The organism is Arthrobacter sp. ZBG10, assembly GCF_001238605.1.
GTDB lineage: Bacteria > Actinomycetota > Actinomycetes > Actinomycetales > Micrococcaceae > Arthrobacter.
The window spans coordinates 1-54,947 of record NZ_LFQH01000045.1 but is presented as its reverse complement, the minus strand read 5'-3'; the positions used below and the strand labels follow the sequence as shown (position 1 = coordinate 54,947).

Here is a 54,947-nt window from a genome sequence, read left to right as displayed (position 1 = left end):
TCGGGGGCTTCGCTGCGTTTTCTGGCCGGTGGCCCAAGCGGGCCCGATCCAGCAGGGCTAGGCGTCCTTGCTGCCCGGTTCCGCAGGTTCGTCCTTCGGGAAACCGTCGCGCTCATACGTTGCGTTCAACTTGGCCATGTAGCGGGCCAGTTCTTCCAGGTCGGCCACCGGCCATTCGCCCAGGCGTTCCTGGAATACCTGCCGGCGGGCGTCCTGGACCTGGTGCATCTTCTCCTCGCCCTTTGGCGTCAGCTGGATGGACTGGGCGCGCCCGTCCAATGGATCCGCTTCCTTGGACACCAAGCCGATGCTCTCCAGGAACGCAATCTGCCGGCTGACGGACGGCTTGCCCACGCCGATGTTCATGGCCAGCTCCGTCAGCCGGATGGGACCTTCGCGCCGGATGATGGTCAGCAGGCCGTAGGCGGCAGGCTCCATATCCGGGTGGACCTGGCGGGACAACTGGTTTGAAATGGCCCGGGCGCGCCGCCAGAACACGCTGATCTGGTGCTCAACGTTCCTTAGGGCGGCGTCAACCACATCAATGTCTGCGGGGCGGTCAACTGATTGGCCGCCGGGAGAGTTGCTCATGGCAACAATTCTAGGGTCCGCGGCCGTGAGAGGATTTACCGATGCGGATCAGCGACTACTGGCGACTCATGGACGACGAGTTCGGCGCGGGCTATTCCCGCGTGCTGGGCAACACCCTGGTCCTGGCCGGGGTGGGTGGCCGCACGGCCCAGCAGGCGCTGGCCGCCGGGGTGGAACCAAGGAAGGTCTGGCTGGCCATGTGCGACGTGCAGGACGTCCCTGCAGACCGGCGCCTGGGCCGCGACATCAAACCCGCCGCCGACTGATCCCGGCTGCGTTTCCGGCCGGCCCAAGCGCCCTCCGCGCCTGCCGGGGCAAGCGAAAAATCCGGAATTCCTGCTGACACGCCGGGCGCGGGTTCGAATACCTGTTCGGATAAAGTTATGCTTTTACCAGCGGGTTATCCACATAGCCGATGCCATCCGGCGGAAATGTCAGTGGGTCCCCCTAGCGTCAGAGATGACCAATAAACGGCCCTCAAGGCCACCATCGAGAAAGCATTAGAGGTGTCAACCATGGCGGCAGCCCCGGATCGTGCAAAAGCGCTGGAAGCAGCTTTGGCCCAGATTGACAAGCAGTTCGGCAAGGGCTCGGTCATGCGCCTGGGCGATGAGGTCCGTGCCCCCATCGAGGTCATCCCCACCGGCTCCATCGCACTGGATGTCGCGCTTGGAATTGGCGGTCTGCCCCGCGGCCGTGTTGTGGAGATCTACGGCCCGGAATCCTCGGGTAAAACCACCGTTGCGCTGCACGCGGTGGCCAACGCACAGCGCCAGGGCGGCATCGCAGCGTTTATCGACGCCGAGCACGCCCTTGACCCCGAATACGCCGCCAAGCTCGGCGTGGACACGGACGCCCTCCTGGTCTCCCAGCCGGACACCGGTGAGCAGGCCCTCGAAATCATGGACATGCTGATCGGCTCAGGCTCCCTGGACGTGATCGTCATCGACTCCGTAGCCGCCCTGGTGCCCCGTGCCGAAATCGAAGGCGACATGGGCGACAGCCACGTGGGCCTGCAGGCCCGTCTGATGAGCCAGGCGCTGCGTAAGATCACCGGCCGCCTGAGCCAGACCAAAACCACCGCCATCTTCATTAACCAGCTGCGTGAGAAGATCGGCGTGTTCTTCGGCTCGCCCGAGACCACCACCGGTGGTAAGGCGCTGAAGTTCTACGCTTCCATCCGCATTGACGTACGCCGGATCCAGACCTTGAAGGAAGGTGCCGACTCCGTCGGCAACCGGACCAAGGCCAAAATTGTGAAAAACAAGATGGCCCCGCCCTTCAAGATCGCCGAATTCGACATCATCTACGGCCAGGGCATCTCCCGCGAGGGTGGCATCATCGACATGGGTGTGGAGCACGGCCTCATCAAGAAGTCCGGTTCCTGGTTCACCTACGACGGCGACCAGCTGGGCCAGGGCATGGAGAACTCCCGCCGGTTCCTGCGCGACAACCCGGAGCTTGCAGCAGAGCTCGAACGGCTCATCAAGGAGAAGCTCGGTGTGGGTGTGAAGCCGGCTGAGGCCGAGTCCGCCGATTCGCCGAAGCTGAAGGCCGTCGACGGGTTTTAGCAGTTGACCGGATTCGGAGAACCGCGCAGCAGACGGGCCCGCCGCTCCACCCCTGAGGTGGAAGAAGGCGGACCCGCCGGCTTCCCGGTGGATGCGGAGGCGGACCCGGAGGCGGTGGCCAAGGCCATCGTCTACCGGCAGCTGTCGGCGGCACCCAAAAGCAGGCTCCAGCTGGCCCGCAAGCTGGCCGAACGGGACGTTCCGGAAGATGTCGCAGAAAACGTCCTGGACAAGTTCGAGGACGTTCGGCTCATTAACGATGCCGAGTTCGCGGACATGTGGGTCCGCAGCCGCGCGCAGTCACGGAAACTCGCCAAGGGCGCGCTCCGGCGGGAACTGGCAGAGAAAGGCATCGAGCCGGACACCGCGGAAGCCGCCCTGGAACAGCTGTCCGACGCCGACGAGGAACTGGCAGCCCGGAGCCTGGTGGAGCGCAAGCTCCGGCCCGGCCTGGACCTTGGCGACCGCGCCGGGCGGGACAAAACAACCCGCCGGCTGGCGTCCATGCTCGCCCGCAAGGGGTATCAGCCCGCCCAGGCCTTCCGGATTGTGGCTGACGTCATCGATGCGCACGCGGCAGACACCGGCCAGCCGGTAAGCGGCTACCCTTAACAGGTGAGTTTGACCATTCCTTCCCCCCTTCCCGGCAACGGTTCCGTTGCAGCGCCCGCAACCGAAGCGGAGCCGGCACCGCCGCTGCACTCCGGCCCTGCCGGCGCCCGCACCTACCAGGTGCGGACCTTCGGCTGCCAGATGAACGTGCACGACTCCGAGCGGATGGCCGGGATGCTGGAGGACGCCGGCTACGTACCGGCCGAAGGCGCCCAGGCAGACGTTGTGGTCTTTAACACCTGCGCGGTCCGGGAAAACGCCGACAACAAGCTCTACGGCAACCTGGGCATGCTGGCCCCCATCAAGGCCGCCAACCCGGGCATGCAGATCGCCGTCGGCGGCTGCCTGGCCCAGAAGGACCGGGACACCATCCTGAAGAAGGCGCCGTGGGTGGACGCTGTCTTCGGTACCCACAATGTGGGTGCGCTGCCGGCATTGCTGGACCGGGCCCGGCACAACAACGAAGCGCAGCTGGAAATCCTTGAATCACTGGACGTCTTCCCGTCCACGCTGCCCACCAAACGCGACTCGGTCTACTCGGGCTGGGTATCCATCTCCGTGGGCTGCAACAACACCTGCACGTTCTGCATCGTGCCCGCCCTCCGGGGCAAGGAAAAGGACCGCCGCCCGACCGACATCCTCGCCGAAATCCAGGCCCTGGTGGCTGACGGCGCCATCGAGGTCACCTTGCTTGGCCAGAACGTCAACTCCTATGGCGTGGAATTCGGCGACCGGCAGGCCTTCTCCAAGCTGCTGCGCGCCTGCGGCGACATTGAGGGGCTCGAACGCGTCCGGTTCACCAGCCCCCACCCGGCCGCTTTCACTGACGACGTCATCGATGCCATGGCCGAAACCCCCAACGTGATGCCGCAACTCCACATGCCGCTGCAGTCCGGTTCGGACGCCGTCCTGCGGGCCATGAAGCGCTCTTACCGGTCCGCCAGGTTCCTCGGCATCCTGGACAAGGTCCGGACCCGGATCCCGCATGCCGCCATCACCACGGACATCATCGTGGGCTTCCCCGGCGAGACCGAGGAGGACTTCCAGGCCACCCTTGACGTGGTGGAGCAGTCCCGGTTCGCCACCGCCTTCACCTTCCAGTACTCCAAGCGGCCGGGCACTCCCGCCGCCGACCTGCCTGACCAGCTGCCCAAGGCCGTCGTGCAGGAACGCTTCGAACGGCTCACCGCACTTCAGGACAGGATCGCCGCAGAAGAGAACCGCAGCCAACTGGGCCGCCGGGTGGAAGTGCTGGTCACCGCACAGTCAGGACGCAAATCCGAAGAGACGCACCGGCTCTCCGGCCGTGCCCAGGACCAGAGGCTGGTGCACTTCTCGGTTCCGGCAGGGGCCCCGGCCCCGCGTCCGGGTGACCTGGTCACCGTCACCATCACCGAGGCAGCAGCCTTCCACCTCGTCGCCGATCCTGCTCCGGAGGACTACAGCCTCAGGCGCTCACGCGCCGGGGACGCCTGGGACCGGTCCCTGGCGGACTCCTGCGGCGCTCCCGCACCAGGGGCAGCAAAGGGCGGTTCCGGCGTGTCCCTTGGCATGCCTGCCCTGCCGCTGCGCACCCGCTGACCGGTGGCAGCCCCGGCCGTCATCGCCGTCGTCGGACCCACCGGCTCCGGTAAGTCAGACCTCGCTGTTGACCTCGCCCTCGCTCTGGACGGCGAGGTCATCAACGCTGATGCCATGCAGTTTTACCGGGGCATGGACATCGGCACCGCAAAAATCACCATCGCCGAACGCCGGGGTGTGCCGCACCACCTGCTGGACATCATGGACGTCACCCAGGAAGCGAGCGTTGCGGACTTCCAGGAGCAGGCCCGGGCAACTGTGGCAGCCATCCATGCCCGCGGCAAACGGGCCATCCTCGCCGGCGGCTCGGGACTGTACGTCCGGGCGGCCCTCGACGTCCTGGAGTTCCCCGGCACCAGCCCCGAACTTCGCGGGCAGCTGGAAGCGGACCTTGCAGCCCAGGGAACGGCGTCGCTGCGCGAACGCCTTCGCGCCGTGGACCCGGTGTCGGCGGAGCGGCTCACGGATGACCGCCGCATCATCCGTGCACTGGAAGTCCAGCAGCTCACAGGCCGCCCGTTCAGCGCCTTTATGCCCCGCCGGGAGTACTTCCAGCCGGCCGTGCAGATCGGCCTGGCAGTGGACCGGGAGGTGCTCCGCGTCCGGCTCGCTGACCGGGTGCACGGCATGGTTGCCAACGGCCTGACCGCCGAGGTCCGGCGGCTCGATGCTGAGGGCCTGCGGCGCGGCAGGACAGCTGCCAGGGCCCTCGGGTACTCCCAGTTCCTCAACGTCCTGGAAGGAGTGGCAACAGAGGCCCAGGCGGCAGAGGAAACCATCGTGGCCACCCGCCAGTTCGCCCGCCGCCAGCTCACCTGGTTCCGTGCCGACCCGCGCGTGGACTGGCTGGACTGGAAGGACCCGGAGCTCGCGGCGAAGGCAGTTGCGCTCAGCCGGCATGCCTGATTCGGGTGCCGGCACCGTGGCCGGTAACCTAGGACCCATGGACGCAGCCACCGCACACACCGCCACCCCGGCCCTGCCCGACCTTGCCGGCCTCCGGTTCGCCAAAGGGCACGGCACCGGCAACGACTTCGTCCTGGTGGCCGATCCTGAGGGAACCTCCGTTATCGGCGCAGACCACGTTGCTGCGCTGTGCGACAGGCACCGCGGCATCGGTGCGGACGGCCTCATCCGCGCTGTCCCTTCCCGATTCCTGCCCGAAGGCCGCGACCTGCTGGCCTCCAGCCCCGACGCCGAATGGTTCATGGACTACCGGAACGGGGACGGCTCACTGTCCGAAATGTGCGGCAACGGCGTGCGTGTCTTTGTCCACTTCCTGCGCGCCGAAGGCCTGATCGACCTGCCCGACGGCGGCGCCCTCACCATCGGCACGCGCGGCGGCGTCAAGACCGTGGTCCGGACGGGCGACGGCTACGCGGTGGACATGGGCCCCTGGGAGTTCATCTTCCCCGGCGATGCCACCGCCAAGGCCATGGACTCGCTGGTCACCGCCGACGGCCTCGAAGTGCCGCGGCCTGCCCTGTCAATCAGCATGGGCAATCCGCACACCGTAGTTGCCCTGGCCGAACTTTCCGAACTCAGCGCCACCCGGCTGTACACAGCGCCCACCGTGGAGCCCGTGCCGCCCCACGGCACCAACGTCGAATTTGTGGTCCCCGCCGACCCGCTGGTGCACAACGGCGTCGGGTCGGTCACCATGCGGGTGCACGAGCGCGGCGTGGGGGAGACCCAGTCCTGCGGCACCGGGGCCTGCGCTGCGGCTGTGGCCATCCGTCACTGGGCTGGGGCCGAAGCCCCGGACACGTGGCAGGTCAACGTCCCCGGCGGTGCGGTGGGCGTGAAGTTCTTCGCCGGGCCCGGCGGCCACGAACACGTGGAGCTCAGCGGCCCCGCCGTTATTGTGGCGACAGGGACGCTTTCCTGACCTTCAGGATCCGGAACGTCTTGGCCGTGGATTCGCGGGTCACGCTGAACGTGGCGTCCAGCTCCGAGGCAAGCCACCGCTGAAGTGAATCCGAGCCGAGGTTCTTCTGGACCACCAACCAGGCGGTGCCGCCCGGGGCCAGCCGGGGCAGCCAGAGCCGAAGCAGGGAATGCAGCTCGTCCTTGCCGATCCGGATGGGCGGATTGGACCAGATGGTGTCGAAGCGCACCCCCGGATCCACCGCATCCGGAAGGGCTGCTGCCACATTGGCCAGCCCCAGGGCCGCCGCGTTTTCGTTGGTCAGCGTGATGCACCGTTCATTGACGTCCACGGCGTGGACTGTGGCTTCGGGTGCCAGCAGCGCCATGGTCAGGGCGATCGGGCCCCACCCGCAGCCAATGTCCAGCAGGTTTCCCTGCGGGGAGGGCGCCGGGACTTCGGCCAGGAGGACAGCGGTTCCCTTATCGATGCCGTCAGGGCTGAAGATGCCTGCGGAGGTGTGGAGGTGCCGGGTTTCGCCGGCGAGATCCACGGTGAGCGGCTTGCGGGTAAAAGGGCCGGCGGGTGATGCGCTGAAATAATGTGCTGACTCCATAACGAGCCAGAATAGTTCCCCTTGGAGCGTAATGGGAAACCGCGTACTTTGGCGCTCTGCTAGTGTTGGGAGCATGTTCCTGATCTTCGAGTAGCACGCGCCGGGCCCCGCCCGCCCCGTGCCCCGTCCCACAGCGACGCAGGTTAGCCAACCTTCCGCTCGTGCACCGGACCAGCCGCGATCGGCGCTGTTCCGGCCGCCGGACAATCCTCGAAGCATCAGCCTGGCTGGCGCTCCTGCCTTTTCCGGCCCTATTTCTTCCCTGCACCGGGAGCAAAAGCATGATGTCCCGTGCAGGCACGCCAACCGCAGCCCAGGGGGCTGCGCGAAAAACAGGAGGCATGGATGACTGCAGGCCGTCACCCCAGCTCAGAGACTTCACCACAGCACAGCGATCGGCACTATTCTGGAAATGCCGAATCTTCAAAGGAGACCATGACCGACCAGCCCAACCCCGGATCCGATCCCGCCGCCTCGGACCTCAGCCCCGCCGACATCCAGGCTGTGATCGACCGGATCCTCTCCAAGGACGTGCCGGCCGGCAGCAACGGGAAGTCGGACGACGGCGGGAAGGCAGTCTTTGGCAAAGCCCAGGCGATCTCCCACCAGGAGCAGGAGCATTCCAGCTACGACGGCGACCAGCAGGACCTGGAGGAACGCCGGGCGCTGCGCCGCACCGCAGGGCTGTCCACGGAACTCGAGGACGTCACCGAAGTCGAGTACCGCCAGCTTCGGCTTGAGCGGGTGGTCCTTGCCGGGCTGTGGTCCGAAGGGACCCTCGCCGATGCCGAGAACTCGCTGCGCGAGCTGGCTGCCCTTGCCGAAACGGCCGGCTCCGAGGTCCTCGACGGCCTGGTCCAGCGCCGCGCCAAACCGGACCCCGGAACGTTCCTGGGCTCGGGCAAGGCCCTGGAGCTCAAGGACATTGTGATGTCCACGGGCGCGGACACTGTGGTGGTGGACGCGGAGCTGGCACCATCCCAGCGCCGTGGCCTGGAGGACATCGTCAAGGTCAAGGTGATCGACCGTACCGGCCTGATCCTGGACATCTTCGCCCAGCACGCCAAGAGCCGCGAAGGCAAGGCCCAGGTTGAACTGGCCCAGCTCGAATACCTGCTCCCGCGCCTGCGCGGCTGGGGCGATTCGATGTCCCGCCAGGCAGGCGGCCAGGTGGGTGGAGCCGCCGCAGGTATGGGTTCACGTGGTCCCGGTGAGACAAAGATCGAGCTGGACCGCCGGCGCATCCGGACCCGGATGGCAAAGCTGCGGCGCGAAATAGCCGCGATGAAGCCCGCCCGGGAAACCAAACGGGCCAACCGCCGTCGTAACGAAGTACCATCCGTTGCCATTGCCGGCTATACCAACGCCGGGAAATCCTCGCTGCTCAACCGCCTGACGGATGCCGGAGTCCTGGTGGAGAACGCCTTGTTCGCCACGCTGGACCCCACCATCCGCAAGGCGGAGACCGCGGACGGCCTGGGCTACACCCTTGCCGACACCGTGGGCTTTGTCCGGTCACTGCCCACCCAGCTGGTGGAGGCCTTCCGGTCCACCCTGGAGGAGGTAGCGGACTCGGACCTGATCCTGCATGTGGTGGACGTCTCGCACCCCGATCCCGAGGGGCAGATCGCTGCCGTCCGCAAGGTCTTCACCGAGGTGGACGCGCGCAAGGTCCCCGAGATCATCGTGCTGAACAAGGCCGACGCCGCGGATCCGTTTGTGGTGGAGCGGCTCAAGCAGCGCGAACCCCGCCACGTGGTGGTTTCGGCGCGCACCGGTGAAGGCATCGACGCGCTGCTGCAGGCCATCAGCGACGGTATCCCGCGGCCCGGCGTCAAGCTGGAGCTGCTGATCCCGTACGACCGCGGGGACCTGATCAGCAAACTGCACGAATCGGATGCCGAGATCATCAGCGTTGACCACGTTGAGAACGGTACCCGGGCCGTGGTGATGGTCCGGGAAGGCCTTGCGGCCGAGCTCGAACCATTCGCCAGCAATGACTGATACCGGGCGGAGCGCCACGGGCACACCCGGCGAGGAGTTCGCCATTGAACTCCTCGACCGGGCGGTGTCCGGCATGGGCGGGCAGAGCCGCAGCGGCCAGCACGAGATGACCCGCCAAGTGGCCCGCGCCCTCGAAACCGGCAATCACCTGCTGGTCCAGGCCGGTACCGGTACGGGCAAATCGCTGGCCTACCTGATCCCGCTGATCGCCCATGCGATCGAAAGCAACAAACCGGCGCTGGTGTCCACAGCGACGCTGGCACTGCAGACCCAGATTGTGGGCCGCGACCTGCCCCGCCTGCTCAAGGCGATCACCCCCGCCCTTGAGCGGCCGGTCAAAGTGGCCCTGGTCAAAGGCCGGTCCAACTATGCCTGCCTGCACAAGCTCGAAGGCGGCTTCCCGTCCGAGGAACCCGCTGAGGGCCAGCTGTTCTCCCTGGCGGAAGACACCAGCGTGCCGCACTTTGCCGCGTCGATGGGTGGTCCTTCGTCCCAGCTGGGCCGCGAAGTGGTCCGGTTGCGTGAATGGGCGGAGAAGACCACCACGGGAGACCGCGACGAGCTGCTGCCGGGCGTGACCGACAAGGCGTGGCGGCAGGTGTCCGTGACCTCCATGGAGTGCCTGGGGGCACAGACGTGCCCCATGGCTGCCGAGTGCTTCAGCGAGCTGGCCCGACAGGACGCCGCCGAGGCGGACCTGGTGGTGACCAACCACGCCATGCTGGCCGTCAGTGCGTTCGAGGGCCTTGCCGTGCTGCCCGAGTATGACGTGGTGGTGGTGGACGAGGCCCACGAACTCCAGGACCGGGTGACGGGCGCGGTCTCCGGCCAGCTGTCCGTTGCCATGATCCATGCCGCCGCGTCGGGAGCCCGGAAGCACACGGCCATCACCGTGGATGCGCTCAACGCCGCCGCCGGCAACCTGGAGTTGGCGCTGGACGGTGTCCCCAACGGCCTGCTGCCCAACGGGCTTAATGACGAACAACTCGATTGTGTGGACCAGCTCCGTGAAGCGTGCCGGGCGGCGCTGTCCGATTCGAAGGCGGACGGAAGCGCTGCGGCCGACGGCGGGCGGCAGCTGGCGCGGTCCCGGCTGATGCTCATCCTGGAACTGTGTGAGCGGCTCCTGACAGCCCGCGACAACCGCGAAGTGGTGTGGTTCTCCCGCGCCAGCACCTTCGATCCCGGCCAGGGCTATTCGCCGCCGGACGAGACCGCCCCGGTCCTGGTGAACATTGCCCCGTTGTCAGTGGCGGGCCGCCTGCGTGAAGGCCTGTTTGCCGGCCACACCGTGGTCCTTACCTCCGCCACCCTTGCCATTGGCTCGGCGTTTGAACCCGCGGCCGGTGGGCTGGGCCTGGTGGGGGAAGGTGCCCCCACCTGGACGGGCATCGACGTCGGCTCGCCCTTCGACTACCCGCGGCAAGGCATCCTGTACGTGGCAGGGCACCTGCCCAAGCCCGGGCGCGGGGTCTCCCCGGAATCGCTGGCTGAACTCGAAACCCTCATTACGGCCTCCGGCGGGGGAGCCTTGTGCCTGTTTTCGTCCCGCCGCGCGGCAGAGGAAGCGGCGGAGGCGCTGCGGCCCAAACTGGAACAGACAGTCCTGTGCCAGGGCGATTCCACCATGACCGCGTTGGTGAAACAGTTTGCTGACGAGCCCGACACCTGCCTCTTCGGCACCATGTCGCTGTGGCAGGGCGTGGACGTGCCCGGCGGTTCATGCCGGCTGGTGGTGATTGACCGGATCCCGTTCCCGCGCCCGGACGATCCGCTGATGACCGCCCGCTCCCGCGCCGTGGCGCAGGCCGGCGGGAACGGCTTTATGTCCGTCTCGGCCACCCACGCGGCCATCCGGCTCGCCCAGGGCGCCGGCCGGCTGATCAGGTCCACCGGGGACAAAGGCGTGGTTGCAGTCCTGGACTCCCGCCTGGCCACCGAACGTTATGCGGGCTTCCTGCGCGGGGCGCTGCCCCCGTTCTGGGCCACAACGGATCCCAAGACTGCTGTGGCCGCCCTGGAGCGGCTGGCCCGGGAAAACGCCTAGCTGCAGACCCTGGCCGGACGCGGAGACAAGTACGGCCGGTGGGCAGGCAGCGACGCTGCCAGCCCACCGGCCGTACCGGCAGTTCGGGGGAACAGGAGTTTGGCGACAGTCAGAGGGACCGCAGCACCGAGACCACTTTGCCCATGATGGTGGCGTGGTCACCAAGAATGGGCTCGTACTGGGTGTTTTGCGGGAGCAGCCAGGTGTGGCCGTCACGCTGGCGGAACGTCTTGACCGTTGCCTCGTCATCGAGGAGGGCGGCGACGATATCGCCGTTCACGGCGTCCGCCTGGCGGCGCACCACCACCCAGTCACCATCGCAAATGGCGGCGTCCACCATGGAATCGCCGGCGACCTTGAGCATAAAAAGTTCGCCCTGGCCCACCAGCTGGCGGGGGAGGGGCATCACGTCCTCCACCACCTGGTCCGCCAGGATGGGGCCGCCGGCGGCAATACGGCCCACCAGTGGCACCATGGCCGTATCCAGCGCGGTGGGCAGGACGGTGACGGTTGCGCCGCCCGCCGAGGCGCCGTTGGCCGGGCGTGACTCCGCTGTGGCTGCGCCGCCGTCCAGCGTGAGGGGCATCAGGACTTCCATGGCGCGGGGCCGCTTGGGATCGCGGCGAAGGTAGCCGAGCTTTTCCAGCTGCGAGAGCTGGTGCGTCACGCTGGAGAGGCTGGCGAGCCCCACGGTGTCGCCGATTTCACGCATGGACGGCGGGTAGCCGTTGTCATTGACGGACCGCTGGATGGTCTCGAGGATTTTCTTCTGCCGGGGGGTCAGGCCCTTGGCGGTCCTCTTCGGTTGCGGGGTTGCCCTGCTTCCGGCGGCTGCTGCTGCCATATTCGCCAATGCCTTTCGGTTGCCACCGGGCTGTCCGTGCCCCCGGGCCGGTTGGTCCCGTCCTCATTGTCAGACCCTGGTGATCAACTTCAGAGGTGGATGTTCGTTGGTTCAAAACTAGGCCAGCCACAAGGCTTTTTCAAACATTTGTTCTAGCGAGTCTCGACATTGTTCGTTGATAGATGCTAAAACTGAAGAAGCAAAGTTCGAATATGTGTTCTATTCCTTGCTTGCCCCGTTCGAAGAAGATGCCGGATACGCCGGGGCGTGGCTGCTGGGAAGGACAACCGGGCAGCACAGTACGGTCCAGGAGGGCTCAGTTCATGTCAGCTACATCACTCACCCAGGTTTCACTTCCCGTGGTTGCACACCCCGCGGCTTCCATCCGCCAGGTTCCGCGTGCAGGGGTTTCCCGTTCCAAGGCTTCAAAGGCCCTGCCGCCGCTCCGCCTCACCCGGCGCGGCCGGATTGTCCTGGTGGGCATCCCGCTGATGCTGCTGGCAGCGGTCCTGCTCTCCCTGGCCGGCTTCTTCACCTCGCCGGCCAAAGCGTCCGACTCCGTTGCGGATCTCGCCCCCACGCCCTCGGTGTCGGTGACCGTCCAGCCGGGCGACTCACTGTGGGCCATTGCCGGCTATGTGGCTCCGGACCGGGACGCGCGGGACGTCATTGCGGACATCGTGCAGCTCAACAACCTCACCGGCGGAGCAGTCCTCCCCGGCCAGCAGCTCTTCGTCCCCACGTACTAGCTTATTCGAACGCACGTGCGGGCTGTTCGTTCCCACGTTCGGGCCAGCACCAACGGCTGGAAACAAGGACACCCCACCCGCAGGATGGCAGTCCCGGACCGTCACATTTTCCGGGGCCGGGCAGGGCCACTAAACTGTTCAGGTGAATGACCAGCTAGAGCGTTTGAACCGGCTTCCCCTCCGCAGCAACCTCCGTGGGCTGACCCCTTACGGGGCCCCCCAGCTGGATGTTCCCATCCTGCTCAACGTCAACGAGAACACCCATGGCGTCCCGGCGGACGTCCGTGCCGCCATCAGCGCAGCAGTCACCGAGGCCGCTGCCGGGCTCAACCGCTACCCGGACCGCGAATTCACCGATCTGCGGAAGGCCCTGGCGGAATACCTGGGGCACGGCCTGGACGAGGCCAACCTCTGGGCCGCCAACGGCTCCAACGAGGTCCTCCAGCAGATCCTGCAGGCGTTTGGCGGCCCCGGCCGGACCGCCCTGGGTTTTCCTCCCACGTATTCCATGTACCCGCTCCTGGCCAGCGGCACGGATACCGAATACATCGCAGGGGTACGCGCCGAAGGGTACGGCCTCAGCGCGGAGTCGGCTGCCCGCCAGGTGCGCGAGCTGCAGCCTAACGTCGTTTTCCTCTGCTCACCTAACAATCCCACGGGAACCGGGCTGGGCCTGAACGTGGTTGAGGCTGTCTACGAAGCCGGCAACGACAGCCAGACCATCGTCATCGTCGACGAGGCGTATCACGAGTTTGCCCACGAGGGCACACCCAGCGCCCTCACCCTCCTGCCTGGCCGGGAACGCCTGATCGTCACCCGCACCATGAGCAAGGCCTTCGCCCTGGCCGGCGCCCGGCTCGGTTACATGGCGGCGGCCCCGGAAGTCACCGACGCCCTCCGCCTGGTCAGGCTGCCGTACCACCTGTCAGCCATCACGCAAGCCACTGCCCTTGCCGCACTTGAGCACCGCGAGGCCCTGATGGCGGACGTGCAGGACATCATGGTCCAGCGCGACCGCATCGTGGCCGGGCTGGAGCTGCTGGGCCTCAAGCCCGCGGCGTCCGACTCGAACTACGTGTTCTTCGGCGGCCTCACGGACCCGCACCAGGTCTGGCAGGAACTCCTGGACGCCGGCGTGCTGATCAGGGACGTCGGGATCCCCGGACACCTGCGCGTCACTGCGGGCACGGAGAAGGAAACAACGGCGTTCCTGTCCGCCCTGGAGAGCATCCTTGCCGGGACGCCCGGGCTTCGCGCCTAGACTTGACCAACAGGGCGCACCCCGTCCCACCACCCCCACTTCCCTCAAAGGACCCTTGACCATGAGTTCCACCGGATCGAACGCAGCCGAGTCCCGGACCGCACGCATGGAGCGTGCCACCAGTGAATCGTCAGTGCTCGTGGAGATCAACCTTGACGGCACCGGTGTATCGGACATCGACACCTCGGTGCCGTTCTACGACCACATGCTCACAGCACTGTGCAAGCACTCGCTGATCGACATGACCGTCAAGGCCACCGGTGACACCCACATCGACGTCCACCACACCGTCGAAGACGTCGCCATCACCTTCGGGGAAGTCCTCCGCACCGCCCTGGGCACCAAGGCCGGGATCCGGCGCTTCGGCGAAGCCACTGTCCCGCTGGACGAGGCCCTTGCCCACGCCGTTGTTGATGTCTCGGGCCGGCCCTACCTGGTGCACGGCGGCGAGCCCGCAGGCCAGGAGTACCACCTGATCGGCGGGCACTTCACCGGGTCCCTGACCCGCCACGTTTTCGAAGCCATCACCTTGCACGCCGGCATCTGCCTGCACATGAACGTCATGGCCGGCCGCGATCCGCACCACATCGTGGAGGCACAGTTCAAGGCGTTCGCCCGGGCCCTGCGCGCGGCCGTGGAACCCGACCCCCGCGTTGAAGGCATCCCGTCCACCAAGGGCGCCCTGTGACGGGCCGGATCCTCAAGGACGGCGCGATCATCGACCCCTCGGCAGCCCAGCGGCTCGAGTCGCCCCAGGGCAAACCCACCGTCACCGTGCTTGACTACGGTTCCGGGAACGTACGCTCCGCCGTCCGCGCCCTTGAGCGTGCCGGAGCCGAGGTCATCCTGAGCGCCAAGCCCGGGGACGTGCTGAACGCGGACGGCCTGGTGGTGCCCGGCGTCGGCGCCTTTGAAACGGTGATGCGCGAGCTCAAAGCCGTGGACGGGATCCGCCTGATCGGCCGCAGGGTGGCCGGCGGACGCCCGGTCCTGGGCATCTGCGTAGGACTCCAGGTGCTTTTTGAAGCCGGTGTGGAGCACGGCACCGAAGCTGAAGGCATCGGCGAATGGCCCGGCAAGGTGGAACTGCTGCCCGCCGAGGTGGTGCCCCACATGGGGTGGAACACCGTGAAGTCCCCGGCCGGCTCCAAACTGTTTGCCGGCGTCGAAAACGAACGCTTCTACTTTGTGCACTCCTACGGGGTGCAGGAATGGAACTTCGACATCATCCAGCCGCGTATGGCGGCGCCCCTGGTGACCTGGTCCGAGCACGGCGCCCCCTTCATAGCCGCGGTGGAGAACGGGCCGCTGTGCGCCACCCAGTTCCACCCGGAAAAGTCCGGCGACGCCGGAGCCCGGCTGCTGCGCAACTGGGTGGACGCCCTGCGCCGCCCCGCAACCAGCGATGCCACCCCAGCCGAAACCGCTGCCCAGCCCGCGGCCGGCGGCGATTCCTGAATGTGGTCCATTGTCCTGATGGGCCTGGCCGGTCTCCTGGTGGGCGGCGCACTGTCCTTCCGCCAGCAGGCCAAACCGCTCTGGACCCAGGTTTCGTTCTACGTCCTGGCCGCGATGTCGCTGGTGGCCGCGTATCTCCTGACCCTGCCTGGCTCCTGACCGGGCCCGCGTACTCCGTCACCCAACCCTGAGGAAACTGATGACCACCGCAAACGACCTGCCGGTCCTGGAACTGCTGCCCGCCGTCGACGTTGTTAATGGACAGGCCGTCCGGCTGGTCCAGGGCGAGGCCGGCAGCGAAACCAGCTACGGCACCCCGCTGGAAGCCGCGCTGAACTGGCAGGACCAAGGTGCCGAGTGGGTGCACCTGGTGGACCTCGACGCAGCCTTCGGCCGGGGGTCCAACGCGGAACTGCTCCGCGAAGTGGTGGGCCGGCTGGACATCAAAGTGGAACTGTCCGGCGGGCTGCGCGACGACGAAAGCCTCGAAGCTGCCCTTGACCTGGGCGTCGCGCGCGTGAACCTGGGCACCGCCGCGCTGGAGAACCCCGACTGGACCCGCCGGGCAATCGACCGCTTCGGCGACCGGATCGCCGTGGGCCTCGACGTCCGCGGCACTACACTGGCGGGCCGCGGCTGGACCAAGGAAGGCGGGGACCTCTGGGACGTCCTGGCACGCCTTGAGGACGCCGGCTGCGCACGCTACGTGGTCACGGACGTCACCAAGGACGGCACCCTGCAGGGCCCCAACGTGGAGCTCCTCCGCCGGATGGTGGAGAAGACCGGCAAGCCCGTCGTCGCCTCGGGAGGCATCTCCAGCCTCGAGGACCTCAAGGTCCTCCGTTCGCTGGTTCCGCTGGGCGTCGAAGGTGCCATTGTGGGCAAGGCCCTGTACGCCGGCGCCTTCACCCTGCCCGAAGCCCTCGACGTTGCCGGCCGCCGCTGAGGCGCAACAGGGAAACCGCATGACAAGCCGAGAGTCCGGTCCGGACAGCCCCGCGCCCCGGCACCTGCCCGGGCATATCGCCGCCGCGTTGGCCGGTGCCGGCGGCGCCGCCGACTCTGCCGGACAGCCCTGGGCAGGCCGCAGCCTGGCCGGCGATGACGCCCGGATCCACAATTTCGACGACGACGACGGCGCTGCCGACGCCGGTTACCTCGCCGCCGTCGCGGCACTCCGGTCCGGCACCGGCGACGAAGCCGGGGTCGTGGCTTCGCTGGCCACGGCCCGGGTGTTTATCCCGATCGTTGCGCAGCTGGCCGAGGAAGCCGAAACGGACTCGGGGCTGCACGCCGACAAGCAGGCCGACATGGCATTGGTCACCCTCAAAGCCGCGGACGGACGGACGGCCATGCCGGCCTTCACGTCAGCCGGGGCCCTTTCGGCCTGGCACCCGGACGCCCGGCCGGTGGCCGTCTACGCCGCCAGGGCCGCGCTGTCCGCGGTGGCAGAGGGCGCCGAGCTTATGGTGCTTGACCCAGGGGCCGGGGTCACCTTTGTGGTCCGCAGACCGGGCCTGTGGGCGCTGGCCCAGCAGCACTCCTGGTCGCCGTCCTACGCGGACGCGGAACTGGCCACCGAAATGCGGCAGGCTGCAGCGGCCTTCCCCGCCGTCCGGGACCTTCAGCTGAAACCCGGCAGGGGAGTGGGCGCCGCCGCAGCGGACGGCTCAACCCTTGCCGGTGGCGGCGCCGGTCCCGAGCTGCAGGTGGTGCTCTACCTGGCGGACGGGCTGGACGCTGCCGGGGTACAGCAGCTGGTGGCGGGGCTCCAGGGCGAGTGGTCGCGGAATGTATTGTTTGGGGAGCGGGTCGACTCGATCGAGGTCAAGTTGAGGCGCGCCACACACTAGCCGGCAGCCAGGCGGGAAACCCCGGGAGGCTGCGGCAGACCTAAGGATCATTTTCGTGAATTTCGCTCTCTACCGGGAGTTGCTCGCCGTCCAACCCATCCGGCGCCTGCTGCTGGTGGGCATGATCGCCCGTATTCCCCACTCCGCAGCCGGCGTGCTGCTGACCCTGCACATCGTCCTCACCCTGGACCAGGGCTATGCCGCCGCCGGAGCCGCCGCCGCCGTGATGACCATCGGCATCGCCGTTGGCGCGCCGTGGCGCGGCCGCCGGGTGGACACCGTGGGCCTGCGGAAGGCTCTCATACCATCCGTGGTTTCCGAAGCGGTCATCTGGACCGTGGTGCCCCACGTCCCGTACCAGTGGCTGCTGCCCCTGGTGTTTGTGGGCGGCCTGCTCACCCTCCCCATCTTCAGCGTGGTCCGCCAATCGCTGGGCATCCTCGCTGAGGGGGACCAGCGCCGCACGGCCTTCGCCCTCGACGCGATCACCACCGAACTGGTGTTTATGATCGGCCCGGCCGCCGGCGCCATCATTGCCACCAGCGGCCACACCGTCGCCGGCCTCACCGTTGTAGGCCTGGCCACATCCTTCGCCGGCCTGTTCCTCATGTGGTTCAACCCACCCACCCGCAGCCCGGCCCAGACCGCAGACGCCGAGGGGGAGCGCAGCCGGGACGAGCGCCACGCCGCCGAAGCGGCAGTGGTGGCCGCGGCCCCGGCCCACCTTCAGGAGGCGGCGGCGGAACTGGTGCCGGCAGGTGCCCCAGCCCCGGGGATCCGGGGACGGGTGGCGCACAACTTCGCCTGGTTCACGGCGACCGTGGCCGCCCTGTTCGCCGTGGCAGCCGGAACCGGGATGGTCCTCAGCGGCACCGATGTGGGCATCGTCGCTGCCCTGGAAGGTGGCGGACACCAGGGCGAAATCGGGATTGTTTTCCTGTTCTGGTGCGCCGCGTCCGTGGTCGGTGGACTGATTTACGGTGCCATGCACCGGCCCGTGTCACCCATCCTGCTGCTGCTCGGAATGGCCGCCTTCACCATCCCCATGGGCTTCGCGCACGATACCTGGACCCTGGCGCTGGTCTCCCTGCTTCCCGGCCTGCTCTGCGCGCCGGTGCTGTCCTCCGCGTCGGAGAAGGTCGCGGATCTGGTCTCGGAGGAACGCCGCGGCGAAGCCATGGGCTGGTACGGCTCTGCACTGACCGGCGGCGTTGCCCTGGGCGCGCCGCTTGCCGGGGTATTCATCGACGGTGTCGGTCCGTCCGGCGGCTTCTTCGCCGTCGGCACCGCCGGAGTCCTGCTGTGCCTGGTGGGACTGGTGCTTCAGCAGGTCCGCCGGCGACGCGCAACCGCCTGAGCTGCACTGCTGCACTCGTTTCAGTGGCCGGTGCAGCTGCCCGGGCTGGACTTGCTCCCTGAGCCGGACCGCGGGCGCAGCCGCCAGGCCCGTAGAGCCGGTTGGTTAACAAACGACGGCGGCGGCAGGCCCGTGTGGGCCGGCCGCCGCCGTGGTGGTCATCAGTCTCCGGAGCCGGCGCCCCGGAAGGCGTCCGTCAGTTGACGGCGCCGGTGAACTTCTCGCCCGGACCCTTGCCCGGCGGATCCTGGATCAGGGATTCCTCGCGGAAGGCCAGCTGCAGCGACCGCAGGCCATCACGCAACGGGCCCGCGTGCTGGGAGCCGATCTCGGGTGCCGCGGCGGTTACCAGACCGGCCAGGGCGTGGATCAGCTTCCGGGCCTCGTCGAGGTCCTTGAGCTCTTCGGCGTTTTCCTCGGCGGCGAGGCCCAGCTTGACGGCGGCCGCGCTCATCAGGTGCACGGCGGCGGTGGTGATGACCTCAATGGCCGGAACTTCGGAAATGTCCCGGATCTGCTGCGAGACGCCGCCGGCGTCAGCTGCAGGCTCGAAAACATGTGAATTACTGTCTGGGGTGCTCATACTGGTAAGCTTGACACAGACCGACTGGATGCTGTTATTTCAGAGATTGTCCTTACGATCGGATTCCTGCGGCGCCCCGCGGCGTTGACAGGAATCTTTTTCTGTAGAATGGCATGCAGTTTGCAAGCGGAGTTCTCTCCCACCCGCGTCAGCCGTTGTCCTTCGATGTTCCTGAACATCTGATGGACGCAAGGTTGCCGGGTACCTGGTTGGGCATGGCGCCGGCAGTAGCCGGTGTGTGCGGGCAGTCCCTTAGTGGGGCAGTCCAGCCAACCTTTCAGAGGCCTTCGATTGCTCCGGCAATTGGGGGCCTTCTCTATTTGCCGGAATCCACAACAAACACAGGAGCTTTAACATTAGCGAGCCAAGAATCAATGAGCGTATCCGCGTCCCCGAGGTGCGGCTGGTCGGCCCTGCAGGTGAACAGGTAGGAATCGTCCGTATTGATGATGCACTGCGCCTGGCTGCCGAGTCCGATCTTGATCTCGTTGAAGTTGCGCCGCAGGCCAAGCCTCCGGTGTGCAAGCTGATGGACTTCGGCAAGTACAAGTACGAAGCCGCTGTCAAAGCCCGTGAAGCCCGGAAGAACCAGACGAACACCGTTCTGAAGGAAATCCGCTTCCGCCTGAAGATCGACACCCACGACTACGAGACCAAGCGCGGCCACGCCCTCCGCTTCCTCGGCGCCGGGGACAAGGTCAAGGCCATGATCCAGTTCCGTGGCCGTGAGCAGCAGCGTCCCGAGATGGGCATCCGCCTGCTCCAGCGCTTCGCCGACGACGTCGCTGAAGTCGGTGTGGTGGAGTCCAGCCCCCGCATCGACGGCCGCAACATGGTGATGGTGGTTGGCCCGCTCAAGAACAAGGCTGAGGCCAAGGCCGAAGCCCGCCGTGCCACCCAGCGCGCCGAGTCCAAGGCACAGAACGAAGCCCGGGCAACGGGCGGCCACATCGACGTTTCCGGCGATGACCAGGCACCCTTCACGCAGTCCCTCGCGGACCTGCTGCCCGAGGGCTTCGCCATCACCACCGAACCCGCCGCAGCAGTCGAGGCTCCGGAGGAAAAGCCGGCAGCCGCCGTCGAACCTTCCGAAGCCGCCGCGGCACCGGCTGAAGCCCCCAAGCAGGAGGCTCCGAAGCAGGAAGCCCCCAAGCAGGAGGCCACCAAGGCCGCCGCGCCGAAGGCTGCTGCTTCCAGGGCCGCTGCGCCGAAGGCCGCTGCCCCCAAGGCTGCAGCCCCGAAGGCCGCCGCCCCGGCTGCCAAGCCTGCTGCTGCTGAAAAGACGGAAGCCGCCACCCCGGCTGCCGCTCCCAAGCCAGCTGCTGTGCCGAAGCCGATGGCCCGGCCTGCTGCCCCCAAGCCTGCTGCACGCCCTGCCCCCAAGGCAGCGCCGAAGCCGGCTGCGAAGAAAACCACTTAGTCCACAACTGCCGGCGGTAAGTCCCGCCGGCAGCCAGCAACCAGCACGCCGCCCGTAAGGGTGGCTGCTCGATAGAACTGCAGGCCCAGCCTGCGGACACGTAAGGAGATCGGTTCCCATGCCGAAGATGAAGACCCACAGTGGTGCTAAGAAGCGCTTCAAGCTGACCGGCAGCGGCAAGCTGCGCCGCCAGCAGGCCAACCGCCGCCACTACCTCGAGCACAAGTCCTCCAGGCTGACCCGCCGCCTCGCCGGCGACAAGATCGTCTTCAAGGGCGACGCCAAGGTCATCCGGAAGATGCTCGGCATCTAATTTCCAAGTTCTTTGACGGGCCGCCAACCGGCAGCCGGTCAGCTACCAAAAAGCCTTCTCAGGCCGCCGGGAAACCGGCAGTAGATGCTTGGGATCAGATTTTCGAAGGAGTACGCACGTGGCACGTGTGAAGAGGGCGGTAAACGCCCACAAGAAGCGTCGGGTTATTCTTGAGCGCGCAAAGGGTTACCGTGGTCAGCGTTCACGCCTGTACCGCAAGGCCAAAGAGCAGCTGCTGCACTCGTTTGTGTACAGCTACGGCGACCGCAAGAAGAAGAAGGGCGACTTCCGCCGCCTGTGGATCCAGCGCATCAACGCTGCATCCCGCGCCAACGGCCTCACCTACAACCGACTGATCCAGGGCCTGAAGGCCGCTGAGGTTGAGGTTGACCGCCGCATGCTGGCCGAGCTGGCCGTCTCGGACGCCAACGCTTTCGCCGCGCTGGTCCAGGTTGCCAAGAACTCGCTGCCCGCCGACACGTCCGCTCCGGCCGTCCAGGTTGAAGCCGCAGCGCCGAAGGCCGAGAAGAAGAAGCCTGCTGCGAAGAAGCCCGCTGCGAAGAAGCCTGCCGCCAAGAAGGCTGCAGCAGCCGAGTAGCAGCAAAGCGTTCCTTCGGGAAACGGCAGTTCAGGAACGGGTGGCAGCAGCCATTACAGTTCTTATATGAACGAAACCGGGCGCCCGCAAGATTTTCCACTTTCCAACCCCCGAGCAGATCGGGTCCGGGACGTGGCGAAACTTGCAGGGCGCCCGGCCCGTTTAAGGCGCGGCGAATTCCTGGTGGAAGGCCCCCAGACGGTGCGGGAAGCCCTGAAGCTGCACCAGCAGCGGCTGGCCGCAGGTGCGCCGGGCATCGTGACCGAAGTGTTTGCCAGTGAGGCCTGCCTGGACCGCTACCCGGAGTTTGATGGGCTCGCGGAGGGCACCGATGCGCGGCTGGCAACCGAGGATGTCCTGGCAGCCATGGCGGACACCGTCAACCCGCAGGGAATTGTGGCCGTCTGCCGCTTTGTGGATGTGTCCCTCACTGACGTGCTCGACGTCGGCCCACGCCTGATTGCCGTCCTGTGCCAGGTCCGGGACCCGGGGAACGCCGGGACGGTCCTCCGGGCCGCCGACTCCGCCGGGGCGGACGCCGTGGTGCTGACCGGTTCCAGCGTGGACATCTACAATCCCAAAGCCGTCCGCTCCACGGCAGGCTCGCTTTTCCACCTTCCGGTGGTCATCGGTGCAGACGTGGCGGAAGTGGTGGCGGCCTGCAAGGAACGGGGGATCGGGGTCCTCGCCGCCGACGGCTATGGCGCCCTGAACCTGGACACGCTCCAGGACGGCAGTGCCCGGCGCAGGCTGACCGGTGACGGGCCGGAGACCGGCTACGACCTGGCGGCCCCCACGGCCTGGTTGTTCGGCAACGAGGCGCAGGGCCTCTCGGAGGACGAACTGGCCCTGGCCGAGCATCGGGTGGCGGTCCCCATCTACGGCGCTGCCGAAAGCCTCAACCTCGGCACCGCGGCCACCGTGTGCCTCTACGCCAGCGCCCGCTCGCAGCAGGAGCCAGCCGCACAGCCAGCTGACCGGTAAGGCGCCGCCGGGCCGCACTGCCGTGCGCTCCAGGTTCCGGCCGGGTACGGTAATGCATGGGCGGAGCCAAGCTGGGTCCGTAATAAGTGCTGGATTCCTGATCCTGGAGAGGTGGAAGCCACCGTGGCTGCCAATGGCGGTACCAAAGCGATCGTGGCGGCCCTGGCCGCGAACCTGGGCATCGCCGTCCTCAAGTTCGTGGCGTACCTGCTGACGCTGTCCTCGTCGATGCTGGCCGAAGCCATCCACTCGCTGGCGGACTCCGGCAACCAGCTCCTGCTGCTGGTGGGCGGAAAGAAGTCCCGGCGTGCTGCCAGCCCGGAGCACCCGTTCGGCTACGGCCGGGAGCGCTACATCTACGCATTTATCGTTGCCATTGTGCTGTTCAGCGTCGGTGGCCTGTTTGCCCTCTACGAGGCCTACGAAAAATTCCTGGAACCGCATCCCATCGAGGGCAGCTTCTGGTGGGTGCCACTGGCCGTGCTGGTGGGCGCGATCGTGGCGGAATCCCTTTCGTTCCGGACGGCGATCCGCGAATCCAACACCGTCCGCGGCAAGCAGACCTGGGTGAAGTTCATCCGGAGCGCAAAACAGCCGGAACTGCCCGTCATCCTGCTCGAGGACTTTGGCGCCCTTATAGGCCTGGCCTTCGCCCTGATGGGGGTGGGCCTGACCCTGCTGACAGGGAACGGGGTGTGGGACGCCGCCGGCACTGGCATGATTGGTCTCCTGCTGGTGGCCATCGCCGTGGTCCTGGCCATGGAGACCAAGTCCCTGCTGGTGGGGGAGTCCGCCGGTAAAGAGGACCTGGAGCGCATCAGGGCCGCCATCGAGGCCGACGGCGGCCGCATCATCCACCTCAAGACCCTGCACCTTGGACCCGATGAACTGCTGGTGGCAGCCAAGATCGCCGTGGACAGCACGGAGACGGGCCGGCAGATCGCCCGGGAAATCGACAGGACCGAGGCGCGGATCCGGGCAGCAGTGCCCATCGCCAGGGTCATCTACCTGGAACCGGACCTCAACCGGTCGGATACCGGCGAATAATCCCAGGAGTCCAACCCGGGCTCAGGCGGTCAGCGGCTTTTTGCGTTCCAGGAGGCCGCTGAGGATGGCGACGCCGAAGCCCAGGAGGGCCAGCACCGCACCGACCAGGGCCGGGGCGACGTAGCCCCAGCCGAGGGCGATGACCACGCCGCCCAGGAACGCACCCAGGGCGTTGGCCACGTTCAGGGCCGCGTGGTTCAGGGACGAGGCCAGCGAGGGGGCGTCCGGGGACGCGTCCAGCAGCCGGGTCTGCAGGGCCGGGATCAGCATGGACCCGGCGGCTCCCACCACAAACACCATGACGTAGGCGGACCAGGGCCAGTGCACGGCCACCGCGTAGACCACCAGTGCCACGGCAACGCCGGGCAGCACCTTGTAGATGGTCCCCATCACGGATTTGTCGGCCAGTCGGCCGCCCACCACGTTGCCGGCCACCATGCCCAGCCCATAGAGGGCTACCACCAGCGGGATCAGCGACGACGGGATCCCGGCCACCAGTGTCATGGTGTGGGCGATGTAGGTGTAGGTGGCGAAGAACCCGCCGAAGCCCACGATGCCGATGGCGATGGCCAGCCACACCTGGATCCGTTTCAGTGCGCCGAGTTCACGCCTGATGCTCGCGTCCGGGTGGGCCGCCTGGAACGGCACGAACTTCCAGATCAGGGCCATGGTGACCAGGCCAATGGCGCCCACCAGGATGAACAGCAGCCGCCAGCCGTAGGTTTGGCCCAGCCAGGTGGCGAAGGGGACACCCACCACGTTGGAGATGCTCAGGCCGGCCATCACCATTGAAATGGCCCAGCCGCGCCGGGACGCTGGCACCAGGGATGCGGCGATGACGGCAGCGACACCGAAGAATGCGCCGTGCGGAAGGCCGGCGGCAAACCGGGACAGCAGCATGGTGCCGTAGTCGGGGGCCAGGTAGGACGTGAGGTTGGCCAGCGTGAAGAACAGCATCAGGCCCAGTGCCAGCTGCTTGCGCGGCAGCTTGGCTCCCACCGCCGCCAGCAGCGGCGCGCCCACCACCACGCCCAGGGCATAGGCGGAAATCAGGTGGCCGGCCTCCGGGGTGGAAATCCCCAGGCCTTGCTCCACCTCCTTGAGCAGCCCCATCATGGTGAATTCCGTGACCCCGATCCCCACCCCGCCCATGGCCAGGGCGATGATGGCCATGGCAAGGAAGGAGGAGGTGGCCGGGGACGCCGTGGACGTGCGGAGGTCGCTGCTCATGTGCCTGCTTCTCGAACGTGGTGCTTAATGGTGGGACATGCCACGGCAGTGGGGCGGTGCTACGGGGTGGGCCTTTTGCGGAAACCGCGGCGCCGGCTGCGGTATTCCCGCCCGTGCGGCGCGCTGCCCGGTCCTTCCATTGTCCCTCATAGAATGGGGCGGTGACTGGACTGATACAGGTAGTGGGCGGAGCCCTGGTGGACAGCCTGGCCGAACCGGCCCGTTTGCTCGTGGCGCGCCGAAGCGCACCGGAGCAGCTTGCAGGGTTGTGGGAGTTCCCCGGCGGCAAGGTTGAGCCCGGCGAAAGCCCCGACGATGCACTGGTGCGGGAGCTTGCCGAGGAACTTGGAATAGCAGCCCGGTTGGGCGCTGAGCTGCCGGCACCGGAGGCCACGGGCTGGCCCCTGAACGCAAAGGCCAGCATGCGGGTGTGGCTGGCGGAGATCGTCACGGGTGAGCCGGAGCCTCTGGAGGACCACAACGAGCTGCGCTGGCTGCCGCTGGCGGATCCGGAAGCGATCCTGGCCCTGCCGTGGATTCCGGCGGACTTTCCGATCGTCAGGGCCCTGCTCGCAGAGCTGGGTGTTGCCGGCGAAGCTGCGCGGCAGGCTTAGACCCGGCAGGCTTGGACCCGGCAGGCTTGGACCCGGCAGGACTGGATCCGGCAGGACTGGACCCGGCAGATAGGATGCGGCAGGCCTAGAAGAGGGCGTCCTGCCCCGCCGGCCCGGCGCTCGGACCCGCGGCCGGGGCATGCTGCCCAGCACGGCGGTGGTTGGCCGCCCCGGGTTCCGGGATGCTGCCGGCCGGGTACTGTGCCTCCTCGCCGCGGGGATCGTCCACGTCATCATGGCTGAAGCCGGACGTGCCCGTGAAGCCGTGCCGCGCCTTGAAGTACCGGACCTTGGCCGCCAGCCAGGTGCGGTATTCCTTGGAAGCGTAGGACCCCGTGCCGTACAGCCGCCGGTACTTGCCGGCAAGCTCCGGGTGCCTGGCGGCGAGCCATTGCATAAACCATTCGCGGGTGCCGGGCTTCAGGTACAGGGCGCCGGCGGAGACCCCCGTGGCGCCCGCAGCTGCCAGCGCCGAGAACAGTGAATCCAGGGCCTCGTCGCTGTCGGAGAGCCAGGGCAGGATGGGCATGGCCATCACGCCGCAGGGCAGGCCGGCTTCCCGCAGCCGGGAGACCAGTTTCAGCCTGGCGCGCGGCCCCGGGGTGCCGGGTTCAATGGCTTCGGACAGCTCTTCGTCCGTCATCGCCAGCGAGATGCCCAGGCCCACCGGAACCTGCGAGGCAGCGCTTTTAAGCAACGGAATGTCCCGGCCCAGCAGGGTGCCTTTGGTCAGGATGGAGAACGGCGTGCCGGTCTCTGCCAGGGCGGCGATGATCCCCGGCATCAGCTTGTACCGGCCTTCGGCGCGCTGGTAGGGGTCGGTATTGGTTCCCAGGGCCACCTGGTGGCCCTTCCACGACGGCTTGGACAGTTCGCTGCGGAGCACCTCGGCGGCGTTGACTTTGACCACCACCTGGCTGTCGAAGTCCAGGCCCGCGTCGAAATCCAGGTAGGTGTGGCTTTTCCGGGCGAAGCAGTACACACAGGCGTGGCTGCAGCCGCGGTAGGGATTGACCGTCCACTCGAACGGCATCCGGGATCCCGCCGGCACCTTGTTGAGCACCGATTTGGCGGTGACCTCATGGAACGTGATGCCGGCGAACTCCGGAGTGGTGACGGAGCGGACCAGGCCCGCCAGGGGCAGGAGCGCCGGAGCTGCTCCCGCCGTGCCGGGGTCCGGTGCCGGTACCAGTGCTTGCGCATCCCATCTCATGGCTTCCATTCGAAGGTATGTTCGAATGATTGTCAAGGAGGCGCCGCGGTGGAGCCCTAGGATTCCGGGACGAGTTCCCAGACCACGGTGACGGCGGCCTCCACCCTGTCCTCGCCCGCCTCAATGGCGACGCTCTCCACCGCAGCCGCCCGCTGCAGGCCCGCCACGGGCACCGGCCCCGCTTCAGGGCCCCGCTCCGCCACGGACACCACCCTGCCCAGCCGGGCGGAAGCGAGGGCTGCGAACTGGGATGCTGCGGCCTGGGCGTTGCGCCAGGCAGCGTCGCGGGCACCGGCACGCACCGCTGCGTCGTCCAGGATGGCCAACTGGAGGTTGTGCAGGCGCACGTCGTTGCCGCCGGCTGCTGCTGCGGCCGAGACCGTTGCCGACGCGGACTCCATGTCCCGGAGCTGGACTGACAGCGAGCTGGTGGCAATGTAGCCTGCCACCCGCTGGCCCTCGCCATCGCGCCAGACCAGGTCAGCACGGACGCCGAGCCCCGTGGTCCGGATATCGGCTGGGGCCACGCCGTTGCCTTTGAAGGTGGCGGCCACAGCGGACAGGGCCCGGCCGGCGGCGGTATAGGCCTCGTCCACGGACGGAGCGCGGCTCTCCACGCCAATGGCGACCACCATCAGGTCCGGCGCGGCATCGGCCCAGCCCGTGCCCGTGACGGTCACGGTCCCTGGCATGGGTCCGGATGTTTCGAACAGCTGGTTGCTACTCATACGGTTCTCCTTTGAACACGTGGTGGCGGGGGTGGGAAGAAGCCAAAAAGCCGTCGGACCGCACCAGCAACGGCCTTCCGGGGTGGCGTGTGCACGGGGTAGCCGCCGGCGGCCAGCCCGGCGTTGCGCTCAAAGACGTTGCCCGTTCCGGGGTTTCCGGTGCGCGCCACGGACCAGCCGGCAGCCAACAGGTACAACGGGATGAAGGGCAGGCCCAGGCACCAGGCATACTGCGTGCAGTGGCGCTCCTCATGGCCCAGCAGCGCTGGCCGGGCCAGCATTCCTGCTGTGCTCCCGCGGCACAGGACCACGTTGCCCAGCGTGAAAGCACCGGCAACCGGTAGCCGCCACGCATACCCTTCGGCCAGGATCAGGCCCCGCGGGCCGGCGCTGAGCCGGGTCCTGGCGGCCAGTGCCACCACAACGCCGGCCAGGGTGCTGCCGTTGACCACATTGGCGGCCTGCCGCAGCCGCTGTCCTGCCGTGAGGGGCGGGCGGGGTCCCGGACCCGGCCGTAATGTCATGAGGCCATGGTAGCCGGAGCGTTCAATTAGACTGGAGAAAAAGGCCCACCGGTTTTTTCCGGTGTGCCCTGAACCTGGTCATTGGAAGCCCTGAAACCGGGGGCGTCCGTCCATGACCTGCCAGTGACGGGACGCGCCGCCGGGAAACCGCGCCGGCTGCCCCGCCGCCGGCAGCCGCAACTCGTAGCTAAGAACAGTAGATGACTGAAACTTTGCCGGGCGCCGCCATCCCGAACCCCACGGATGAAGCCGCCATCAACGCCGCTGTAGACCAGGCCATCACCGCCATTGCCGGTGCTGGCACCCTCGATGGGCTGAAGGCGGTGCGGCTGGCGCACACGGGCGAAAAGTCGCCCCTGAGCCTCGCCAACCGCGAAATCGGAGCCCTTCCCAAAGACCAGAAAGCCATCGCCGGCAAGCTGATGGGGTCTTCCCGCGGCAAGGTCAACAAAGCGCTCGCGGACCGGACAGCCGAACTGGAAGCCGAAAACGACGCCCGGATCCTGCTGGAAGAAACCGTTGACGTCACCGCCGCGCCCCGCCGTCGTCGTGCCGGCGCCCGGCACCCGCTCTCAACCCTGCAGGACCGCGTTGCGGACATCTTTGTGGGCATGGGTTGGGAAATCGCCGAAGGCCCCGAGGTTGAATCGGAATGGTTCAACTTCGACGCCCTGAACTTCAAGCCGGACCACCCGGCCCGCGAAATGCAGGACACCTTCTTTGTGGAGCCGCCCGAGGCGCACCTGGTGATGCGCACCCACACCTCCCCGGTGCAGGTGCGCTCCATGCTGGAACGCGAAGTCCCCATCTATGTGCTGTGCCCCGGCAAGGTGTTCCGCACCGATGAACTCGATGCCACCCACACCCCGGTGTTCCACCAGTTCGAGGGCCTGGCCATCGACAAAAACCTGAGCATGGCCGACCTCCTGGGCACCCTGGAGCACTTCACCCGGCAGATGTTCGGCGATGAGGCCTCCGTCCGGCTGCGGCCCAACTATTTCCCGTTCACCGAGCCGTCCGCCGAACTGGACATCTGGCACCCCGGCGCCAAGGGGGGTCCGCGCTGGATCGAGTGGGGTGGCTGCGGCATGATCAACCCCAACGTCCTGCGCGCCGCCGGCATCGACCCGGACGTGTACTCGGGTTTTGCCTTCGGCATGGGGATCGAACGCGCCCTGATGTTCCGCAACGAGGTGGCCGACATGCGCGACATGATCGAAGGCGATGTACGTTTCAGCGAGCACTTCGGGATGGAGATCTAAGCATGCGTATCCCAATTTCCTGGCTGCGTGAATTCGCGGCAGTACCGGCCGGAGCAACGGCCGAAGATGTGATGGCGGAACTGGTCAAGGTCGGTTTCGAAGAGGAGGACGTGCACCGTCCCACCGACACCCTGCAGGGCCCCATTGTGGTGGGACAGGTCCTGAGCATCGTCAAGGAACCCCAGACCAACGGCAAAACCATCAACTGGTGCCAGGTCCGCGTTGTCCCCGAAGGCCAGGAGCAGACCCTCACCGGCGACGGCATCGACCCCTCCGGTGTGCAGGGCATCATCTGCGGCGCGCACAACTTCGTGGCAGGGGACAAAGTGGTGGTCACACTGCCCGGCGCCGTCCTGCCCGGCGACTTCCGCATCTCGGCGCGGAAAACCTACGGCCACCTTTCCGCCGGCATGATCGCCTCCGTCCGTGAACTGGGGATCGGCGATGACCACGACGGCATCCTGGTGCTGTCCCGGATCGGCCTGGACCCGGAAATCGGCACCGACGCCATGGAACTGCTGGGCCTCTACGACCAGGCAGCCGAAATCAACGTCACCCCTGACCGCGGCTACGCGTTCTCCATCCGCGGTGTGGCCCGCGAGTATGCCCACGCCACCGGCACACCATTCACGGACCCCGCCGCCAACGTGCAGGCGCCCCAGGGCCTCACCGGCGGCTACGCCGTGACACTTGACGACGCCGCCCCCATCTACGGCAAGCCGGGCTGCGACAGGTTTGTGGCCCGCACCGTCTCAGGCGTTGACGCCACCAGGCCCACGCCGCCGTGGATGACGTCCCGGCTGCGGCTGGCCGGCATCCGTTCCATTTCCCTTCCCGTGGACATCTCCAACTACGTGATGCTTGAACTGGGCCAGCCCACGCACTGCTACGACAAGGACAAATTGTCCGGCGGCATTGTGGTGCGCCGCGCCGCCGCGGGCGAGAGGCTCACCACCCTTGACGGGAAGGACCGCGCGCTCGACGCCGGGGACCTCCTGATCACCGACGGTTCCGGCCCGATCGGCATTGCCGGTGTGATGGGCGGCGCCGCGACCGAGGTGGGCGATTCGACGTCGACCATCCTGGTGGAGGCCGCCCACTTCGACGAGGTGTCAATCGGCCGCTCCCGGCGCCGCCACAAGCTGCCGTCCGAGGCGTCCAAGCGCTTCGAGCGTGGCGTGGACTGGCACGTGGCGGATGTTGCAGCCCAGCGTGTGGTTGACCTGCTGGTTGACCTCGCCGGCGGCACCGCCGACGCAACCGGGACGGATGTTGGGACCGCGCCCGGCGCCGTCACCATCACCCTGCCGGCAGGCTTCGCCGCGCAGCGGATCGGCATCGACTTCACCGCGGAGCAGATCACCACCTCCCTGGTGGACCTCGGCGCCACCGTTGAAGCGTCCGACGCCGGCTGGACCGTCACGGCGCCCAGCTGGCGGAGCGACCTGGAAACCAAGGAAGACCTGACCGAGGAAATCGCCCGGCTGGTGGGGTACGACAAGATCCCTGCCACCTTGCCCGTGGCGCCACCCGGCCGCGGCCTGACCCGGCTGCAGCAGCAGCGCCGGCGCCTCATCCAGGCCCTGGCGGACGCCGGCCTCACCGAGGTCCTGTCCTACCCGTTTGTCACCAAGGCAGCGAACGACACGTTCGGCGTCGCCGAGGCCGGCGCTGTCCGCAGCGCCGTCAAGCTGGCCAACCCCATCAGCGAGGAGCAGGGCTTCCTGCGGACCTCCATCCTGCCGGGCCTGATCGAGGTGGCCAAGCGCAACCACTCCCGCGGCTTCCGCGACCTCGCCGTCTTCGAAAGCGGCCTGGTGTTCCTGCCGTCCGGTACCGTGGGCACCGCGGAGATCCCGCCGTTGGGCGCCAAGCCTTCGGACGAGGTGCTTGATGGACTGTACGACGGCGTCCCGGACCAGCCGTTCCACGTCGCCGCCGTATTCACCGGACACGACTCACCGGCAGCCGCGGCCCACACGCCGCGCGCCTGGGACTGGGCCGACGCACTGGACATCGCCCGGTTTGCCGGCGACGTCCTGGGCGTTGACCTGGTGGCCAGCCAGGGCAGGCACCAGGCCTTCCACCCGGGCCGGGCGGCGCTGCTGTCGCTGCGTTCCGGGGAACCGGTGGGCTACGCCGGCGAACTGCATCCCAAGCTCCTGGCCGCAGCGGACATGCCCGCCCGCTCCGTGGCGCTGGAACTGAACGCGGACGCCCTGTTCCAAGCCGCGCCGGACGTGATTGTGGCCCGCCACATCTCCGCGTTCCCCGTGGCCACCCAGGACGTGGCACTCGTGGTGCCTGCCGACGTGCCGGCTGACAGTGTCCTCGCTGCGCTCCGCGAAGGCGCCGGCGAACTCCTGGAGGACGTGGCACTGTTTGACGTCTACGCCGGCAAGGGCATCGAGGACGGCCGGAAGTCGCTGGCCTTCGGGCTCCGGTTCCGGGCCGCCGACAGGACACTGACGGCGGATGAGGCCTCGGCAGCCCGCGAAAGTGCCGTGGCGCTGGCCGGCGAGCGGTTCGGCGCCGTCCAGCGCTAGGAGCCGCTGCGGCGGGAAGTCCTGGAAGGGCGGGATGCATGGCCTCGAGGTTTGTGGTGCGTGCCATCCCGCCCTTTTTGCTGCCGCCGCAGGCCCCAATAGCCGGCGCGGAGCTGGACACGTCAGAGCTGGCCCGCGCCGCGGCCATGGCACCGGCGGTGCGGGCTGTGTTCGTGGCCGGCCGGCTGGCCCAGCGCCGGTTCGCGGCGGAGCTCCTGGGAGTGCCGGCCGGCGACCTCACCGCCAGCTATCGCTGCCCGCGCTGCGGCCCGGACGCCGGCCACGGCAGGCCCGGCTACACCCTGGCCGGTGTTCCGGCGCCCCTGGTCCTCAGCCTTTCCCGGGCGGCGGGCTGGACCCTGCTGGCCGCCGTGACGGATCCGGCGCCGGGTTTTTTGCTCGGCGTTGATGTGGAGGACCCGGCCCGGACCGGTTTTGCGGGCTTTGCCGGCGTGGCCCTGACGGCAGCCGAGCAGCGGGCGGTGGCGCCGCTCCACGGGGACATGTTGCTGGCCGCCCAGGCCCGGCTCTGGGCGCGCAAGGAAGCCTGGTTGAAAATGACCGGCGAGGGGCTGCGGACGTCCCCGGCCGGACTGGACGTCACCGCCCTGCCGGGCCTGGCTGACTTGGCCCCCGCCCGGAGCGGGCTGCCCGCCCACCTGGCGGCCGCCGTCGCCCGTTCCGACGGGACGCTGCCGGAGCTGGCTGGAGACCCGGCACTGGAACAGCAGGCCTGAGCCCTCAGCTCCCGGGCAGTGGCGGCAGGGCTTCCTCGTAGAGCCACGGGTGGAGCAACGCCTCCGAATCAAGCCCCGTGGCCCGGTCCACGGCCAGGATGAAGTCGGCGGTGGCCACCGATCCGTGGCGGTGCGCCGTGGCCCATTCCTGCAGCAGCGCAAAAAAGGCCAGGTCGCCGCAGGCCACCCGGACCGCGTGCAGGGCCAGGGCGCCGCGCTTATACACCCGGTCATCAAACATGTGTTCCGGGCCGGGATCGCCCACCAGCAGGTCCTGGGCATCGGCGTTGAGCCGGCGCCAGGCAGCAGCCGCCCGGTCCGCCACACCCATCACGCCGGCCTCCTCGGACCAGATCCATTCGGCGTAGCAGGCAAAGCCCTCATGCAGCCAGATGTCCTGCCAGGAAGCGGCGGTCAACGAATTGCCGAACCATTGGTGGGAGAGCTCATGGGCGACCAGGCGCTGCGCCTCCCAGTCCAGCTCAAGGTGGTTGGGGCCCAGGATGGACATGCCCTGCGCCTCCAGCGGGATCTCCAACACGTCCTCCGCGACCACCACCGTGTAGGCAGGGAAGGGATAGGGCCCAAAGCAGTTGATGAACGTGCGCATCATGGCCGGCTGGTGGGCCAGGCCAAGGCGGGCCTGGACGGCGAGGGCCGGGGGAACGGCCACCAGCTGGGTGACCTGGCCGGGGTGGCGGCCGGCGTCGAGCTCCAGCAGCTGGTACCGGCCGATCTGCACGGTGGCGAGATACGTGGCCATGGGTTCGGCCTGGTCATAGGTCCAGGTCTCGCGGCTGGATCGGGTGGTGTGGCCCTGCAGGGTGCCGTTGCATACGGCCCGGTAGTTCGCGTCCGTGGTGACAGTGAACCGGTAGCTGGCCTTGTCGCGCGGGTGGTCGTTGCAGGGGAACCAGGACGGCGCGCCGTTGGGCTGGCCGGCCACCAGGACCCCGTCGGAAAGCTCCTCCCAGCCCACCTCGCCCCAGAAGCCCCGGCGCGGCGCCGGATTGCCTTCGTACCGGACTTCAAGCGTGAACGGCTGCCCGGGTTCCAGGGGTACCGGTGTTGAGACCACCAGCTGCTCGGCGCGCTGGCTGAAGCGGGCTGCCTTCCGGCCGTCCAGCTGGACTTTGGTGGCGCGCAGCCCGGTCAGGTCAAGGACAATGGCCGACGCCGGTTCCTGGGCCACGCCGCGCAGCACCGCCCTGCCGCTGAGGCGGTTGCTGGCCACTTTGTAGTCGAGGAACAGGTCGTAGTGCTCCACCCGGTATGCGCTGGTACCTGCACCGGGCAGGTAGGGGTCGGGCGCGCCGCCGCCCGGCAGGCCGATCGGGCTGCCGGCGGGTGGTGCTGTGGGACTCATGAACGACCTTAGGTTTGTGTCAGGCAGGCGGGGCGGCGGGGCCGGTCCACGGACTGACCGGGTTGCCCATCCAGTACGTGGCGGCAGGCACCGATTCGCCGCGCATCACCAGGGATGCCGGGCCTACGGTACCGCCGGCGCCGATGCTGGCCTGTGGCAGGATGACCCCGTGCGGTCCCATGGTGGCACCGTCTTCGAGCGTAACAGCGTCCAGGCTCATCACCCGGTCGTGGAAAAGGTGGGTCTGGACCACGCAGCCGCGGTTGACTGTTGCGTTGCGGCCCAGGGTTACCAGGTCCGCTTCCGGCAGCCAGTAGCTCTCGCACCAGGTGCCGGTGCCGATCCTGGCGCCGAGGCTCCGGAGCCACCAGACCAGGGCCGGGGTGCCGGTGGCTGCGCGGGCGAACCAGGGGGCGCTGACCATCTCGATGAACGTGTCCACCACTTCGTTCCGCCAGATGAAGGAACTCCACAGCGGATGTTCGCCGGCCCGGATCCTGCCCACCAGGATCCATTTGGCCAGCACGGAAGCCGCGGCGGCCGCGGCCCCGGCCAGGATCATCACCACGCCGCTGAGCAGGGCGGCCACGGCGTAGTTGAAGGTACCGGCCAGCCAATCGAAGGCGAGCATCACTGCCACGGCGATGCCAACGGTGAGCATCACGGGAACAAACCGGCCCAGTTCCCAGAGGGTCCTGGCCACTTTGAGCCGGAACGGCGGCTGGAAGGTGCGGGCGTCGTCGGAGGCAATCGCGGTACGCCGCAGCCGGACGGGCGGGCTGCCCAGCCATGAGGTGCCGGACTTCGCCTTGGCCGGCGTGGCGGACAGGACGGCCACCAGCGAGTTCTTGGGCACGTTCCGGCCCGCGGCCGTCATACCGGAGTTGCCCAGGAACGAGCGCTTGCCGATCTTGGCCGGGGCCACACGGAGCCAGCCGCCGTCCAGTTCGTAGGACGCCACCATGGTGTCGTCGGCCAGGAACGCGCCTTCGCCCACGGTGGTCATCTTGGGGATCAGCAGGACAGTGGAGGCTTCGACGTTTTTGCCGATTTTGGCGCCCAGGAGGCGCAGCCACACCGGGGTGAACAGGCTGGCGTAGATGGGGAACAGCAGGTCCCGGGCCAGGTCCAGGACTCGTTCGGTGGCCCACACCTGCCAGCCAACCCGGCTGCGCACCCGGTGGTGGCCCTCGACCAGCCCGATGCCCAGCAGCCTCGTGGCGGCCAGGATCAGCAGGGCGTTGGTGAGGAACCAGGCCAGCGCTGCCGGTGCCAGCGCCAGGGCCAAGCCGGGAATCGCGGCAGAAAGCGAGGAGCTGCCCTGGATGAACGGGTACGCCACCGCGAGTGCGGCACCGGCCGCCACGATGGGCAGCAGGGCCAGGGCCGCCGAGGCCGAGGCAAACCCGGCAAACCACAGCCTGGCCAGGAACCTGCCCTGCGCCGGGGCGTCCGGGAAGGAGTGCCGGGCTTTGCCGCGGCGCACTGCGGGGGAGCCGGCCACCAGCTGGCCGGCCTTGACCTTCCCCAGCACCGCGGACCCGGCCTCCACCTGCGCCCCGGCACCGATCGAGGCGCCGGGCATCAGCGTGCTCCGGGCTCCCACCGTGGCGCCTGCACCGATCCGGACGGCGCCGATATGGACGCTGTCGCCGTCGATCCACCAGCCGGACAGGTCCACTTCCGGTTCCACGTTGGCCCCCGGTCCCAGCGTCAGCAGGCCCGTTACCGGCGGCAGCGAATGGAGCTGGACGTCCCGGCCGATCTTCGCGCCAAGGGCCCTGGCGTAGTAGGGCACCCACGGCGCGCTGGCCAGGCTGATGGCGCCGGAAAGGTCCTGGATCTGCTCGGCCAGCCACAGCCGGAGATGAACCCGGCCCGAGCGTGGATACGTCCCCGGCCCGACACCGCGCAACAGGAACCGGGCTGCGGCCACCGACATCAGCATGCGGCCGGCCGGGCTGACGAAGAGCAGCCAGGCGGCGGCCACCCACCACCAGGAAACGGTGGGCGCTGCCGAGAAACCTGCCACCGCCGCGAGCACGTTGTTGGCGGCCATCACGTAGGTCAGCCACCGCATGCCCACCAGGATGTGCAGCGGGACGCCCATCAAGGTCTGGAAGATCTGCGATTTCCGGGCCGTGGGCCGGACGGGCCGTTCCCTGGCCGGCCCGGCCGCACCGCCCGGGTTGGACTGCCGGGCCACTTCCACCAGTGCTCCGATGCGGGGCGTGGCGTAGATGTCCGCAACGGTGATGGTGGGGTAGCGCCGGCGCAGGGCCGAGACCAGTTGCGCGGCGGACAGCGAGCCGCCGCCGTAAGCAAAGAAGTCAGCGTCGAGGGACGTGACCGGGCTGCCCAGCACGGCGCTCCACTGCTCCACGATCCAGGCGGCGTCGTCCGGCAGGTTCAATGGGGCGGCATCGGCTGCCGCGGCACCGGCGCCGGCCAGCGGCCAGGGCAGCGCGTGGCGGTCCACCTTTCCGCTGGTTTTGGTGGGCAGCGAGGGGACCACGGTCAGCAGGGGAACCAGGGCCGCCGGCAGGCTGGTGCCGAGCAGCGCACGGGCTGCAGCCAGGTCGATGTCCTGTCCGGAAGCGGGGGCCAGGTATCCCACCAGGATCTGGTTCCCTGCCGCCGTGGTGCGGACGGCCGCCGCGGCGCCGCCCACGTGCGGCAACGACTGGAGGGCGGCATCGATCTCGCCGAGTTCGATCCTGCGGCCGCCCAGCTTGACCTGTTCGTCCGCGCGGCCCTGGAAGATCAGGCCGGCCTGCTCGTACTTGACCAGGTCGCCGGAGCGGTAGGCGCGTTTCCAGCCGAGGCTGGGCATGGGGGCGTACTTCTCGGCGTCCTTGGCGGGGTCGAGGTAGCGGGCCAGGCCTACGCCGCCGATGATCAGCTCACCGACTTCCCCTTCGGCAACGGGCACCCCATCGGCGTCCACCACTGCCAGGTCCCAGCCGTCCAGCGGCAGCCCGATCCGGACCGGCCCGGGGCCGCCCAGCGGGGCAGCGCAGGCAACCACTGTCGCTTCCGTGGGGCCGTAGGTGTTCCAGACTTCGCGGCCATCCACGGCCAGGCGTTCGGCGAGTTCCGGCGGGCAGGCTTCGCCGCCGAAAATCAGCAACCGGACGCTCTCCAGCGATTCCGCGGGCCACAGCGCCGCCAGCGTGGGGACTGTGGAGACTGCCGTGATGCCGTGGCTGATCAGCCACGGGCCAAGGTCCATTCCGGTGCGCACCAGGGCCCGCGGGGCGGGCACCAGGGCTGCACCGTGGCGCCAGGCCAGCCACATCTCCTCGCAGGAAGCGTCAAAGGCCACCGACAGCCCGGCCAGGACCCGGTCCTGTGGCCCCAACGGCTCCCCGGTCAGGAAAATCCGGGCTTCGGCGTCCACAAACGCGGCGGCCGACCGGTGTTGGACGGCCACCCCCTTGGGCGTACCGGTTGAGCCGGACGTAAAAATGATCCAGGCGTCGTCGTCCGGGCCCGGCGGCCGCGCACCGGCAAAAGGCCCGGTGCGTCCGGTGCCGGACAGGACTCCGCCCGTACCCAGCACCCCCGCCACCTTGGCTTCACCGAACACCAGGCGGGCCCGTTCGTCGGGATCGTCAGCGTCCACGGGCACGTAGGCGGCGCCCACCAGCAGCACCGCGAGGATGGCGATGTAAAGCTCGTTGGTGCCGGAGGGGATCCGCACCCCGATCCGGTCCCCGGCGCCCACCCCCGCCTGGTGCAGCTGCAGCGCCGCAGCCCGGACTTCCACCAGAAGCTGGGCGTAACTGAGGGACTGCCGGCCGTCGTCTAGCGCGGAAGCGTCGGGGTAGCGGGCCGCCGTGTCCTGGAGGATGTCGATCAGGGTGCGGACCGGCGGGGTTGCCGGGAGGCCGGGCAGCTGCGGGGCGTGGACCAGGTCCCCGCCGGGCAAAGTTCCGGGCGCAGCATCCGCGGGTCCGGGCTGGCCGGGCACCCCCGGAGCCGGCCCCTCCGGTGGCGCCAAAGGCGCCGCAGCGGAGGTTGCCGGGCCGGAAAGGATGTTCCCCGAAGGGGCATGCTGCGAAGTCACCCGGGCATTGTGCCTGCGCCAGATGAACGGAAGGTGTCCGTGACGGCGGTTTACGTCCCGCTCCCGGAACGTCTGTGTGTCCGCTGTTCCATCCCGGGACGTGCCTAGGGCACCAGGAGGACCTTGCCGGTGGTCCGGCGGCCCTCGAGGTCGCGGTGTGCCTGTGCCGCGTCGGCGAGGCTGTACTGTGCGCCGATCCGGACTTTCAGGCTGCCGTCGGCGGCTGCCGCGAAGACCTCGCCCGAACGCCAGCGCCGCTCGGCGGCGTCCTGCAGGTAGTGCGCCATGGTGGGCCGGGTCAGGAACAGGGAGCCGCCGGCGTTAAGGCGCTGCGGGTCAACCGCGGGCACCGGCCCTGATGCGGCCCCAAAAAGGACCAGGGTGCCGCGGATGCGCAGCGCCGCCAGTGAGCCATCGAACGTATCCTTGCCCACGCCGTCGTACACCACGTCCGCGCCGGTGCCCCCGGTGATGTCCCGGACTTTGTCCGCGAATCCGTCGTACCGGAGCACATGGTCAGCCCCGGCGCCGGCTGCCAGTTCCGCCTTCGCGTCGCTGGAGACAGTGGTGATGACCCTGGCGCCGCGGGCCTTGAGCAGCTGGATCAGCAGCAGGCCAACCCCGCCCGCGCCGGCATGGAGCAGGACCGTGTGGCCGGCGGCCACCTTGAACGTCGAGTTCATCAGGTAGTGGGCGGTGATGCCCTGCAGCGGCAGGGCGGCGGCCGTCAGGTCATCCACACCGTCGGGAACGGGCAGTGCCGCTTCTTCGGGAACCAGGGCGTAACCGGCGTAGCACGCGATGCCCTCCGCGGTGGCGATCCGGTCTCCGGCGGTAAAGTCCTTGACTCCGGCGCCCACAGATTCCACGGTGCCTGCTGCTTCGGAACCGGGCGTGAAGGGATAGGGAACCTGGTAGGCGCCGCTGCGCTTGTAGGTATCAATGAAATTGACGCCCGCGGCGCCCACTTTGATGAGCAGCTGTCCGGAGCCCGGCGTGGGCCGCTCAACGTCCTGGTACTCCAGTACTTCCGGTCCGCCGGCCTGCCGTGCGACGATTGCGTGCGTCATAGCTCTCTTTCCCCGGGACCGGCGTTTCCGGCCCGGCTGCCGCTTCCATCCTAGGTTCTGCCCCCATCGGCGGGGCAAGGGGGCCGCCCTCCGGCGGCGGTGCATAAATATCGGGTCCATTGCATAACTATTGCTGTATAGTCGATGCCATGACTATTTCTGTTGCAGTGTCCGGAGCCAGCGGCTATGCCGGGGGAGAGGTTCTGCGCCTGCTCGCCGGCCACCCCGACGTCACCATCGGCGCCATCACGGCCCACAGCAACGCCGGCTCCCGCCTCGGTGAGCTGCAGCCGCACCTGCACGGGCTGGCCAGCCGCATCCTCGAGGACACCACCGTCGCTAACCTCTCCGGCCACGACGTGGTGTTCCTCGCCCTGCCACATGGCGCCTCCGCGGAGATTGCCGCGCAGCTGCCGGAGGGCACGGTGGTGATCGACGCCGGCGCCGACCACCGCCTCGCCGATCCTGCCGTGTGGGAAAAGTTCTACGGCTCACCGCACGCCGGAACCTGGCCTTACGGGCTCCCCGAACTGCCGGGCCAGCGCGAGGCCCTCAAGGGGGCCAAACGGATTGCCGTGCCCGGCTGCTACCCCACCTCCGCGCTCCTGGCGTTGACGCCGGGCTTCGCGGCGCACCTGCTGGAGCACGATGACGTTGTGATCGTTTCCGCCTCCGGAACCTCGGGTGCCGGGAAAGCCGCCAAGGTCAACCTGATCGGCTCCGAAGTGATGGGCTCCATGAGCCCCTACGGCGTGGGCGGCGGGCACCGGCACACCCCCGAAATCGAACAGGGCCTGGGCCTCGCTGCGGGCAGCCCCGTGACCGTTTCCTTCACGCCCACCCTGGCACCCATGAGCCGGGGGATCCTCACCACCGCCACGGCAAAGGTCAAGCCCGGTGTCAGCGCCGACCAGCTGCGCCAGGCCTGGGCGGATGCCTATGACGATGAGCCCTTCGTCCACCTGCTTCCCGAGGGCCAATGGCCGGCCACTAAATCGGTGGTTGGCTCCAACCACGTGGCCATGCAGCTCGCTTTTGATGCCCACGCCAACCGGGTGATCATCACGTGCGTGATCGACAACCTCACCAAAGGCACCGCCGGCGGTGCCGTCCAATCCATGAACATCGCACTTGGCCTGCCGGAAACGGCCGGCCTCAACCTGCAGGGAGTAGCACCGTGACCATCACCGCACCCCAGGGATTCCGCGCCGCCGGCGTCACCGCCGGACTCAAGGCATCAGGAAACCCGGACCTCGCCCTGGTGGTCAACGACGGCCCTTCCAAGGCCGCTGCCGCCGTGTTCACCAGCAACCGCGTTGCGGCCGCTCCCGTGCACTGGTCCCGGCAGGTTGTCTCCGACGGCCGGGTGGACGCCGTGGTCCTGAACTCCGGCGGAGCCAATGCCTGCACCGGGCCCACCGGCTTCCAGAACACCCACAGCACCGCCGAAAAGGTTGCTGACGTGCTGGGCATTTCCGCCACCGACGTGTTTGTCTGCTCCACCGGCCTGATCGGCGAGCAACTCCCCATGGACAAGATCCTGCCCGGTGTCGAGGCCGCAGCCGCTGCGCTGAGCCCCGACGGCGGCCCGGACGCCGGGACCGCCATCATGACCACCGACTCGGTCCCGAAGTCCGCCCTCTTCATCGGCAGCGACGCGGACGGGCAGGAGTTCAGCATCGGCGGCATCGCCAAGGGCGCCGGCATGCTGGCGCCCGGCCTGGCCACGATGCTGGTGGTGCTCACCACCGACGCCGCTGTGGACGCGGACATGCTGGACACCGTCCTCCGCGACGCCACCCGTGTCACCTTCGACCGGGCAGACTCTGACGGCTGCATGTCCACCAATGACACCGTGGTCCTGCTGGCTTCCGGCGCCTCCGGTGCGGTGCCGGACGCGGAGGCCTTCGCGGCCGGACTCACCCAGGTCTGCGCCGAGCTGGCCCGCAAGCTGATCGGTGACGCCGAGGGCGCCAGCCACGATATCGCCATCCGCACCTACAACGCCGCCAGCGAAGCGGACGCCGAAACCGTCAGCCGCTCCGTGGCACGGTCCAACCTGTTCAAAGCCGCCATCTTCGGCAAGGACCCCAACTGGGGCCGCGTGCTCTCCGCTGTGGGAACCACCGACGCCGTCTTCGACCCGGACGCCCTGAACGTCAGCATGAACGGCATCCGGATCTGCCGCAACGGCAGCATTGGCGATGACCGCGCGCTGGTGGACCTGGAGCCCCGCGAGGTCCTGGTGGAGATCGACCTGCAGGCCGGCACGGCCGAAGCCACGGTCTGGACCAACGACCTCACCCACGACTACGTGCACGAAAACAGCGCCTACTCAAGCTGACCCACGCCCGGAGGCACGCATGAACACCGAAACCCGCGAAAACACCTCGATGCTGGACGCGCAAAGCAAAGCCGGCACGCTGATTGAAGCCCTGCCCTGGATCCAGCGTTTCGCCGGGACCACCATGGTGATCAAGTACGGCGGCAACGCCATGGTCAACGACGAGCTCCGGCGTGCCTTCGCCGAGGACGTGGTGTTCCTGCACCACGTGGGCATCCACCCCGTGGTGGTCCACGGCGGCGGCCCGCAGATCAACTCCATGCTGGCGCGCCTGGGCATTGAATCCGAGTTCAAGGGCGGACTGCGCGTCACCACGCCGGAGGCCATGGACGTGGTCCGCATGGTCCTGACCGGCCAGGTGGGCCGGGAGCTGGTGGGACTCATCAACTCCCACGGTCCGTACGCGGTGGGCATGTCCGGGGAAGACGGCGGCCTGCTCCGCGCCGTCAGGACCGGAACCGTGGTTGACGGCGAAGACGTGGACCTGGGCCTGGTGGGCGAAGTAGTGGGGGTGAACCCGGAAGGCATCCTCGACATCCTCGCCGCCGGCCGCATCCCGGTGATCTCCACCGTTGCCCCCGAAATCGAAGCCGGCGCCGATCCTGCCGACAGCCGGGTCCAGACCACCGGCCAGGTGCTCAACGTCAACGCCGACACCGCCGCGGCTGCCCTCGCCGAAGCCCTGGGCGCCTCCAAGCTGGTCATCCTCACCGACGTCGAGGGCCTGTACGCCAACTGGCCGGACAAGTCCTCGCTCATCTCCTCGCTGAAGGCCTCGGACCTCCGGGACCTCCTGCCCACGCTGGAGTCGGGGATGATCCCCAAAATGGAAGCCTGCCTCAAGGCAGTGGACGGCGGGGTGGAACGGGCGCATATCGTTGATGGCCGCCTGCCGCACTCCATGCTCCTTGAAACCTTCACCACCGCCGGCATCGGCACCCAGGTGGTTCCCGACCAGGAAGTGAGCGCATGAACGACACTGTTGACGTGGGTCCGGCCGGGCCTGACGCCAAAGCATCCGTGATGACCGGAATGGGCAGCGGCGCCGAGTGGCTGTCCCGCTACTCAAGTTCCCTGATGGGTGTCTTCGGCACCCCGCAACGGGTCCTGGTGCGCGGCGCCGGCTGCCTGGTCTGGGACGCCGACGGCAAGGAATACCTTGACCTCCTGGGCGGCATCGCCGTCAACGCGCTGGGCCACGCCCACCCGTTCGTGACCTCCGTGATCGCCAGCCAGCTGGCCACCCTGGGCCACGTCTCCAACTTCTTCACCAGCCCCACCCAGATCGCGCTGGCCGAGAAGCTGCTGGCCCTGGCCAAGGCACCGGCCGGCTCCAAGGTCTTTTTCGCCAATTCCGGCACCGAAGCCGTGGAGGCCGCCTTCAAGCTGGCCCGCCGCAACACCGGCACAGCGGACGCACCACGGACCAAGGTCGTTGCGCTGGAGGGCGCCTTCCACGGCCGCACCATGGGCGCCCTGGCCCTCACAGCCAAGGAAGCGTACCGGGCACCCTTCGAACCGCTGCCCGGCGGCGTGGTGCACATCCCCTTCGGCGACCTCGAAGCCCTGCGTGCCGCCGTCGACCATTCCACTGCGGCCGTGTTCCTGGAACCCATCCAGGGTGAAGCCGGAGTCCGGCCGCTCAGCGCCGAATACCTGCAGGCCGCCCGCCGGCTCACCACTGACGCCGGCGCGCTGCTGATCCTCGACGAGGTCCAGACCGGTGTAGGCCGGACCGGCACATGGCTGGCCAGCGAGGACGCCGGAATCGTTCCGGACGCCATCACCCTGGCCAAGGGCCTGGGCGGCGGGTTCCCCATCGGCGCGCTGCTGACCATGGGGGAGAAGCCGTCCGCCCTGCTGTCCGCCGGCCAACACGGCACCACCTTCGGCGGCAACCCGGTGGCAACGGCCGCTGCCCTGGCAACACTGCACGCCATCGAAAACCAGCACGTCCTGGCCAACGTCAACACCGTGGGGGAACACCTGCGCGCCGGCCTGGCCGCCGTTCCCGGCGTGACCGGCGTACGCGGCAGGGGACTGCTGATCGGCTTCGACCTCGACGCCGACGTGGCACCGGCAGTGGTCCAGGCCGGCCTGGACGCGGGGTTCATCGTTAACGCCCCCGGCCCGCACACCATCCGCCTGGCACCCCCGCTGGTCCTGACCACCGCCCAGGCAGAGACCTTCCTCGCCGCCTTCCCGGCCATCCTCCAGACTGCTAAGGACGCCCAGTGACAGCAACCCCAACCCGGCACTTCCTCAAGGACACCGACCTCAGCCCAGCTGAGCAGGCGGAGGTCCTGGACCTTGCAGTCCGCATGAAAGCCGCGCCGTACAGCGTCCAGCCGTTCGCCGCGGAAGGCAACGGCCGCAAAACGGTAGCGGTGATCTTCGACAAGACCTCCACCCGCACCCGGGTCTCGTTCGCCACCGGCATCGCCGACATGGGCGGCAACGCCCTGATCATCAACCCCGGCGAGGCACAGATCGGGCACAAGGAATCCGTGGCGGACACCGCCAAGGTCCTGGAGCGTATGGTCTCCACCATCGTGTGGCGGACCGGGGCGCACGCCGGACTCGTGGCCATGGCGGAAAACTCGAAGGTGCCCGTTATCAACGCTCTGTGCGATGACTACCACCCGTGCCAGCTCCTGGCGGACCTGCTGACCGTCAAGGAGCACAAGGGCCCGCTGCAGGGCCTCACCATGGCCTACCTCGGCGATTCCGCCAACAACATGGCCAACTCCTACCTGCTGGCCGGGGTCACCGCCGGCATGCACGTCCGGATCGCCGGTCCCGAAGGCTACCTTCCCACCGCGGAGATCGTGGCCGCCGCAGAGGAGCGGGCTGCCCTGACAGGCGGCTCCGTCCTGGTCACCACCGATGCCACCGAAGCCCTCACCGGCGCGGACGTGGTGGCCACCGACACCTGGGTCTCCATGGGCCAGGAAGCGGAAAAGGAAGCCAGGATGCAGCTGTTCCGGAAGTACTCCGTGGACGAGGCGGCCATGTCCCTCGCCGCGGACGACGCCGTGGTGCTGCATTGCCTTCCCGCTTATCGCGGCTACGAGATCTCCGCCGGCGTCATCGACGGTCCGCAGTCCATCGTCTGGGACGAGGCCGAGAACCGGCTGCACGCCCAGAAGGCCCTGATGGCCTGGCTGCTGCACCGGTCCGGCCTGGCAGTGGTGGCTGGCCTTGAGCCCGTGGCGGCTGGCAGCCAGTGACCGTCCCGTCAGCCGGGCCCGCCTCCAGCCCGGCCACCAAAACGGCCCGCCAGGCCCGGATCACGGCCCTGCTCACGGGCCAGTCCGTGCGCTCCCAGGCGGAGCTTGCGGCGCTGCTGGCGGACGACGGCGTCCAGGTCACCCAGGCCACCCTGTCCCGGGACCTGGTGGAACTTGGTGCCGTCCGGGTCCGCGGCCAGGAAGGCGTGCTGGTTTACGCCGTCCCGGGTGAAGGCGGGGAACGGGCCGCCAAAAGCGGGGTGAGCCAGGAAATCCTGGACGCCCGGCTGGCCCGGCTCTGCAGCGAACTGCTCGTCACGGCGGAAGCCTCGGCCAACATCGCCGTCCTGCGTACCCCGCCCGGCGCGGCGAACTTCCTGGCCCTCGCAATCGACCATTCGGTGATGCCGTCCATCCTGGGCACCATCGCCGGTGACGACACCGTCCTGCTGGTCTCCCGGGACCCCCTGGGCGGACCCGACCTCGCCGCGCGCTTCCTGCAACTGGCCGAGGAAGCCGGGCAATAAGCTTGATGGCAACAACACCAACCAAACCCTCAATTCAAGGAGCATTTAAGTGACTGAACGCATTGTGCTGGCCTACTCCGGCGGCCTGGACACCTCAGTAGCCATCGGCTGGATCGGTGAAGCCACCGGCGCCGAGGTCATCGCCGTGGCCGTTGACGTTGGACAGGGCGGCGAGTCGCTGGAGACCATCCGCCAGCGCGCCCTGGGCTGCGGCGCCGTCGAAGCCTACGTGGCCGACGCGTCGGACGAGTTCGCCAACGAGTACTGCATGCCCACGCTGAAGGCCAACGCCCTCTACCAGGGCCACTACCCGCTGGTCTCGGCCATCTCCCGCCCGGTGATCGTGAAGCACCTGGTCAAGGCCGCCCGCGAATTCGGCGCCACCACCGTGGCCCACGGCTGCACCGGCAAGGGCAACGACCAGGTCCGCTTCGAAGTCGGCATCCAGACCCTTGGGCCGGACCTGAAGTGCATCGCACCCGTCCGCGACCTCGCCCTCACCCGCGACAAGGCCATCGCCTTCGCCGAGGAAAAGGGCCTGCCCATCGAGACCACCAAAAAGAACCCGTACTCGATCGACCAGAACGTCTGGGGCCGTGCCGTCGAAACCGGCTACCTTGAGGACATCTGGAACGCCCCCACCAAGGACATCTACGACTACACCGCCACCCCGGAGTTCCCGCCGGCCCCGGATGAAGTCACCATCTCCTTCGAAGCCGGCGTGCCGGTGGCGATCGACGGCGTCCGGGTCACCCCGCTGCAGGCCATCAAGGAACTGAACCGCCGGGCCGGCGCCCAGGGCGTGGGCCGGATCGACGTTGTCGAGGACCGCCTCGTGGGCATCAAGTCCCGCGAAATCTACGAGGCCCCCGGCGCCATGGCGCTGATCACCGCGCACAAGCACCTCGAGGACATCACCGTCGAGCGCGAGCAGGCCCGCTTCAAGGCCACCGTTGGCCAGCGCTGGGCCGAGCTGGTCTACGACGGACAGTGGTTCTCCCCGCTGAAGCGTTCCCTCGACGCCTTCATCGAAGACACCCAGAAGTACGTCACCGGCGACATCCGCATGACCCTGCACGGCGGCCAGGCAATCGTCAACGGCCGCCGCTCCGACACGTCCCTGTACGACTTCGACCTGGCCACCTACGACACCGGCGACACCTTCGACCAGTCGCAGGCCAAGGGCTTCATCGAGCTGTGGGGCATGTCCGCCAAGGTGGCCTCGGGCCGCGACATCCGCGTCGCAGGAAAGTAGCCCCCCGTGGCTGAGCACAAATCCGGGGTGCGCTCGGGGACCAATACAGGTGCGCTGTGGGGCGGCCGGTTCGCCGGCGGCCCCGCGGACGCCCTCGCGGCGCTGAGCAAGTCCACGCATTTTGACTGGCGGCTGGCCCGCTACGACATTGCCGGGTCCAAGGCGCACGCCCGCGTGCTGCACAAGGCCGGACTGCTGGACGACGCCGAACTCGACGGCATGCTGGCCGCCCTCACCCGCCTGGATGAGGACGTGGCGTCCGGCGCCTACCTGCCCGCCGACTCCGACGAGGACGTGCATGGATCGCTGGAACGCGGCCTGATCGAACGCGCCGGCACCCAGCTGGGCGGCAAGCTCCGCGCCGGCCGGTCCCGCAACGACCAGGTGGCAACCCTGGGCCGGATGTTCCTGCGCGACCACGCCCGGATCATCGCCCGCGGCGTGCTGGCCACCGTGGACTCCCTCGTCGGGCAGGCCAAGGCGCACCACGGTGTGGCCATGCCGGGCCGCACCCACCTGCAGCACGCCCAGCCGGTGCTGCTGAGCCATCACCTGCTGGCCCACGCCTGGGCGCTGCTGCGTGATGTGCAGCGGCTCCAGGACTGGGATAAGCGGGCCGGCGTTTCGCCGTACGGTTCCGGCGCCCTGGCGGGGTCCTCGCTGGGCCTGGACCCGGAAGCGGTGGCCGCGGACCTGGGCTTCTTCTCCGCCACGCACAACTCGATCGACGGCACCGCGTCCCGCGACGTTTTCGCCGAGTTCGCGTGGGTCACGGCCATGATCGGTGTTGACCTGTCCCGGATCTCCGAGGAAGTCATCTTCTGGGCCACCAAGGAATTCTCCTTCGTCACACTGCACGATTCCTATTCCACGGGGTCCTCCATCATGCCGCAGAAGAAGAACCCGGACGTGGCCGAGCTGGCACGCGGCAAGGCAGGGCGCCTGATCGGCAACCTGACCGGGCTCCTGGCCACCCTCAAGGGACTGCCGCTGGCGTACAACCGCGACCTGCAGGAGGACAAGGAGCCGGTCTTCGATGCCGCCGACACCCTGGAGCTGCTGCTTCCGGCCGTTTCCGGCATGATCGCCACCCTGACGTTCAACACCGAGCGGATGGCGTCGCTGGCACCGCAGGGCTTTGCCCTGGCCACCGACATCGCCGAATGGCTGGTCCGGCAGGGCGTGCCGTTCCGGGAAGCGCACGAGCTTTCCGGCGCCGCCGTCAAGCAGGCCGAATCCCGCGGCGTTGAACTGTGGGACCTGACAGACGAGGAATACGCGGACATCTCCGCGCACCTCACGCCGGAGGTCCGCACGGTACTGTCCACGGAGGGCTCGCTCAACAGCCGCAACTCCCAGGGTGGCACGGCACCGGCCGCCGTCGAACGCCAGCTCACCGCGCTGGAAGCCGAACTGGAAGCCGTCCGCGCCTACGCCGGCTAGCTCCCGCACGCCCCTCCCGCCTGTTGATCCGACAGGCGGGAGGGGCGTTCTGCGTTAACCTGCGGGGCAGCCCCGCTAGCATGGCGCCATGACCCAAACCTTCCGGCAGTTCCTCCGCGCGCTGCCCGACTTCCCCGCGGAAGTTCCCGATTTCGACCCGGACACCGCGCCGGCGGACCCTGCCGCGCTGTTCCGGCTCTGGCTGGACCAGGCCCTCGCCGCCGGTGAACCGCAGCCGCACGCCTTCAGCATGGCGACGGTGGCCGGCGGCGGGCAGCCGTCGGCACGGATGCTGATCCTGAAGGACATTGACGACGCCGGCTGGCAGTTCGCCACGTCCCGCACCTCCCGCAAGGGCCGGGAACTCGCGGGATCGCCGGTGGCGGCCATGAACTTCTATTGGCATTCGCAGGGCCGGCAGGTGCGGGTGGCCGGTCCCGTGGTGGAGCTCTCCGCCGCCGCATCGGCCTCGGACTGGGACGCCCGGCCGCAGGCTGATGGCAGCAGCAACCCGGACTGGCAGCTCTACGCCCTCCGGCCCGTTGAGATCGAATTCTGGCAGGCCCGGCACAACCGCCGGCACCTGCGGCATCGGTTCGGGGAGGACGGTATCCCGCTCGACTAAGCCGTCGCGCCACGGGACCTGCGCCGGCGGTTCGCCTATGCCGCTTCGCGCGCCAGCAGCCGTTCCTTCACCGGCAGGCCCCAGCGGAACCCGCCCAGGGTGCCGTCCGTCCGGATCACCCGGTGGCAGGGAACAAACAATGCCGCGGCGTTGAAGGCGCAGGCGCTGGCCGCGGCCCGGACAGCCTTGGGGTTTCCGGCCAGCGCCGCGTATTCGCTGTACGTCACGGGCTGCCCCGGTGCCACAAGGCGCAGGACGTCCCAGGCATGCGCCCGGAACGGGCCGGACTGCTGCAGCACCGGCACGGCCATTGCAGGTTCCGGGTCTCCGCTGTAGAACGCGTCAACGGCCGGGGAGATGCCGGCCAGGCTGCTGACTGTTTCCAGGCCGTCCGGCCGCAGGGACGCGTGGATCTGGCCGGTCAAGTCAGCCGGGTCCGCTGTCCAGCCGGACGAGAGCACCGCCCCGTCCCGGGCGATGATGGTGAAGGGGCCATCGGGGGTGGTCATGGTCAGCAGTTGGGCTTTCATGGCGTCACTTTCGCGGAGGTTGGGGCCGGGGAACGGCGGGTGCGTGGAGTACGTCCGATGCCGGGGGGACGGGCGGCAGCGGCCCAGAGGTGCATGGTGGCGTAGGAACGCCAGGGACTGACTTCGCGGAAGTCCGGCGAACCGGCGTCTGTGCCCGCGGCCAGGGCCTTGATGCCGTTCCGGACGGCGGCGTCATTGGCGAGGAAAACGTCCGGGGCACCGAGCACCCGCATCGCCACGTAGCCCACCGTCCAGGGTCCCACGCCCGGCAGCGGCAGCAGTTCGGCCGTGAGGCCGGGGACGTTATGGCCGTAGCCGATCTCCAGCCGGCCGTCCGCCATGGCCGCTGCGGCGTTTAGGAGGGATTCCGTGCGCCGCTTCGGGCCGCGGAGCAGGTGCCCGGAAGCCGCGATCTGCGCTGGGGTGGGGAACAGCCGGTCCAGGCCGTCCGCCGGAGCGCTGCTGTGGCTGCCTGCAGCAGCTAGTTGCGAAAGTGCCGTCCGGGCAGCGGCCACGGTGATCTGCTGGCCGATCATGGCCCGGACCAGCAGCTCCTGCGGGTCCAGCGCCCCGGGCATCCGCATCCCGGGTGTCCCGGCGACGGCGGCGGCGAGCCGGGGATCCGCCGCCAGGGCAGCATCGATGGCCTGCGGGTCGGCGTCCAGGTCAAAGAGCCTGCGGACCCGGCTCAGGAGTGCCGGCAGGTCCCGCAGGTCCACCGCGCCGATGGTGAGGGTCAGGGGCCGGCCGGGCGTGCCGCCGTCGTACTCCACCGCGAAGCGCGCGTCGCCGTGCGGCAGCCGCAGCGTCCGTGCGTAGGACGTGGCGGTGCCCGCTTCGATGCCGGGGACGGCACGCACGGCAAGGAACGTGAAGATGCCCGGATCGAACGGCTGGCGGTACGGCAAAGCCAGGCTGAGGGCCGTGGTGCCGCCCCCGGCCTTCGCCGGACGGCCCTTGAGCCGCAGCGCAGTGGGGGTCATGTCGAAGACTTCCACCATGGTTTCGTTGAACTGGCGGACACTGCTGAAACCGGCAGCGAAAGCGATGTCCGCGAGCTTCATGGCCGTGGACACCAGCAGCGTCCGGGCCGTCTGCGCCCTGCCGGCTCGGGCCAGCGAGAGGGGACCGGCGCCGAGCTCCTGGCTGAGGATCCTGTTCAGCTGCCGGGAGGAGTAGCCCAGCCGGGCAGCCAGGCCCTGGACGCCGTCGCGGTTAATGACCCCGTCATTGATCAGCCGCATGGCGCGGCCGGCGACGTCCTGTCGGATGTTCCAGGCGGGGGTCCCGGGGACCGCCTCCGGGAGGCAGCGCTTGCAGGCCCGGTAGCCGGCGTCGTGCGCCGCGGCCGAAGTCTCATAGAAGGTGACATTGGCGGCCTTGGGGGTCCGGGCAGGGCAGGACGGGCGGCAGTAGATGCCCGTGGTGCGGACGGCAGTATAGAACTGCCCGTCGAACCGGGTGTCCCGGGCGTCGATCGCCCGGTAGCGCTGCCAGAAGTCCATGCCTCCATCCTGCCAGCCCGGCGGGACTGCTTCTAGCGGAAATCGGACACGGCCGTGCGTACCCCTGGCCACTTCCCGGAGTAGGTAGAGTCGAAAAATGACCACGCCACAGCCCCCGTCCGGGCCGCCCCTGCGGGAATTGCTGGCCGGCAACGCCCTGGACCTGGCCCCGATGCTCCTGGGTGCCGTGCTGACGCACCGGACGCGGGACGGCCTGGTGGCTGTCCGGCTCACCGAGGTGGAGGCCTACCTGGGGCCGGGGGATTCACTTCATCCCGACCCCGGGTCCCACACCTACCGCGGGTCCACGCAGCGCAATGCGCCGATGTTCGGGCCGCCCGGGCACCTTTACGTCTACTTCACCTACGGGATGCACCACTGCGCCAACATCGTCTGCGGGCCGGTTGGCACGGCGTCCGCGCTGCTGCTGCGTGCCGGGGAGGTGGTGGCGGGCGGGGACCTTGCCCGGCAGCGGCGGCCCACGTCCAAGTCACCGGCGGACCTGGCGCGGGGACCGGCCCGGCTGGCCAAAGCCATGGGACTGAGCACTGCGGACAGCGGCCGGGACGCTTTGGCGGAGCCGTTCACGCTGGAACTGCCGCCGCACCCTGCCGGACCTGTCAGCTCCGGGCCGCGGGTGGGGGTGGCCGGTCCCGGCGGGTCGGGGGAATACCCGTGGCGGTTCTGGCTGACCGGGGACCGGACCGTGTCCACGTACAAGCCGGCCCGGCCCCGGACGCCGCAACCTGAGACCACCATGTTTCACAAGCGTTAACGGAAATGGTTGTAGAATGGACGGTCTGTATTCCGCGATAGGGGAACGTTAATGCTCGACGCCGATTTGGCCCACGAACGGGATTATGTTGCCGGCCTCTACGCCCGGCTGGAGGAGCTGCGCGACGAGAAGCGCCGGCAGCTTGCCCAGGTCCGGCGCGCCGGAGCCGTAGGCACCATGCAGAACGTTTCGGAACGGGACGCTTTTGCCGCCCTGTATGAGGACCGGCTCGCGCAGCTGGATGCAGTGGATGACCGGTTGGTCTTTGGCCGGCTGGATCTGGACTCCGGCGAGGAACAGTACATCGGCCGGATCGGCCTCACCACCGAGGACCTGCAGCGGTTGATGGTGGACTGGCGCGCGCCCGAGGCCGGGCACTTTTATCAGGCCACAGCTTTCGACCGGCAGGGCGTTCGCCGCCGCCGCCACCTGATCCTGCAGGGCCGCGAAGTCAAGGCCATTGAAGACGACGTCCTGGACGCCGGCATGCTGGCGGACGATGAATCGCTGCAGGGCGAAGGCGCCCTCCTGGCGGCGTTGAACTCCAAGCGCACCGGCCGGATGTCGGATATCGTCAGCACCATCCAGTCGGAGCAGGACCGCATCATCCGGTCCTCGATCTCAGGTGCCCTGGTGGTGCAGGGCGGCCCCGGCACCGGCAAAACCGCCGTGGCGCTGCACCGTGCCGCCTATCTCCTCTACACCCACCGGGACCGGCTCAAGACTGCAGGCGTCCTGCTGGTGGGGCCGTCGTCGTCATTCATGAAGTACATCGAACGCGTGCTGCCCTCCCTCGGCGAGACCGGTGTGGTGATGGCAAGCCTGGGCCGGCTGATGCCCGGCATCCATGCCGTACCCGAACAGGACGCCGGCGTCGCCGCCATCAAGGGCCGCCTGGACATGGCCGCCATTGTGGCCAACGCCGTCGCCAACCGCCAGCGGGTCCCGGCCGGGGACCGGATCCTGGAAGTGGACGGCCGCAAGCTGACGCTGACGGTCCGCCAGGTCCGGCGTGCGCGGGAGCGTGCCCGGGCCACCGGGAAACCGCACAACGAGGCACGCGCCAGCTTCGTCAAGATCCTGCTCCGTGAGCTGACCGAACAGCTGACCGACCTTGTTGAAGCCGGGAACATCGGCAACAACGCGGACCGGGGCTACCTTGCCGAGGACGTCCGCAGCGCCCGCGACGTGCGGATCGCCCTCAACCTGTGCTGGATGCCCATAACGCCGGAGAAACTGGTTTCCGAGCTGTTCAGCAAGCCGGCCATCCTCGAATTCTGCACCCCGCACCTCACCAAGGCTGAGCGGGCGTCCCTGCTGCGCCCGGCGGACGCGCCCTGGACGGAACCCGACGTCCCGCTGCTTGATGAAGCCGCGGAATTGCTGGGGGATCTGGACGCCACCGACGGCCGCGGCCTTGCGCAGCAGGAGCACGACAGGGCCCGCGACCTGGCCAACGCCAAGCAAACGCTGGAAAACATGGAGCACATGGGTGTTGATGTGCTGATGACTGCAGAGGAGCTCGCGGACCAGAACCAGGAGCGCGAGGACCGGCTCACGGCGGCCGAGCGCGCCACCAGCGACCGCAGCTGGGCCTTCGGGCACATTGTGGTGGACGAGGCCCAGGAGCTTTCGCCCATGCAGTGGCGGCTGCTGGTGCGGCGCTGCCCGCTGAAGTCGTTCACGATCGTGGGCGACATTGCCCAGACCAGTTCCGTGGCCGGCGCCAATTCCTGGCAGGGTGCCCTGGCTCCCATGTTCGGTGACCGCTGGCAGCTTGAGGAGCTGACGGTCAACTACCGGACGCCGTCCCAGATTGCCGAGGCAGCAGTCCGGATGGCCAACGCTGCCGGGCTGGTGGTTTCGGCGCCCAAGGCGGTCCGTGAGGGCCGCTGGTCACCTGTCATTGACGAGGTCCCGGCGGGCTCAGTGGTGGACCGCCTGGTGGAGGTCCTGCCGGCAGAGCTGGAAGCGCTCGACGGCGGCCTGATCGCCGTGATTGCCGACGGCGACCTCCTGCCCGCAGCCATCCGCGCCCTCCGCACTGCGTACGGCCGGCGGGTGGGCAACGGTGCTGGGAGCTACGAGCAGGACATTGTGGTCATCAGCCCCCGCGAGGCCAAGGGCCTGGAATTCGACGGCGTGGTGGTGCTGGAACCGGCCATGATGCTCAACCACGAGCACGGCAAGGTGGGCGACCTGTACGTGGCCATGACCCGGGCCACCCAGCGGCTGCGCCTGATAGCGGCCCAGCCCGTACCGGCAGGCATCGCAGGCTGAGGGCCTGCTCCCGGCGGTGCCGCCGCCTGGCGGCGCCGCACTCCTGCTAACTTAGAAGGCGTGCCAGAAATCAACAGCCTCGAACTGCAACAGAACGATCCCACTTTTGCCAACGTATGGCAGGAGCTGAAATGGCGTGGCCTGGTCCACGTCTCCACCGATGAAGCAGAGCTGGAGAAGCTCCTCGCCGGTGGGCCGGTCACGTACTATTGCGGCTTTGATCCCACGGCTCCCTCGCTTCACCTGGGCAACCTGGTGCAGCTGCTGGTGATGCGGCGGCTCCAGCTGGCCGGCCACCGGCCGCTGGGCCTGGTTGGCGGGTCCACGGGCCTGATCGGTGATCCCCGTCCCACGGCTGAACGGACCCTGAATACCAAGGACACCGTGGTGGAATGGGTGGGCTACCTGCAGGGCCAGGTCCGCCGTTTCCTAAGCTTCGAGGGGGACAACGCCGCCCGGATGGTCAACAACCTTGACTGGACGGCTCCGCTGAGCGCCATCGACTTCCTGCGTGAGGTGGGCAAGCACTTCCGTGTAGGCACCATGCTGCGCAAGGACGCGGTGGCCTCCCGGCTGAGTTCCGATGAGGGCATCAGCTACACCGAGTTCAGCTACCAGATCCTGCAGGGTATGGACTACCTCCAGCTGTACCGCGACCACGGCTGCGTCCTGCAGACCGGAGGCTCGGACCAATGGGGCAACCTGACCAGCGGCACGGAGCTGATCCGCAAGGTGGAGGGCAAGAGCGTCCACGCCCTGGGTACGCCGTTGATCACCAATTCCGATGGCACCAAGTTCGGCAAGAGCGAGGGCAACGCCATCTGGCTCGATGCCGCGATGTGCAGCCCGTACGCCTTCTACCAGTTCTGGCTTAATACCGCAGATGCTGACGTCGTTGACCGGCTCAAGGTGTTCACCTTCCTGACCCGGGCAGAGATCGACGACGTGGCCACCGCTGTTGCCGAGCGTCCGTTTGCCCGGGAAGGCCAGCGCCGGCTTGCCTTCGAAGTAACGTCGCTGGTTCACGGTGTGGATGCGACCGAAAAGGTCATCGCAGCGTCCGCCGCTTTGTTCGGCAACGGCGACCTTACTGTCCTCGATGAGGTGACCCTTTCTGCCGCCACCGCCGAACTTCCTTCCGCCACGGTGCCGGCAGACGCTTTGGGCATTGTGGATCTTTTGGTGGCGTCGGGTCTTTCCGAGAGCAAATCGGCCGCCCGCCGCACGGTGGGGGAGGGCGGCGCCTATGTGAACAACCAGAAAATGACAGACCCGGATGCTGTTGTCGCCGGCTCGCAGCTGCTGCACGGCAAGTACCTGCTCCTTCGGCGGGGAAAAAAGAACCTCGCCACGGTGCAGGTGGATCCCGCCTAGGGTTCCACGCCCCCGAAAACACCACAGCACGCCCCTCACCAGCCGACTTGCACGGCTGTTGGGGGGCGTGTATTGTTTTCTGAGTCGCCGCCGCTGAGTGGTGACAAACCCCCAACATTGATAAGAAGCAATTCTTAGCCAGGCAGTGCCTGGACCGAAAAGTTGCTTCGATTTTCTGCTGGGCGGATTCATGGAAACAGAGTGAATTCCGGGAAAACAACCGGATTTGCAAAGCGAATATGAATGAAATAAGCTTGAAACATCACGGCGAAGAAATACGGAATAAGAATTCATTCATATGAATTGTTTCGGGAATATTCGAACGTGTCTGTTGTTTGAGAACT

50 protein-coding genes are annotated in these 54,947 nt (G+C 68.1%); 37 read left to right on the top strand and 13 right to left on the bottom strand.

Annotated features, from left to right (window positions below):
- Positions 1-57 precede the first annotated feature (57 nt).
- Complete coding sequence (locus ACU18_RS11580) at positions 58-591, bottom strand: MarR family winged helix-turn-helix transcriptional regulator (protein WP_050685706.1); 534 nt, start codon at positions 589-591, stop codon at positions 58-60.
- Positions 592-632: 41 nt separating this feature from the next.
- Between ACU18_RS11580 and ACU18_RS11575 the strand changes: the two genes are divergently transcribed.
- The 6 genes from ACU18_RS11575 to dapF all read left to right on the top strand — a co-directional run bounded on the left by ACU18_RS11575 (position 633) and on the right by dapF (position 6,243).
- Complete coding sequence (locus tag ACU18_RS11575) at positions 633-857, top strand: DUF3046 domain-containing protein (protein WP_050685705.1); 225 nt, start codon at positions 633-635, stop codon at positions 855-857.
- A 249-nt stretch (positions 858-1,106) separates the two neighbouring features.
- Positions 1,107-2,162: a recombinase RecA gene (recA, locus tag ACU18_RS11570; RefSeq protein ID WP_050685704.1), complete on the top strand. Its 1,056-nt coding sequence runs from the start codon at positions 1,107-1,109 to the stop codon at positions 2,160-2,162.
- Positions 2,163-2,276: 114 nt separating this feature from the next.
- The gene (locus tag ACU18_RS11565; RefSeq protein WP_157407687.1) at positions 2,277-2,774 is read left to right on the top strand and encodes a regulatory protein RecX; all 498 of its coding nucleotides are present in this window, start codon (positions 2,277-2,279) and stop codon (positions 2,772-2,774) included.
- Between the two features lie 3 nt (positions 2,775-2,777).
- A complete protein-coding gene (gene miaB / locus ACU18_RS11560) occupies positions 2,778-4,355 on the top strand; it encodes a tRNA (N6-isopentenyl adenosine(37)-C2)-methylthiotransferase MiaB (RefSeq protein ID WP_442853710.1) in 1,578 nt (525 codons plus the stop codon).
- A gap of 3 nt (positions 4,356-4,358) precedes the next feature.
- Positions 4,359-5,261 (top strand): tRNA (adenosine(37)-N6)-dimethylallyltransferase MiaA, encoded by a 903-nt coding sequence (gene miaA / locus ACU18_RS11555; RefSeq protein WP_050685702.1) that lies wholly within the window; start codon positions 4,359-4,361, stop codon positions 5,259-5,261.
- A gap of 37 nt (positions 5,262-5,298) precedes the next feature.
- Positions 5,299-6,243: a diaminopimelate epimerase gene (gene dapF, locus ACU18_RS11550; protein WP_050685712.1), complete on the top strand. Its 945-nt coding sequence runs from the start codon at positions 5,299-5,301 to the stop codon at positions 6,241-6,243.
- On the opposite strand, the gene ACU18_RS11545 is transcribed toward dapF, so the two are convergent.
- On the bottom strand, positions 6,215-6,838 hold the full coding sequence (locus ACU18_RS11545; protein ID WP_050685701.1) for a class I SAM-dependent methyltransferase: 624 nt from the start codon (positions 6,836-6,838) through the stop codon (positions 6,215-6,217). The two genes, dapF and ACU18_RS11545, sit on opposite strands and share 29 nt — an antisense overlap.
- A 435-nt stretch (positions 6,839-7,273) precedes the next feature.
- On the opposite strand from ACU18_RS11545, the gene hflX reads away from it, so the two are divergent.
- Positions 7,274-8,842, top strand: coding sequence for a GTPase HflX (gene hflX, locus ACU18_RS11540; RefSeq protein ID WP_050685700.1), 1,569 nt, complete (start codon positions 7,274-7,276; stop codon positions 8,840-8,842).
- Entirely contained in the window at positions 8,835-10,889 is a 2,055-nt protein-coding gene (locus ACU18_RS11535) for an ATP-dependent DNA helicase (protein WP_050685699.1), read from the top strand. Before hflX ends, ACU18_RS11535 begins: the two co-directional genes overlap by 8 nt.
- Before the next feature lie 109 nt (positions 10,890-10,998).
- On the opposite strand, the gene lexA is transcribed toward ACU18_RS11535, so the two are convergent.
- Positions 10,999-11,733, bottom strand: a complete 735-nt coding sequence (gene lexA, locus ACU18_RS11530; protein WP_050685698.1) for a transcriptional repressor LexA — start codon at positions 11,731-11,733, stop codon at positions 10,999-11,001.
- Positions 11,734-12,056: 323 nt separating this feature from the next.
- On the opposite strand from lexA, the gene ACU18_RS11525 reads away from it, so the two are divergent.
- The 8 genes from ACU18_RS11525 (at position 12,057) to ACU18_RS11495 (ending at position 18,411) form a co-directional block, all read left to right on the top strand.
- Entirely contained in the window at positions 12,057-12,482 is a 426-nt protein-coding gene (locus ACU18_RS11525; protein WP_082178299.1) for a LysM peptidoglycan-binding domain-containing protein, read from the top strand.
- Positions 12,483-12,624: 142 nt separating this feature from the next.
- Positions 12,625-13,743 (top strand): histidinol-phosphate transaminase, encoded by a 1,119-nt coding sequence (locus ACU18_RS11520; protein WP_050685697.1) that lies wholly within the window; start codon positions 12,625-12,627, stop codon positions 13,741-13,743.
- A gap of 61 nt (positions 13,744-13,804) precedes the next feature.
- A complete protein-coding gene (hisB, locus tag ACU18_RS11515) occupies positions 13,805-14,431 on the top strand; it encodes an imidazoleglycerol-phosphate dehydratase HisB (RefSeq protein ID WP_050685696.1) in 627 nt (208 codons plus the stop codon).
- A complete protein-coding gene (hisH, locus tag ACU18_RS11510; RefSeq protein WP_050685695.1) occupies positions 14,428-15,201 on the top strand; it encodes an imidazole glycerol phosphate synthase subunit HisH in 774 nt (257 codons plus the stop codon). The genes hisB and hisH overlap by 4 nt, the downstream gene beginning before the upstream one ends.
- Positions 15,202-15,360, top strand: a complete 159-nt coding sequence (locus ACU18_RS19930; RefSeq protein ID WP_164468838.1) for a hypothetical protein — start codon at positions 15,202-15,204, stop codon at positions 15,358-15,360.
- Between the two features lie 40 nt (positions 15,361-15,400).
- Positions 15,401-16,147, top strand: coding sequence for a bifunctional 1-(5-phosphoribosyl)-5-((5-phosphoribosylamino)methylideneamino)imidazole-4-carboxamide isomerase/phosphoribosylanthranilate isomerase PriA (gene priA / locus ACU18_RS11505; protein ID WP_050685694.1), 747 nt, complete (start codon positions 15,401-15,403; stop codon positions 16,145-16,147).
- A gap of 19 nt (positions 16,148-16,166) precedes the next feature.
- On the top strand, positions 16,167-17,054 hold the full coding sequence (locus ACU18_RS11500) for an SseB family protein (RefSeq protein WP_050685710.1): 888 nt from the start codon (positions 16,167-16,169) through the stop codon (positions 17,052-17,054).
- Between the two features lie 55 nt (positions 17,055-17,109).
- A complete protein-coding gene (locus ACU18_RS11495) occupies positions 17,110-18,411 on the top strand; it encodes an MFS transporter (protein ID WP_050685693.1) in 1,302 nt (433 codons plus the stop codon).
- A 196-nt stretch (positions 18,412-18,607) separates the two neighbouring features.
- Here the strand turns inward: ACU18_RS11495 and ACU18_RS11490 are convergent, their stop codons facing one another.
- Positions 18,608-18,994, bottom strand: a complete 387-nt coding sequence (locus tag ACU18_RS11490; protein WP_050685692.1) for a DUF1844 domain-containing protein — start codon at positions 18,992-18,994, stop codon at positions 18,608-18,610.
- 397 nt (positions 18,995-19,391) lie between these two features.
- On the opposite strand from ACU18_RS11490, the gene infC reads away from it, so the two are divergent.
- The 5 genes from infC to ACU18_RS11465 all read left to right on the top strand — a co-directional run bounded on the left by infC (position 19,392) and on the right by ACU18_RS11465 (position 23,356).
- Complete coding sequence (infC, locus tag ACU18_RS11485; RefSeq protein ID WP_050685691.1) at positions 19,392-20,414, top strand: translation initiation factor IF-3; 1,023 nt, start codon at positions 19,392-19,394, stop codon at positions 20,412-20,414.
- A gap of 118 nt (positions 20,415-20,532) precedes the next feature.
- Positions 20,533-20,727: a 50S ribosomal protein L35 gene (rpmI, locus tag ACU18_RS11480; RefSeq protein WP_009358635.1), complete on the top strand. Its 195-nt coding sequence runs from the start codon at positions 20,533-20,535 to the stop codon at positions 20,725-20,727.
- A gap of 118 nt (positions 20,728-20,845) precedes the next feature.
- On the top strand, positions 20,846-21,325 hold the full coding sequence (rplT, locus tag ACU18_RS11475; protein WP_050685690.1) for a 50S ribosomal protein L20: 480 nt from the start codon (positions 20,846-20,848) through the stop codon (positions 21,323-21,325).
- A gap of 66 nt (positions 21,326-21,391) precedes the next feature.
- Positions 21,392-22,309 carry a TrmH family RNA methyltransferase gene (locus tag ACU18_RS11470; protein ID WP_050685689.1) on the top strand — a complete coding sequence of 306 codons (918 nt, stop codon included), beginning with the start codon at positions 21,392-21,394 and terminating at the stop codon, positions 22,307-22,309.
- A gap of 123 nt (positions 22,310-22,432) precedes the next feature.
- On the top strand, positions 22,433-23,356 hold the full coding sequence (locus tag ACU18_RS11465; protein ID WP_050685709.1) for a cation diffusion facilitator family transporter: 924 nt from the start codon (positions 22,433-22,435) through the stop codon (positions 23,354-23,356).
- Between the two features lie 21 nt (positions 23,357-23,377).
- Here ACU18_RS11465 and ACU18_RS11460 read toward each other — a convergent pair whose 3' ends face one another.
- Positions 23,378-24,586, bottom strand: a complete 1,209-nt coding sequence (locus ACU18_RS11460) for an MFS transporter (RefSeq protein ID WP_050685688.1) — start codon at positions 24,584-24,586, stop codon at positions 23,378-23,380.
- Between the two features lie 161 nt (positions 24,587-24,747).
- Between ACU18_RS11460 and ACU18_RS11455 the strand changes: the two genes are divergently transcribed.
- A complete protein-coding gene (locus ACU18_RS11455) occupies positions 24,748-25,200 on the top strand; it encodes a (deoxy)nucleoside triphosphate pyrophosphohydrolase (protein ID WP_050685687.1) in 453 nt (150 codons plus the stop codon).
- 85 nt (positions 25,201-25,285) lie between these two features.
- Here ACU18_RS11455 and ACU18_RS11450 read toward each other — a convergent pair whose 3' ends face one another.
- The 3 genes from ACU18_RS11450 to ACU18_RS11440 are packed head-to-tail and all read right to left on the bottom strand — an operon-like array spanning position 25,286 to position 27,665.
- Positions 25,286-26,413: an Rv2578c family radical SAM protein gene (locus ACU18_RS11450; protein WP_050685686.1), complete on the bottom strand. Its 1,128-nt coding sequence runs from the start codon at positions 26,411-26,413 to the stop codon at positions 25,286-25,288.
- Positions 26,414-26,469: 56 nt separating this feature from the next.
- A complete protein-coding gene (locus ACU18_RS11445) occupies positions 26,470-27,141 on the bottom strand; it encodes an SIMPL domain-containing protein (protein ID WP_231686065.1) in 672 nt (223 codons plus the stop codon).
- Positions 27,138-27,665: a hypothetical protein gene (locus ACU18_RS11440; protein ID WP_082178297.1), complete on the bottom strand. Its 528-nt coding sequence runs from the start codon at positions 27,663-27,665 to the stop codon at positions 27,138-27,140. Before ACU18_RS11440 ends, ACU18_RS11445 begins: the two co-directional genes overlap by 4 nt.
- 200 nt (positions 27,666-27,865) lie before the next feature.
- Between ACU18_RS11440 and pheS the strand changes: the two genes are divergently transcribed.
- From pheS to ACU18_RS11425, 3 genes are read left to right on the top strand one after another with little or no spacing between them, the layout of a single operon-like run.
- Complete coding sequence (gene pheS, locus ACU18_RS11435) at positions 27,866-28,927, top strand: phenylalanine--tRNA ligase subunit alpha (RefSeq protein ID WP_050685685.1); 1,062 nt, start codon at positions 27,866-27,868, stop codon at positions 28,925-28,927.
- A 2-nt stretch (positions 28,928-28,929) separates the two neighbouring features.
- Positions 28,930-31,473, top strand: coding sequence for a phenylalanine--tRNA ligase subunit beta (pheT, locus tag ACU18_RS11430; protein WP_050685684.1), 2,544 nt, complete (start codon positions 28,930-28,932; stop codon positions 31,471-31,473).
- Positions 31,474-31,511: 38 nt separating this feature from the next.
- Entirely contained in the window at positions 31,512-32,210 is a 699-nt protein-coding gene (locus ACU18_RS11425) for a 4'-phosphopantetheinyl transferase family protein (RefSeq protein WP_050685683.1), read from the top strand.
- Positions 32,211-32,214: 4 nt separating this feature from the next.
- Here ACU18_RS11425 and ACU18_RS11420 read toward each other — a convergent pair whose 3' ends face one another.
- From ACU18_RS11420 to ACU18_RS11410, 3 genes are all read right to left on the bottom strand, one after another.
- Positions 32,215-33,576, bottom strand: a complete 1,362-nt coding sequence (locus ACU18_RS11420) for a M1 family metallopeptidase (RefSeq protein ID WP_050685682.1) — start codon at positions 33,574-33,576, stop codon at positions 32,215-32,217.
- Positions 33,577-33,595: 19 nt separating this feature from the next.
- The gene (locus tag ACU18_RS11415) at positions 33,596-37,492 is read right to left on the bottom strand and encodes a Pls/PosA family non-ribosomal peptide synthetase (RefSeq protein WP_050685707.1); all 3,897 of its coding nucleotides are present in this window, start codon (positions 37,490-37,492) and stop codon (positions 33,596-33,598) included.
- Between the two features lie 257 nt (positions 37,493-37,749).
- A complete protein-coding gene (locus ACU18_RS11410) occupies positions 37,750-38,715 on the bottom strand; it encodes a quinone oxidoreductase family protein (protein ID WP_050685681.1) in 966 nt (321 codons plus the stop codon).
- A gap of 149 nt (positions 38,716-38,864) precedes the next feature.
- Between ACU18_RS11410 and argC the strand changes: the two genes are divergently transcribed.
- The 9 genes from argC to ACU18_RS11365 all read left to right on the top strand — a co-directional run bounded on the left by argC (position 38,865) and on the right by ACU18_RS11365 (position 48,139).
- A complete protein-coding gene (gene argC / locus ACU18_RS11405; RefSeq protein ID WP_050685680.1) occupies positions 38,865-39,896 on the top strand; it encodes an N-acetyl-gamma-glutamyl-phosphate reductase in 1,032 nt (343 codons plus the stop codon).
- Positions 39,893-41,059 carry a bifunctional glutamate N-acetyltransferase/amino-acid acetyltransferase ArgJ gene (gene argJ, locus ACU18_RS11400; protein WP_050685679.1) on the top strand — a complete coding sequence of 389 codons (1,167 nt, stop codon included), beginning with the start codon at positions 39,893-39,895 and terminating at the stop codon, positions 41,057-41,059. Before argC ends, argJ begins: the two co-directional genes overlap by 4 nt.
- 19 nt (positions 41,060-41,078) lie before the next feature.
- Positions 41,079-42,032 (top strand): acetylglutamate kinase, encoded by a 954-nt coding sequence (gene argB / locus ACU18_RS11395; protein WP_050685678.1) that lies wholly within the window; start codon positions 41,079-41,081, stop codon positions 42,030-42,032.
- Positions 42,033-42,082: 50 nt separating this feature from the next.
- Complete coding sequence (locus ACU18_RS11390) at positions 42,083-43,297, top strand: acetylornithine transaminase (protein WP_231686066.1); 1,215 nt, start codon at positions 42,083-42,085, stop codon at positions 43,295-43,297.
- Positions 43,294-44,289 (top strand): ornithine carbamoyltransferase, encoded by a 996-nt coding sequence (gene argF / locus ACU18_RS11385; RefSeq protein ID WP_050685676.1) that lies wholly within the window; start codon positions 43,294-43,296, stop codon positions 44,287-44,289. The genes ACU18_RS11390 and argF overlap by 4 nt, the downstream gene beginning before the upstream one ends.
- The gene (locus ACU18_RS11380; RefSeq protein WP_050685675.1) at positions 44,286-44,816 is read left to right on the top strand and encodes an arginine repressor; all 531 of its coding nucleotides are present in this window, start codon (positions 44,286-44,288) and stop codon (positions 44,814-44,816) included. The genes argF and ACU18_RS11380 overlap by 4 nt, the downstream gene beginning before the upstream one ends.
- A gap of 49 nt (positions 44,817-44,865) precedes the next feature.
- On the top strand, positions 44,866-46,071 hold the full coding sequence (locus tag ACU18_RS11375) for an argininosuccinate synthase (protein ID WP_050685674.1): 1,206 nt from the start codon (positions 44,866-44,868) through the stop codon (positions 46,069-46,071).
- 6 nt (positions 46,072-46,077) lie between these two features.
- A complete protein-coding gene (argH, locus tag ACU18_RS11370) occupies positions 46,078-47,514 on the top strand; it encodes an argininosuccinate lyase (RefSeq protein ID WP_050685673.1) in 1,437 nt (478 codons plus the stop codon).
- A gap of 88 nt (positions 47,515-47,602) precedes the next feature.
- A complete protein-coding gene (locus ACU18_RS11365) occupies positions 47,603-48,139 on the top strand; it encodes a pyridoxine/pyridoxamine 5'-phosphate oxidase (protein ID WP_050685672.1) in 537 nt (178 codons plus the stop codon).
- A 35-nt stretch (positions 48,140-48,174) separates the two neighbouring features.
- Here ACU18_RS11365 and ACU18_RS11360 read toward each other — a convergent pair whose 3' ends face one another.
- Positions 48,175-48,669 (bottom strand): methylated-DNA--[protein]-cysteine S-methyltransferase, encoded by a 495-nt coding sequence (locus ACU18_RS11360; RefSeq protein ID WP_050685671.1) that lies wholly within the window; start codon positions 48,667-48,669, stop codon positions 48,175-48,177.
- Positions 48,666-50,174: a DNA-3-methyladenine glycosylase 2 family protein gene (locus ACU18_RS11355; RefSeq protein WP_050685670.1), complete on the bottom strand. Its 1,509-nt coding sequence runs from the start codon at positions 50,172-50,174 to the stop codon at positions 48,666-48,668. The genes ACU18_RS11360 and ACU18_RS11355 overlap by 4 nt, the downstream gene beginning before the upstream one ends.
- Before the next feature lie 97 nt (positions 50,175-50,271).
- On the opposite strand from ACU18_RS11355, the gene ACU18_RS11350 reads away from it, so the two are divergent.
- The 3 genes from ACU18_RS11350 to tyrS are packed head-to-tail and all read left to right on the top strand — an operon-like array spanning position 50,272 to position 54,603.
- Positions 50,272-50,949, top strand: a complete 678-nt coding sequence (locus tag ACU18_RS11350) for a DNA-3-methyladenine glycosylase (protein ID WP_050685669.1) — start codon at positions 50,272-50,274, stop codon at positions 50,947-50,949.
- Positions 50,950-51,000: 51 nt separating this feature from the next.
- Entirely contained in the window at positions 51,001-53,229 is a 2,229-nt protein-coding gene (locus tag ACU18_RS11345; RefSeq protein WP_050685668.1) for a HelD family protein, read from the top strand.
- A gap of 60 nt (positions 53,230-53,289) precedes the next feature.
- Positions 53,290-54,603, top strand: a complete 1,314-nt coding sequence (gene tyrS / locus ACU18_RS11340) for a tyrosine--tRNA ligase (protein ID WP_050685667.1) — start codon at positions 53,290-53,292, stop codon at positions 54,601-54,603.
- Positions 54,604-54,947 lie beyond the last annotated feature (344 nt).

What these genes read in the sequence shown, in the direction of transcription:
- recA (WP_050685704.1), top strand. Translation starts at nt 1,107, where the DNA reads ATGGCGGCAGCCCCGGATCGTGCAAAAGCGCTGGAAGCAGCTTTGGCC.
- pheT (WP_050685684.1), top strand. Translation starts at nt 28,930, where the DNA reads ATGCGTATCCCAATTTCCTGGCTGCGTGAATTCGCGGCAGTACCGGCC.
- ACU18_RS11390 (WP_231686066.1), top strand. Translation starts at nt 42,083, where the DNA reads ATGACCGGAATGGGCAGCGGCGCCGAGTGGCTGTCCCGCTACTCAAGT.
- ACU18_RS11425 (WP_050685683.1), top strand. Translation starts at nt 31,512, where the DNA reads ATGGCCTCGAGGTTTGTGGTGCGTGCCATCCCGCCCTTTTTGCTGCCG.
- argC (WP_050685680.1), top strand. Translation starts at nt 38,865, where the DNA reads ATGACTATTTCTGTTGCAGTGTCCGGAGCCAGCGGCTATGCCGGGGGA.
- pheS (WP_050685685.1), top strand. Translation starts at nt 27,866, where the DNA reads ATGACTGAAACTTTGCCGGGCGCCGCCATCCCGAACCCCACGGATGAA.
- ACU18_RS11460 (WP_050685688.1), bottom strand. Translation starts at nt 24,586, where the DNA reads ATGAGCAGCGACCTCCGCACGTCCACGGCGTCCCCGGCCACCTCCTCC.
- ACU18_RS11365 (WP_050685672.1), top strand. Translation starts at nt 47,603, where the DNA reads ATGACCCAAACCTTCCGGCAGTTCCTCCGCGCGCTGCCCGACTTCCCC.
- hflX (WP_050685700.1), top strand. Translation starts at nt 7,274, where the DNA reads ATGACCGACCAGCCCAACCCCGGATCCGATCCCGCCGCCTCGGACCTC.
- dapF (WP_050685712.1), top strand. Translation starts at nt 5,299, where the DNA reads ATGGACGCAGCCACCGCACACACCGCCACCCCGGCCCTGCCCGACCTT.
- ACU18_RS11500 (WP_050685710.1), top strand. Translation starts at nt 16,167, where the DNA reads ATGACAAGCCGAGAGTCCGGTCCGGACAGCCCCGCGCCCCGGCACCTG.
- ACU18_RS11575 (WP_050685705.1), top strand. Translation starts at nt 633, where the DNA reads ATGCGGATCAGCGACTACTGGCGACTCATGGACGACGAGTTCGGCGCG.
- ACU18_RS11350 (WP_050685669.1), top strand. Translation starts at nt 50,272, where the DNA reads ATGACCACGCCACAGCCCCCGTCCGGGCCGCCCCTGCGGGAATTGCTG.
- rpmI (WP_009358635.1), top strand. Translation starts at nt 20,533, where the DNA reads ATGCCGAAGATGAAGACCCACAGTGGTGCTAAGAAGCGCTTCAAGCTG.
- ACU18_RS11360 (WP_050685671.1), bottom strand. Translation starts at nt 48,669, where the DNA reads ATGAAAGCCCAACTGCTGACCATGACCACCCCCGATGGCCCCTTCACC.
- ACU18_RS11445 (WP_231686065.1), bottom strand. Translation starts at nt 27,141, where the DNA reads ATGAGTAGCAACCAGCTGTTCGAAACATCCGGACCCATGCCAGGGACC.
- ACU18_RS11355 (WP_050685670.1), bottom strand. Translation starts at nt 50,174, where the DNA reads ATGGACTTCTGGCAGCGCTACCGGGCGATCGACGCCCGGGACACCCGG.
- ACU18_RS11580 (WP_050685706.1), bottom strand. Translation starts at nt 591, where the DNA reads ATGAGCAACTCTCCCGGCGGCCAATCAGTTGACCGCCCCGCAGACATT.
- ACU18_RS11470 (WP_050685689.1), top strand. Translation starts at nt 21,392, where the DNA reads ATGAACGAAACCGGGCGCCCGCAAGATTTTCCACTTTCCAACCCCCGA.
- ACU18_RS19930 (WP_164468838.1), top strand. Translation starts at nt 15,202, where the DNA reads ATGTGGTCCATTGTCCTGATGGGCCTGGCCGGTCTCCTGGTGGGCGGC.
- ACU18_RS11345 (WP_050685668.1), top strand. Translation starts at nt 51,001, where the DNA reads ATGCTCGACGCCGATTTGGCCCACGAACGGGATTATGTTGCCGGCCTC.
- lexA (WP_050685698.1), bottom strand. Translation starts at nt 11,733, where the DNA reads ATGGCAGCAGCAGCCGCCGGAAGCAGGGCAACCCCGCAACCGAAGAGG.
- ACU18_RS11420 (WP_050685682.1), bottom strand. Translation starts at nt 33,576, where the DNA reads ATGAGTCCCACAGCACCACCCGCCGGCAGCCCGATCGGCCTGCCGGGC.
- ACU18_RS11440 (WP_082178297.1), bottom strand. Translation starts at nt 27,665, where the DNA reads ATGACATTACGGCCGGGTCCGGGACCCCGCCCGCCCCTCACGGCAGGA.
- ACU18_RS11545 (WP_050685701.1), bottom strand. Translation starts at nt 6,838, where the DNA reads ATGGAGTCAGCACATTATTTCAGCGCATCACCCGCCGGCCCTTTTACC.
- ACU18_RS11535 (WP_050685699.1), top strand. Translation starts at nt 8,835, where the DNA reads ATGACTGATACCGGGCGGAGCGCCACGGGCACACCCGGCGAGGAGTTC.
- ACU18_RS11525 (WP_082178299.1), top strand. Translation starts at nt 12,057, where the DNA reads ATGTCAGCTACATCACTCACCCAGGTTTCACTTCCCGTGGTTGCACAC.
- ACU18_RS11490 (WP_050685692.1), bottom strand. Translation starts at nt 18,994, where the DNA reads ATGAGCACCCCAGACAGTAATTCACATGTTTTCGAGCCTGCAGCTGAC.
- priA (WP_050685694.1), top strand. Translation starts at nt 15,401, where the DNA reads ATGACCACCGCAAACGACCTGCCGGTCCTGGAACTGCTGCCCGCCGTC.
- hisB (WP_050685696.1), top strand. Translation starts at nt 13,805, where the DNA reads ATGAGTTCCACCGGATCGAACGCAGCCGAGTCCCGGACCGCACGCATG.
- argB (WP_050685678.1), top strand. Translation starts at nt 41,079, where the DNA reads ATGAACACCGAAACCCGCGAAAACACCTCGATGCTGGACGCGCAAAGC.
- ACU18_RS11450 (WP_050685686.1), bottom strand. Translation starts at nt 26,413, where the DNA reads ATGAGATGGGATGCGCAAGCACTGGTACCGGCACCGGACCCCGGCACG.
- ACU18_RS11410 (WP_050685681.1), bottom strand. Translation starts at nt 38,715, where the DNA reads ATGACGCACGCAATCGTCGCACGGCAGGCCGGCGGACCGGAAGTACTG.